This window comes from Hadarchaeum sp. (SeqCode) (assembly GCF_038871235.1).
Taxonomy (GTDB): Archaea; Hadarchaeota; Hadarchaeia; order Hadarchaeales; family Hadarchaeaceae; genus Hadarchaeum.
Map to the genome: position 1 here is coordinate 1 of NZ_JAVZIN010000004.1, position 57,671 is coordinate 57,671.

The window sequence follows — 57,671 nt, forward strand, 5'->3', positions numbered from 1 at the left end:
GGTCGTCGTCGAGGGCCGCAGGCTGAAGACGATGGATCTGGGCGAGATCATCAGAAGGCATGGGGAGCTGGCGGCGGACCTGCTGGAGAGACGAAAGAATTATATTTCAAAGAAGAATTAGAAGAGGTGCCCAAAAATGAAGGTTAAATTTGAAGTTCAAAGGTCTCATCTCATAATGGGTTTATTGAATGTTGCAGCGATCATCGGAGCTGTCATCGTTGTGGTTGCTATTTCATCAGTTGTGTCGGGGGTGGATCTGGGGAGAAGTTTTTCCACCTTTTTAACATATACGGTTGGGTCTCCATCAGGAATTTTGTATGTCCTTAAAAGAACCACACCACTTATTCTGGCATCCTTGGGACTTGCTATCGCTTTCAAGTCAGGATTTTGGAACATCGGAGCTGAAGGACAGATAGCTATTGGGGCAATTGCGACGACCGGCACCTGCCTTTTCTTGGGTCTACCTAATGCGATTGCCGTTGCGGTCGCTTTTGCTTTGAGTTTCATTTTTGCTGGCGTCTATAGCGGAGTCTCCGGTTTCCTGAAGGTAAAATGGGATGTTAACGATATCGTGGTAACTATGATGATGAACTTTATCGCCTTAGCCCTGTTCCATTACCTCATCTCAGGACCATGGTTCTGGCAGCAGGCGGGTTCCGTTGGTCTTTACTCTCGCACTGCACCAATCCCTGAGGGAATGAGATTTCCTTTTATTTCCCCACCATTGAGTTCAGCCTTCATAATGGCAATAATCTTTGTTTTCATTGTTTACTTCTTGCTCAAAAAGAGCGTCTTTGGTTATCAGCTCAGAGTGGTTGGAGATAATCCTATGACGGCGCTGTGTCAGGGCATTCATGTAGGAAGAATTCTCACTTTGGGCGCAATAATAAGCGGTGGACTTTGTGGTCTGGCTGGCATGTCTTTAGTATTGGGTGAATTTTTCCGGATGCAGGCAGGCATTACTGGAAATTATGGATTTTTTGCCATACCAATTGCTATCTTTTGTCGAAATGAGCCCATTCTAATACCATTTGGGTCATTTTTAGTCGCGGTTATCATTGAGGGGACGTTGTCGTTGACAACTCTAGGGATGCCTTCTGCGCTTTCAGAAGTTCTGCTCGGTATACTTTTCTTGGTCGTTTTCTTCCCTGAGCTAGTCGGATGGATTAAAAAGAGGAGGAAGAAAGCATGATAGATGTGATTAGTTCTGTACTTTCCTACTTTCCAGTCATAGGTTTGGCCGCGCTCGGTGGCCTGATTGGGCAGAAGGCGGGCGTCTACAACATTGCTGTAGAAGGAATAATGATGGCAGGAGCGGTGGGTGGTCTTTTTGGGTACTTTGTTTCAGGATCGCTCTGGATTGGACTTTTAGTGGGATTTTTATGGGGGGTATTCTTTGGAGTGTTGTTATCGTTGCTGACAGTTAATTGGAGATTGAATCAGATAGTTATTGGATTTACTCTTTGGTTCCTTGCCGAGGGACTTGGAAAATTCTTATATCCTATCCTTCTGCCGGGCTCCTTCAAGGTACCAGAGAGATTTGGATATCTATTTGGTTTCGACCATGTTTTCTACCTGACGATAGCGCTGTTTATCGCAGTTTTTGTTATCTTTAAGTGGACTAGGCAAGGGCTAGCAATTCATGTGGCAGGGGAGAGCCCCGATGTCGGTGATATCGCAGGAATAAACATATTTCGGGTGAGGTGGATATGTAATATCATTGGCGCCGGTTTAATGGGCATGGCTGGAGCCTATCTGGCAGACCATGTACTCCAAGGCTACAATTATACCATGATAGCCGGTTATGGATGGGTCGCTTTTGCAATCGTTCTTTTTGGAAGATTTTCCCCAACAGGCGTCTTGCTCGGTTCGCTGTTCTTTTCCTCACTTATAGGAATTCAGACTAGGCTTCAGGTTGCAGGAGCTTTATTTTTGCCGAGCGAGTTCATGGTTGTTATACCCCACATTGGCGTGGTTTTGGTGCTGGCGATTATAGGAATTCTTGGTAAAAAATCTGGCATACCTTCGGCGCTAGGAGTCCCATACAAACGAGAGTAATGAGGGCTCTTTATGGTCGGGTCAAGTTGCCCCATGGGCTTTGCAGGTAAAGTTTTGAAGGTTAATTTGAGTTCTAGGGAAATAAAAATAGAAGATCTTCCTCGTGAGGCGATTAGGTTTATCGGTGGCAGCGGACTGGCGACTTGGTTTATATCGAAAATGGTTGATCCTTTAATAGACCCATTAAATGAAAAAAACGTAATTGTTTTTTGTGTAGGTCCAGTAACGGGAACTTCCATACCGATGTCAAGCCGTTATGTGGTTGCTTCCAAGTCGCCGCTAAACGGTACGCTTGGGGATGCAGACGCGGGTGGTTTTTGGGGTCCAGAGCTGAAATCTGCCGGATTTGATGCGATTTTAGTTACTGGAAAGTCGACAAAACCGGTTTTTCTTTGGATTTGCGATGGTGAAGCTGAATTGAAGGATGCCCGTGACCTGTGGGGGCTTGATCATCAAAAAACTGAGGAGGAGGTAAAGAGGATTTGTGGGGATTGCAGATTGCTTTCCATAGGTCCGGCGGGCGAGAATTTGGTGAAATTTTCAGTAATTTCAAACGATGGTGGCAGGATCGCGGGCAGAAGTGGGCTGGGGGCGGTTTTGGGTTCAAAGGGTTTGAAAGCAATTGTGGTTAAAGGCGAGCAGAGATACTCTCCAACCCAAGACATCGTGGATCTGGCTAAGGAGATCATAGGGTACTTGCTCGAAAGGGATGGCATCAAAAGGCTTTCCAAATTTGGTACTGGATCTTTTCTGGAGAATCATCTGGCGAGAGGAAATCTCCCTCTGAAAAATTGGGGACAGGATGAATGGTCGGAGGAGTCGGCAAAGAGAATTTCCTCCAACAGGTTGTCTAATTGGGTAAAGATGAAGATGGGCGCCTGTAAGTACTGTCCGGTCGGATGTGAGAAGAGGATAGAATATGATGGTGTTGAAGAAAAGGGCCCCGAATATGAGACGATAGCCGCCTTGGGGTCGTTGTGCCTAGTCGATGATCCAATGACAATTATAAAGGCAAACAGAGCTTGCAACTTGCTCGGGATTGACACCATCGAGACTGGGACGTTAATGGCATTTCTCATGGAATGCTTTGAAAGAAAAATTTTATCTCAGGAGAAGGTTGGCGTCTCGCTATATTGGGGCAGTGGAGATAGTTTCCCCGAGCTGGTCGAGATGATAGCATTTAGGCATGGGTTTGGAAACATTCTTGCCGAGGGCTTGAAAAGGGCTGCTGAGTTGATTGGCGGTGATGCTCCAAACTTCGCGATGCATGTTAAGGGCGCGCCGATATGCATGCATGACCCTAGAGTTCAACAGGATAAGGGGCTGAACTATGCTACCCTGCCTTCTGGAGCTTATCACGGCAAGGGTGGAAGCAATTTTGTGGGTCTTCCGAGGTCTGAAAGCTTGGCTGGGGAGCTGGTAAAAAGGCAGAACTTTGCGGAGATAATCGACAGTTTGGTTATGTGCTCCTTCGCGTTTGAGTTCTGGGCCGGAGGTTTGCCTGTTGATTTCATACCAAGAATTTTGAAAACAGTTTCTGGTTTGGACCTGAAATTAGATGATTTAGATAGAATAGGTGGCGAAATATTCGGTATGAAAGTAGCCTTCGCCAGAAAGTCGCTGGGCAGGGATAAAATAGGCGATCCTCTTCCTGAGAGATTTAAGAAAGTTCCACGGGTCAGGGGAGGTATAGCTTTTACCTTTCAGGCAGAGAATCTTTTAGAAGAGTATTACAAATGTAGAAGTTCCTAGTGTTTCGACAGATAGCTGCCATCTTAATATATCTAATGTTCAATAAGATGGGTTGTTTAGACGCCGTACTTTTTTGACATCCTTTATTTATGGCTTGGCGACGACCCTACCCACAACTTTCTTTTCCTTCATTTGATTAAGTACTTCAGGAATTTCGTCGAGTTTCACCGTTTTTGAGACGACCGGACTTATTTTTTTCTTGCGAGCAAGTTCCACAACATCGATTAAATTCTGGTGAGTATATGAAACAGATCCAATTATTCTGAACTCGCCGACTACGAGTGACAGCGGGTTTATTTCCAGCAGGTCCTTTGTATAACCGATGATCACATAGCGGCCCATCTTGGCCAGACTGTTGAAGGCATTTTCCATGGTTTTCTTCAACCCTACCAGTTCTAGGGCCACGTTGACGCCCTTGCCGCCAGTCATTCTTTTTATCTCTTCATTGACGTTGGGCTTTGTCCCGTCGATCACTCCGTCAGCTCCCATCTCTTCAGCCATTTTAAGTTTCTCCTTGGAAACATCAACAACGAAAACTTTAGCACCCAGATGTTTCGCCACCTGAAAGGCGCTAGTACCTAGACCGCCAAATCCATTTATCAACAAACTTTCTCCAGCTTCTAGCTTGGCTTGATCGGTTAATCCGTGGTAGACCGATCCTACTGCGCACGGCAGTACAGCCGCCTTTTCAAATGGTACTTCTTTTGGAAGCTTTACCAGAGTCCGCTCGACAGTTTTCACGTATTCAGCATATCCGCCATCAATGGTGAACCCATGCTGGTCTAAGTCGTTGCATAAGTTTTGCATGCCCCTTTTGCAGTATTCACACTTTCCGCAGCTTTTATTGTTGTTTATGACGACCCGGTCACCTTTCTTAAAGTTTTTCACCTTTTTCCCCACTTCTTCTATTTCTCCAGCTATTTCATGTCCCAAGGTTATTGGTAGAGTGCCTTTCCAAGGTACTAAGGTGCCGTCCAAAAAGTGCAGGTCGGTATGGCAAACTCCAGCGGCTTTAACTTTTACTAGGACTTCATCTTCAGTAATTTTTGGTTTTTCCACATCTTCAATTTTTAGGGGCTTATTTGGGCCATAATATCTTACCGCTTTCATAAATCTCGCTAATTGTTTAAGTTATCAGTTAATAAGTCTAGTGGGAAGTTAAGGGTCCAGCAATAAACTTTTTCTAATTAATCGACCCAAATTTTTCAAAAATAATCTATTTCTGAATGAAGTTGCTAAAAGAAAAAAATAATAATTGATTTTTGGGCTTTAATCTACCCATTCTGTTTTTTCCGGAACCACGAGTTTGCCGCTAATGATGTCCTGTTTCAACTGTTCTGCGAACTCTTTGACTTCTTCAGTGACCATATTGCCCCATGTGGGGAAGCCCAGAGATCCATCCTCCAGAGTTAGATAGACTTCAACGTGTTGGGCTCTAAAGTTCTGCCAGTTTCCGCTTACTATCGCGTTCACTACCTTGTCTAATGGTTTTGTCCAGTCCCAGATAGAGCACGCAATAAGCGTGTCTGGGTAATATTGCACCATGTCAATGTACTCTTGGAATGTGTACATTCCCCTAACAGCTGCTTCCAAAGTTGCTGCGAAGTCATCTTGGTTCACAAAAACGATATCGATGCCCGCTTCGTGGAAACTGGCTATCGTATCTCTAGCCTTTGCTGGATCAGAGTAGGAGTTCATGTCCACCCGAGTAACTGTGATGGCTGGGTTCACGTAGTGGGCGCCGTCCCTCCATGGGTTCGCCACGGTCCGGTTAGCTCTTGGGCCAGGTATCGCAATGATGAGTCCAAGTTTGTTGGTTTTCGTCAATTTTGCCGCCACGGCACCTGCAATGAAGTGCGGCTGATGAACGTTTGCCGCGTTGAGGCATATCATGTTGTTTGGAATAGTCAGCCCCGAGTCAGCTATTGGCCCTGCTTCCCACTCTTGTATGAAGTAAACGTCTGGGTGTCTTGCAGCAACATTGAGTGCAGCTTCCATGAACTCATCAGTTTCAATATAGACAATGTCATAAGTAGATGCCGCCTGTTCTATCACGCTCTCAACGTTCTGTATACCGGTTTCTTCAATCCAGGTATACGAGATACCGTATTTTCCCGCCACTGTTTCCACAGCCTTTGCGTGGCTAGGCGACCAGCTGCCCTCATCGTGGTGCCACCACATCACGACTCCCATAGTAAGCTTTGAAGGTGCGGTGGGTGTTGCTGTACCCGTTACTGTTTTTGTCACCGTTACTGTTTGTCCGGGTGCTTGGGGTGCCATTGCATATAGTGCTCCAGCGCCAATTACCAGACCAATGACCAAACCGAGTACAATGGCTATAGATGTCGATATTCCTTTATTTTCCATTTTTTCACCTTTTAATCAAAAACTAGATTTGCGCCTTTTTATCTCTTTAGGTTAGCCGAGATTATAGATTTTTTTTAGTTCAGTTGGGAATTTTTTATTGGCTTTTGTGGTCGTTAACCTTGGGATTGGTTTAAGGCGATGTGTCGTTTTAAGATTTTAATATTTCAGACCACCCGGGAAGTTCTTCGCACTTCTTCCTGAGACTGGGGAATCTATCTATCTTGGCGTGGGGAAAGTACATAGCGGAGATAAATTCATCGTTAAATTCGGGGGCAATCGTCAACTCTAGGTAGCGGGTATTTCTTGCGATAGCTTCAGCGTCCTCCCTTTTTTCTCTTGAGATTAGTGCCTGTTTTGCACCCATGCCCGCCGCGTTGCCAACCGATTTTACTTTGCTCAAGGGTATGTCAGGATAAAGTCCAATTACTTTGGCGCTCAGCTTATCAATGTAAGTTCCAAAAGCCCCGGCTAGATAAACTCTATCTATGTTTTTTTCCTCCACTTGTCTTCTTTTCATCAATATTTTTGCCCCACTGTACAAAGCCGCCTTGGCCAACTGGATTTCCCGGATGTCTCGTTGTGTTATTACTATATCGCCAATTCCTTTCTCAGTCTCATTTTCCCAAACCAGCACGAACTCCAGCATATTTTGATTTCTTCTAATCCTTGGACTTTCAATTGCCGGGTTTATGTTTCCGTTTCTCAGTACCACGCCAGCTAGAAACATCTGGGCCACCGCGTCCACAATTCCCGAGCCACATATACCTTTTGGAGGTAGATTGTCGATGGTGCTGTATTCAACTTCCAAGGTGTCGGGTTTTATACTGACTTTTTCGATTGCTCCCGGTTCCCCACGCATGCCGTGTTTCAGGTGTGCACCTTCAAACGCGGGGCCGGCAGCAGTAGAACAGACCTCGATGTAGTCCTTGTTGCCCAGCATGATTTCTCCATTCGTACCGATGTCGGTCGCCAGCGTCATCTCTGACTCCTTGTAAATGTCGGTTGAAAGGATCACACCAACAGTGTCAGCGCCAACAAAACCAGCGATTACGGGAAGAACGTGGACGTTGGCGTTTGGATTAGTTTTAAGGCCTAGTTCACGGGCCTTTACATCAACTCCCCTTCTTAATACAGGCGTGAACGGCGAGAGGGCTAAAAACTTAGGATTCAGTTTTAGAAAGAGGTGGTGCATTGCCGTATTGCCGACGATGGTGATCTCATAGATTTCTTCTTTTTTCACGTTGGCCTTTGAACAGGCTTCATCAATTATTTTGTTCAGACCATCAATTATTGCTCGGTTTATCCTTTCTAGGCCATCTTCGTTTTGAATGCAATAAGTTATTCTGGTTACCACATCCTCGCCGTATGGAATTTGTGGATTCAGGATCGACCCAACGCTCACCAACTTTCCATCATTGAGATCGATTAGGTATCCCACCACGGTTGTTGTTCCTATGTCCACAGCCAGACCATATTTTCTTTTAGAAGTATCTCCGCTTTCTATTGAAATTATCTCTTTGTCGTTCCAGATCGTGACCGTGCAATTCCAGTTTCCTTTTCTCAACACCTCCGGTAGCTCTCTGAATATTTTGTAGTCCGTTTCAACAAAATCAACGTTGTTCGCCTTCAGTCCCTCTAAAATCCTTTCTAGGTCAGGTTTAGGGTCGCTTAAAGTTGGTTGCGGCAACTCAACAAAGTATTTTTTAATTAATGGATTAAACTTCAGCTCCTTTTCCAGACCCTCCACCAATATTTTCTGGGCTCCAAGTCGACTTTCTATCGGAACGGTAACAACAATCCGTTCGTCTGTGTCCGTTATTTTTTCTATCTTAGTCATGCAGGCAAGACGGTAGCCCCGGTCAAGAAGTTCCTGTGAGAATTTTCCGATTTTTACTAAATTTAGTTCTTCCTTGGTTATCTTGTTTAGATTCCCTGCTCCAGCCTCGACAATAATCCGGCACTTTCCACACGTTCCCTTACCACCACATACTGATTCTAGCGTGATTCCAACTTTTTTCGCAGCCTCCAAGATACTAATACCAGCACCAACTTCAATGCTTTTTCCATCAGGCAGGAAAACTACTTTTACACATTGCATGTGAATCATCTGAATGTTTTAGTTATCATTGTTTTTTCTTAGAATTAATATTATCCTATTGTTCAGAGTAAAAATTTTTTCCAATCGCCCGTTTATTTTTCGAAGCAGAAATCGCTACGTTTTTAACCCTCATGCTGATAGAAGTGATGGGGAAAAGTTGAAAATCGCTTCTGCCCGAGGCCAGAGTGATCCGGGGGTGGCCCCGAAAATTAAACTGGAAAAGGTAAAACCGGGAGAGGTCATTCTTGAGATGCGGGGGATCACCAAGCGTTTTCCCGGCGTCCTCGCCAATGATCATGTAGATTTCGAGATAAGGGCCGGTGAGATTCACGCCCTTTTGGGTGAAAACGGCGCGGGAAAGACGACCCTGATGAATATTCTGTACGGCCTTTATCAGCCCGATGAGGGCCAGATACTGATTCGTGGCAAGCCGGTGACCATCAGATCGCCTAAGGACGCTATCGATTTGGGTATCGGGATGATTCACCAGCACTTTATGCTTGTTGATCCCCTGACGGTCACTGAGAACGTTATTCTTGGCCTCAGGTCGTCTAAGGAGCCGTTGCTTGATCTAGACGTTGCTGAAAAGAGGATCATCGAGCTTTCAAAGAGATATGGCCTTAAAGTTGACCCCAAGGCCCGGATCGAGCAGCTTTCTGTGGGTGAGAGGCAGCGCGTCGAAATAATCAAGGCACTTTACCGGGGGGCCCAGATCCTTATTCTGGACGAGCCCACGGCGGTGTTGACACCTCCGGAAGTGAAGGAGCTGATGAAGATGATGAAGAAGATGGCTAAGGAGGGACTGGCCGTGATACCGTTTATAACCCACAAGCTGCCAGAGGTGATGGAGGTAAGCGATCGCGTCACAGTGCTCAGACGAGGAAGAGTCGTGGGCACCATTCCGACTAAGCGCACCAACAAGAGCGACTTGGCTAAGAAGATGGTAGGGAGGCAGATTTACTTTGGCGCCAAAAGAAAAAAAGTAAAGCCGGGTAAGGTAGTTATTTCGGTTAAGGATCTTGAAGCCTTGAATGATAAGGGCCTTCCGGCATTAAAGAAAGTTTCCTTTGAGATTCATGAGCGGGAAATACTCGGAATTGCTGGGGTTTCGGGCAATGGTCAGAGAGAGCTTGCTGAGGTCATAACAGGTTTGAGAAAAGCTACCGGCGGAAAAGTTGTAATTCTGGGCAAAGACGTCACCAACAAATCACCGAAGGAAATAACCAGCCAAGGCGTCGGCCACATTCCAGAGGATCGCGTTGGCACTGGTCTGGTGATGAACTTCACAGTCGCCGAGAACCTCATTTTGGGGTCGCAATCGGAGCCGCCCTTCGTGAATCGTTGGTTTTTGCCCTTCAACAAAAAATGGTTCTTGGATAAAAATGAGATAAACAAGTATGCGGATCAGTTAATAAAGGAGTACGATATAAAAACTCCGAGCCGGGACACACCCGCTCGAAATCTGTCTGGCGGTAACCTCCAAAAGCTGATTCTCGCCCGGGAGCTTTCTAGGAGGCCCAAGCTCTTGATAGCCAACCAGCCCACGCGCGGGCTCGACGTCGGTGCCACAGAGTTCATCCAGTCAAAGCTAGAGGAGCAAAAGGAGAAAGGGACGGCGATCCTGTTGATTTCCGAGGATCTGGATGAGATCATGTCCTTGAGCGATCGCATTGCCGTAATTTATGAGGGAGAGATAGTCGGCATAGTCCCTGCTGAGAAGGCCAAGATCAAGGATATAGGTCTGATGATGGCCGGAGTAAAAAAAGCTTCCGTTAAGACCAAAGGTTAAGTTGTCAGCCAAAATTGGATGTTAAACTGTAGCAGGATCTAACAGCAGGTAGCTGATTTTAAATCGGTGGAAAAAACTTAAATGTAAAAGAAATATGTCTCATCGGGTGTATATGTGAAGGGTAGAGACATAATCTCTGCGTTTGATTTCACGAGAGAGGACTTTATGCACCTCTTCAATGACGCCAAGATTTGTGAAAGGAAAAAAACTCTCAGAATAGCTGAGGACAAAATGGCAATAACCGTTTTTTTGGAACCATCGACCAGAACTAGACTCAGCTTCACCGCCGCCATGTTGAAAATAGGCGGCAAGGTCATGGATTTCGGCAGTATTGAGGCCTCGGCGCTGATGAAAGGGGAAAGCTTTGAGGACACTATAAGGATGATTGATGGATACGATCCCGATGTAATTATCATAAGACATAAGGTCGAGGGATCGGCCAAGATGGCTGCCGACATCGCCGAACATCCAGTGATAAACGGCGGAGACGGCATGCATGAACATCCGACTCAAGCACTGACGGATCTTTACACCATGTACAAGACTTTTGGCAAAATTGACGGCTTGAGAGTTGGTCTTCTCGGCGATTTAAAACACGGCCGAACCTTGAGCAGTCTTAGCTATGCCCTCTCAATGTTTAACGGAGTCAAGCTGTATTGCATCGCCCCACCAATCCTTCAGATGAGGCCTGAAGTGGTTGAAAAAGTCAAGGGTAAAATGCCCTGCAAGTTTTATAATTCTCTGGAAGAGCTGGATGAAGAGATCGATGTGCTATATGTTACTCGGGTTCAGAAAGAAAGATTTACTGATTTGCAGGAATATGAACGGGTCAAGGGAAGCTATATAGTAACACCAACACTGCTTTCCAAACTCAAGAAAATCCCGATAGTTATGCATCCACTGCCTAGAGTGAATGAGATAACTACTGATGTGGATACCATGCCCCAAGCGAAGTACTTTGAGCAAGCGACAAATGGCATGTATGTGAGGATGGCTCTTTTAGCTGCCGTGATGGGTCTCAAAATCCCATCCGATTAGTTCTGGTGTTGTTTTGCCCGTCGATTTACTGTTGAACAACGGCACCATTGTTACTCCTCGTGGCGAGTTCAGGGCCGCGATAGCGGTTGATGAGGGGAAAATAGTTGCGATAGGTTCTGCATCGGCAATGCCTCGAGCGGAAAAAGTTTTGGATCTTAATGGACTCCATGTGCTGCCGGGTTTTGTAGATGCACATGTCCACATGAGGGAGCCCGGCATGACCTACAAGGAGGATTTCCTGAGCGGGACCAGCGCCGCAGCCGCTGGTGGCGTGACGACGGTATTTGAAATGCCCAACACCCTACCGCTAGTGACTAATGAAAAAGTTTTATTGGAAAAAGCTTCTTTACTTAAGGACAAAGCTTACGTGGATTTTTGCCTTTACGGATTGATCATTGAGAACAACATACAGGAACTGGCGGGAATGGCTAAGGCAGGGGCCATCGGTTTCAAACTTCTCTTGGCCGAGGTTACCGGCGGTGTCCCTAGGCCGAGCAATGGTCTAATTTTTGAGTCCTTTAAAGAGCTGGCCAAGATCGGCCTTCCCGTTTCAGTTCATGCCGAGGACAAGAATATAACTCAATATTACACGGAAAAGCTGAAGGCAACAACTAAGGAACCAATAGCGCACTGCTTGGCAAGACCACCTATAGCTGAGGAAGAAGGAATTCACTTGCTGGCTTTGTTTGCCGCACAAGCCGGGAACAAAGTCCACTTAGTCCACACCAGTTGCGGCACACACTTGATAAAAGCGGCTAAGGCTACTGGCGCGAAAATAACGGCCGAAACTTGTCCGCAGTACTTGGTCTTCAGCGAGGAGGACATGCAAGTTAAAGGTTCGGTTCTGAAGATAAATCCTCCAGTAAGGAACAAGGCCTTGGTTCAAAGACTCATCGAAGCCGTTAATGATGGAACCATTGATACCATCGGATCCGACCATGCCCCGCATTCGGTTGAGGAAAAAACTAAAGAGAGCATATGGGAGGCCTCTTCAGGCTGTATCGGTGTCGAGACAATGGTTCCGGTGATGCTCACCTTAGTTAACAGAGGCTTGATTAAGTTCAGCCGGCTCGTGGAATTGGGTGCGGAAAACCCAGCGAGGATCTTCGGACTTTATCCCAAAAAGGGTGTCATCATGGTGGGCTCCGACGCTGACTTTACAGTAGTCGATATGAAAAGGGAAAAAATAATAAAAGCGGAAGAACTTCACAGCAAGCAAAAGATCACACCTTTTGATGGCTTCCAAGTTCAAGGGGTCCCGGTTTATACCATTCTCCGGGGGGAAATAGTTGCTGAGCGAGGAGAGGTTTTGGACGGGCCTAAGGGCAGATTTGTTAGACCTTAGTTGACTTGAAGCGCATTATTCAAATTTAGTTAAGGATATATGCGGGAAACTTTAATTTCAGTTGAGGTGGATGGATGAAGCCCAAGGAAGCGTATGACCGTACCCTAGAATTGCTGCAAAAGCACCATGAATGGTTCAAGTCGTCGATACCATTGATAGCCAGCGAAAATGTCACGAGTCCGGCCGTCAGAGAGGCATTAATTTGTGATTTTCAACACCGCTACGCGGAAGGCTGGCCTGGGGAGCGAGTTTACGCTGGTTGCGTCTATATTGATCAGGTTGAAATTATTGCTATGGAGCTGGCTCGAGAACTTTTCAAGGCCGAGCATGCCAATGTCCAACCGGTTTCGGGACTTACTGCTAATCTCGCGGCCTTTACAGCTTTGACTGATCCAGGCGATACGATGATGTGCCTTTCTGTTGCGTCAGGAGGGCACATTAGTATGGCAAAGAAAAAGTTCGGCGGCACCGCGGGTGCGGTTCACGGTTTGGAAATCGAATATCTGCCGCTAGATGAAAAGCGGATGAATATTGATGTTGAAGCTGCCACAAAGAAGATAGTTGAGGTGAAACCGAAGCTGGTTACTTTTGGTGGTAGCGTTTTTCTTTTCCCCCACCCAGTTAAAGAGCTGAGCAAGGTCGCCAAAGAGTGTGGCGCGCATGTCATGTACGACGCGGCGCATGTGGCCGGACTGATAGCCGGTGGTCAGTTTCAGGATCCCCTCCGTGAGGGTGCCGAGGTCATGACCTGCAGCACTCACAAGACGCTCCCCGGACCCCAACACGGAATGATCCTGTGCACCAAAGAGCTGGCGGAATCAATAAACAAAGCAGTTTTTCCAGGAATTGTCAGCAACCATCACCTGCACTCAGTTGCGGCTTTGGCTGTCGCCTTGGCCGAGATGCTTGAGTTTGGAAGAGAGTACACAGCACAGATAGTAAGAAACGCAAAGGCGCTGGGGAAGGCGCTGTATGATCAGGGTCTGGCGGTCCTGTGCCCGGAACTGGGGTTCACGCAGTCACACATCTTGGTTGTTGATGTCACAAAGTATGGTGATGGCGGCACTTTAGAGAAAAAACTTGAGAACGCTAACATAATTCTGAACAGGAACCTGCTGCCGTGGGACCCAAGAGAAGGGCGCCACTACAAGAATCCGGGCGGCATCAGACTTGGTACTTCTGAAGTCACAAGGTTGGGGATGAAAGAGGGCGAAATGAAGCAAATAGCTGAGTTTATTAGGAGAATTATCATCGACAATGAAGACCCACAAGAGGTGGCAAGAGAAGTCGCCGAATTTAGAAAGGAGTTTCAGAAAGTGCACTATTGTTTTGAGTCAGCGACCGAAGCTTATGAATACATAAAGATAAGATAATTGCTCTGTTTTTGTTTTTAAATTTTTAACAGTATTTTCCTTCTTTCCCCACACCTTATTTTCGACTCTTTTCTTGTGTTTCCACTCCAGCAGGGGAAAGGAATAAGTAGTTTTGGCGGAAATCGAGATTACAAAGGCTGTTTTTCAAATAGACCTGTAAAATCTCAAAAAATAAAAATTAGATTACTTTCGGCGACCCCTCCCCGCTAATTCCCATAAAAAAGCAGCTGGACCTTTTTATCAGGTGTTATTATGCTCCTGTTCAGCAACGGAGCCGAAAGAAGCCTCAATCCATTTGAAGTTATATTAACCCCAATTGTGAAAAAAGTTGCACTTAAAATTAGTAAATGGTGTATATTTTTTCCACTAATCTTAAAGTCTATGTTCAAAATTTTCACCACATCGGCTAAATACAAATCTAGTTATGTAGATTTTCGCTGTGCTTGAGGTGATCGTGTTGGAACCTAACTTAAAAGAGAAGCTCGAAGATTTCCTGCACAGCAAGGAGATACAAAAAGATTTGCGGAAGATAACCGCCGCTGGCAATAAATCCCTAGTGGTGGAGTTCGAAAAAATTTTGGCATTTGATAAGGCCCTTGCCGAGAACTTACTGGATGCACCGGTTTTATTCTTTGAGGCCGCAGACGAAATACTGGAAAACATAACCAAGATACCTGGGTTCAGGCTCCGGGTGAAAGGCGCTGACAAGATCATTGAAATTCGCAATATTCGTGCCGAACACGTTAGCAAGTTTATACAGGTTGAAGGCGTGGTTACTCGTGCGGGGGAAGTGAAGCCTGAGGCGAAAGAGGCCGTTTTCAAGTGCCGAAGATGCGGTGAAGAAAACCGAGTACCACAGTCGGGTGAGATGTTTAGGGAGCCGCTGTTTTGCGAGAATCCCAACTGTGGAAAGAAAGGTCCCTTTGATTTGTTGATCGAGAATACAGTTTTTCGTGATTGGCAAAGCATACAGCTGCAGGAACCTCCTGAGAGGTTGCGTGGTGGCAGGATACCGCGCAGGCTCGATTGTATCATCAGGGATGACTTTGTCGACAAGGCGGTGCCCGGAAATCGAGTGCTAATAACCGGTGCGCTGCGAGTTTTTCAAGAGAGGCAACAGAAAGAGCGGCGGACAACGTTTCGCAAGATACTGTTTGTTAGCCATGTGGAAATAATGCAAAAAGGTGTTGAGGAGGCTGAACTTACTCCAGAGGATGAAGCCAAGATAAAGGAATTGGCCAAGCAGGATGTCTGGCTGAGGACTAACATAATTCAATCGATTGCTCCCGCGGTTCACGGGCACGAGGCAATCAAAGAGGCCATTGCTTTACAACTGTTCGGGTGCAATCCTGTTATTTTATCAGATGGTACTAGGTTGCGCGGAGACACCCACATTTTACTGACCGGTGATCCGGGTACAGCGAAAAGCCAGCTTCTGAAGTGGGTTGCCAACGTTGCGCCCCGAGGAGTCTACACTTCAGGCATGAAGAGCACCGGTGCCGGAATAACCGCTGCAGCCGTTCGTGATGAGATTAGTGGTGGTTGGACTTTAGAAGCCGGTGCACTCGTGATTGCCGATGGCGGTCTGGCTTGCATCGATGAGTTTGAGAAAATGAGGGATGAGGACAGATCCGCCATTTTGGAATCAATGGAGCAGCAAACGATTAGCGTTGCTAAGGCAGGAATAATCGCCACGTTAAACACCCGTACCGCGGTTTTGGCAGCAGCGAACCCAAAGCTGGGCCGGTTCAGTAAGGAAGAACCAGCATTGAAGCAGCTCCCAATTGATCCAGTTATACTCTCTAGGTTCGATCTTGTTTTCATATTAAGAGATGAGCCCCGTACAGAGTATGATCGGTCCATAGCCCAACATGTTCTGCAGCTCTACACCTCGCCAGGAAAGGTTTTGAAGGCCCCGTTTGACCCAGAATTTCTCCGCAAAATAATAATCTATGCGCGCAAAAACATAGAACCTAAGTTGGATGATAAGGAGGTCCAGAAAGTTATAGAGGACTTTTTTGTTGGTTGGAGAAAATCAGCGGCGGAGTCTGGTGACCCGCTCCCGATAACCGTGAGGCAGCTTGAATCGATAATCCGCCTTGCCAAGGCCAATGCTAGATTGAGGTTGAGTGATCGGGTAACCGTTGAGGACGCCAACCGCGCGATTTCTCTCATAAAAACATCGTTAAGGGAGGCTGGGTTTGACATCGAAAGAGGCAAGGTCGACGTTGATTTAATCATGACAGGAATTCCCCGGTCCCAGCGCGAGAAGCACATGCGCCTGATGAAAATAATCGAAGAACTCGAGGAAAAATACGGTGGAGCGGCACCCTTGGAGCAGATATTCCAGATGGCCGATTCTGAGAAGATCGATAGGCGTTTTGTGGACTGGGTCATCTCTGAGGAGAAGAAGAGGGGTCACCTCTACGAGCCAAAACAAGGAATGATCAGTCGGGCGGTGAAGTAATGAAACAGCACGTTCGAGTCATTAAAGATCTTCCAGAGGTTGAACTGGTTGGGCGAAAACTGGGTCCACTGGCAGTGGGTGACGAAACGGAACTGTGGCTTTGGGATGCTAATGTTCTTAGAAGCAGCGGATTTGTTGATTTTCTGCAGCCAATAACAGCAGCTGAAATTAGAAAGCTTGTTTTTGCCGAGGAACGTGGATCAGAACCGCTATCGCTTCCAGATAACTTTTATGTTTCAACTGCCAGCAGCTTACTTTCTTTGTTGCGAGGGGGCAGGAAAAAAGAGGCCGATGAAATAATTTCGCAAGTTTTTCTGTTGCTTGAGGCTAGGTTGCCCAAGTTAGTTAGACTTGCCTTTTCCCCGGAGGTTCCTTTCGGGTTGACTCCCGAGGAGCGTTTGCTGGTCAATGAAGTTTCCGAGGTTATCGATGATTGGAATAGGAGGCTGAAGAGGTTATTCGAGTTTAGAGAGGAGGTGGGTAAAAATGGTGAGGGAAGGACTGTTCAGTATGTTGTTGGAGACAAGGCCGATATTCAAAAACAGGGAGTATCTGAGGCCGAGTTACACTCCGGAGGAACTACCGCACCGGGATAGCCAGATACACCAGCTGGCTAGAATACTTGCGGCGCCTTTGCGAGGTGAGACTCCTTCCAACATACTTATCTACGGTAAGACAGGTACGGGGAAAACCGCCTGCGTAAAATATGTAACTAGGGAGCTTGAGAAGGTCAGCGATCGTTCACCACTCAAAGCGAGGCTGGTTTATATAAACTGTGAGGAGGTGAACACGAAGTATCGAATTCTAGCAACACTGGCGAACACATTTCTGGAGAGGCTTAAGGGAAATTTGGGTGAACTGCCAGACAGCGTCCCTATGACTGGTTGGCCCACTGATGAGGTTTATAAATGCTTTTTCCGAGCGATGGATAGTGAAAAGCAGCTGGGTGTGATAGTTCTTGACGAGATAGACAAGCTGGTGCTCAGGAGCGGCGATGAGGTTCTTTACCATCTGACGCGAATGAACTCTGACTTGAAAAATTCAAAAGTTTCTATCATCGGCATTTCAAATGATTTGAACTTTTTGAACTATCTCGATCCCAGAGTGAGGAGCAGCCTCAGCGAAGAGGAGCTAGTTTTTCCACCTTATAACGCAGTTCAACTTAAGGACATCTTGGAGAAGCGGGCCAGAATAAGTTTCGTTGAAGGGGCGATTCAGGAAGGTGTCATCTCTCTCTGCGCGGCGCACGCGGCTAGGGAGCACGGTGATGCACGTAGGGCGTTGGATCTTCTCAGGGTTGCCGGAGAATTGGCGGAAAGAGAGGGTTGCGAGAAGGTTTCCGTGGAACACGTCAGACGCGCTCATGAGAGAATAGAGCAGGATAAGATGGTCGAGGTCATAAGGACATTACCTACCCAATCTAAACTGGTTCTTTACAGCATAGTGCTCCTTTCTGAGAGAATGTCTAGCTCCATCATCAGTGGTGAGGTTTATAGCGTTTATCGGGAACTATGCGCCCAAGCCGGTCTGGACGTTCTGACGCAGCGCCGTATCGGTGATTTAATTTCGGAGCTAGATATGTTGGGCATCATAAGCGCCAAGATAGTTAACAAAGGTCGCCAAGGCAGGACTAAGGAGATAAGGTTGAATATTCATCCAACTCAGGCACTGGCAGCTATTCATGACGAACAACTTACGAGCATTGATACTTTGAAATTGTCGCGTCAGCTCACGCTGGTTTAGGTGATTATGCATGGACGAAGGCGCTCTGGTGCGCAAGTTTATAGAGGCAGAGATGCAGCTAACTCCTGAGGCACTGGAAAAGCTGCGGAGCAACAAAGATACAGACTTAGATCAGGTGATCTCTGCTTTGAAGGGGCTTGAGAGCAGACCATTTTTGATAACTGGTGAAGTTATTTCTGAGATTCTTGAAAAACAAACCCGCAAGATGGAAGAGGTCATCCTTCCCCAAGTTTCTCCGCGAACCGAGACTGTGGAGAAAACTAAAATCGCTGAGAAGAGGGCGCCGGAGCTTTCGTACATAAAGTTCAAACCTCTGGCTGCAGAATACGAACCTAAGGTCAGAATTATAAAAGATGTTACTGGGCAGAGCTACAGTGAGGGAGAGCTTTCTGATTTTGTAGCACTCTTTCGCGATAGGTACGAGCGCGTCGGTTCGATTTTGAAGAAGAGATTGGATTTGAACGATGCCGTGCCGATCAGCAGTCTGAGAAATCTCCTGGACAAACAACTGGTGAAAGTGGTGGGTATGGTGAGGGAAAAGCGGGAATCATCGGCAGGTAATATTGTGCTTGAGCTCGAAGACCTTAGCGGATCGGTGTTGGCATTTGTCTTCAACAGCAACAAAGAACTGGTTAAAAAGGCTGTTGAGGTGAACACTGATGAGGTAATTGGAGTTATCGCCTCCTTGAAAACCGACAGCAGGTCGCAGAGACTTTTCGTGAAGGACATTATCTGGCCGGATATACCAATAAGACGCGAGCCCCATCGAGCCGAGGAGCCACTCTGCGCCGCCCTGCTATCGGACTTGCACGTCGGGAGCACGCAGTTTTTTGAGGACTTGTTTTTGAAGTTTGTCAAATGGCTGCGAGGAGAGTCAGACGATCCCAATGCTGAGCTTGCTGGAGCAGTCAAGTACTTGGTGATTGCTGGAGATATTGTGGATGGGATAGGAGTCTACCCGCGCCAAGAAGAAGAGCTTCTGATAAATGATATCTTCAAACAGTATGATTTTGCAGCCAAGCTTTTAGCCCAGATACCGGACTACATTACCATCATAATATCTCCGGGCAACCATGATGCTGTTCGGCCTTCGGAGCCCCAACCGGCAATTCACAAGGATGTCGCCAGCGGTTTGTATAATCTAAACTCCGTCATGGTTGGAAATCCCGTTCGTCTTTCGCTTCACGGGGTGGAGTTTCTTGTCTACCACGGCAGAAGCTTTGATGATGTTATATCAAGCATTCCAGGACTCAATCGCGAGGAAGCCACCCCTCCGATGATAAAGCTCCTGAGAAAAAGACATCTGGCTCCAATATACGGTGGCCGCACGGCTATCTCGCCCGAAAAAAAGGACTATCTCGTAATTGATGAGGTGCCAGATGTTTTTCACTGCGGCCATCTTCATGTCTTCGGTTACGATCGATATCGTGATGTTTCGGTTATCAATTCTGGCACTTTCCAAGGCATGACCAGTTTCATGAGGCAGCTCGGGGTTAGGCCAACTCCAGGAATTGTACCAATAATAAATCTACAGACCCATGAGACGGTGGTGAAAAAGTTTGCCTGAGCTTGAAAGGATTCTTCAAAAGATAACCTTAGTGATTTTAGACATGGACGGTGTCATCTACCGCGGCAACAGGCCGATTGAAGGAGCGGCCAGAGCGGTGGCCTTTCTTCGTGGCTTAGGAAAAAAGGTTGTCTTCTTGACGAACAATTCTGAGAATTCTCGTGCCTATTACGTGCAAAAGCTCAGGCGCATGGAGATACCGGTGGGTGAAAAAGATGTGATTACATCTGGCCAAATTGCGGCTGATTACATTAGAAGACGTGATCCTCAGGCTAAAGTTTTCGTGATTGGTGGAGAGGGGTTGGTTGAGGAAATAAGCAGCGCCGGTCTGAGATTGGTGCCCCCGGAAAAGGCAGCTTACCTCGTCGTCGGTATCGATCAGTCGCTGACTTATGAAAAGCTCAAAGATGGTCTTCGAGCACTTTTATCTGGAGCCAAGTTTATAGCCACTAACCTAGATCGCGTTTACCCTACAGAGCATGGATTTTTACCCGGAGCGGGAGCGATTGTTGCCGCTTTGGAAAGAAGCTCTGGAAGAAGGCCGGACGTGGTAATTGGCAAGCCGTCGCCACATATGATTTTGTACGTTTTAAGGAGTCTCAGGACCAAGCCCGGTGAAACCGTCATTATCGGCGACCAGATTGAAACCGACATCAAAGCAGGTAAGAGGACGGGCCTGTTCACGATATTGGTGCTCTCCGGCGTTGCCACTGAAGAGGACGTCAGAAAAATAAAAGGAACCAAAAACGCTCCGGATTGTGTTTTGGGCAGTTTGGCGGAGGTAGTTCGGTGAGTTCAGTGGGAAGTTCGATGGAGGATTACTTCAAGGAGCTGGAGCGAAAGACGGAGGAGCTATATAAAATAGCCAGCGAGGCTAGAGCCCAGGGAAAAGACCCCGAACTGGAGCCGGAGATACCTCGGGCGGGTGATTTGGCCAGCAGGGTGGAAAAGCTGGTCGGTCCGGAAGGAGTTGCTGAGGTAATCAGACAGTTGGAGAAGCAGATGCCTCGGGAAGAGGTCGCGCTTAAGATCGCCGAGATGATAGTCGATGGAAAGTTTGGCAAGTTTGACGAGCAGACGGTGGCCAAGCAAGCCGTTAGGACAGCGTTGGCAGTTTTAACTGAGGGGGTTGTCGTGGCCCCGATAGAGGGAATAACAGATGTAAAGATAAAGAACAATTTTGATGGAACACAGTATCTGGCGCTTTATTTTGCCAGCCCGATAAGGGCCGCCGGTGGCACCGCAGCAGCCCTTGCTGTTCTTGCTGGTGACTTCGTCCGCCGTCGACTTTACCTCAGCCCCTATAAGGCGACGGATCGCGAGATAGAGAGATTTGTCGAGGAAGTTGAAATTTATCGAACTTCAGTTGGCCGTGAGCAGTACACACCGCCGCCAGAGGACATAAGACTGGCCATGCAGAACATACCTGTTGAAATAACAGGTGATCCATCAGGTAAAGAAGCCGCCGTGATGGCGTTTCGAGATGTCGAAAGGGTTGAACACAACTGGGTTAGGGGCGGAGCCGTGCTGGCCATGGTGGAGGGAGTCCTGCAAAAAGCCCCCAAGATAATGAAATATGTTAATAAATTGAATATTGATGGTTGGTCTTGGCTTCAGGATATTATCGCCAAGGCTCCGAGGAAGGAGGAAACTGGACAGGCTTTTCCAAAAGGGGATAAATATCTTGAAGAGGTAATTGCAGGAAGGCCGGTTTTTTCGCATCCAGGAACTGAGGGACACAAGGGCCGTGAAGGTGGCTTCAGGCTTCGTTATGGCCGGGCAAGGAACACTGGGATTGCCGCCGTTGGTATTCATCCTGCCACCATGGCTATCTGTGATGATTTTCTAGTTACCGGAACGCAGCTAAAGACGGAAAGACCGGGCAAAGGCGGAGCGGTTACTCCAGTGGACAGTATCAAGGGTCCCACAGTCAAACTCAAGGACGGATCAGTGGTCCAGATAAAAACACTGGAGCAGGCGCTGGAGCTGCGGCATCAGATCGAGGAGATACTGTTTTTGGGAGATATACTGATCGGCTATGGAGAATTTCTGGAGAACAATCATCCACTGATGCCTGCTGGTTACTGTGAGGAGTGGTGGGCTCAGGAAGTTGAGCGAGCGTTGCAGAGCAAGAGCTTCGACCAAGCTTTAACCCCATATCTTTCTAGGCCGTACCCCAGCCCACCAGCAGCTCTAGCCATTAAGATCTCGGAAGACTTGGGAGTCCCGCTTCATCCTGCTTATACCTATTCTTACTCGGAACTGAGCGTAGAGGAACTTCAGGAGCTCTGTACTTGGCTGCTTCGCGGTGAGCCAACCTTTGTAGATGGTGAGCTTAAGCGATTGTGCTTACCTATGGATCTGGTTCCAAAGAGGGTTTTGGAAGAGATCGGAGTTCCGCACAAAGTTATCGATAATCAAGTGGTCATAGAAGATCACGCCCTACCGCTCTGTAGGTCTTTGGGAATTTTAGAGGGACAGCGTCTGAGTAAGGATAAATTTGATAGGACGCTTCGGGAGAGCCGGTTCAAAAGCATTATGGAGATAATTTGTGCTTTGGCTGGTTTTACCATCAGGGAGGAGGGTCCGACACGTATTGGAGCTCGGATGGGCAGGCCCGAAAAAGCAGATCCAAGGCGGATGAGTCCACCGGTTCACATGCTTTTCCCCGTAAGTCTTCGCGGCGGCATGACACGGAACTTGATAAAGGCCGCGCAGAAAGAGGGCGAAACCTCCGTTGAGCTAGCAACTTTAAGGTGTACCAACTGCGGCGAGATCGGTTTCACTAGGAAGTGTCAGAAATGCGGCGGCTTTGCCGAATACGTGAAAAGCTGTTCCAAATGCAGACGCGTGGTACAGGGCGATGTTTGTCCGACCTGTAAGACCCGCGCCGAGTACTTCATCAAACAAACAATTGACCTTAAGTCGATGCTGGATTCCGCTGCACAAAAGCTGGGTGAGGAGCTTCCGGAACTAGTCAAAGGAGTGATAGGTATGACGAGTGATTTCAAGATTCCAGAGCCGATAGAAAAGGGCATTCTTCGCGCCAAGCATGGCGTTGAGGTCTTCAAAGATGGTACCATAAGATTTGATGCCACTGATGTGCCGCTCACCCATTTCATGCCGCGCGAGATTGGCACACCGGTGGAACGTCTGCGGGAACTTGGCTACACAGTGGATAAAGATGGAAACCCGCTGGAGCGTGATGATCAACTTGTGGAGTTGAAGGTTCAGGATATCCTCTTGTCGAAGGATGGGGCCGATTATCTGTTTCGGGCTTCAAAATTCATTGACGATCTTTTACAGAAGTTTTACGGTTTGAGACCTTACTATAATGCCAATCAACCATCGGACTTAGTTGGTCATCTAGTGATAGGCCTAGCCCCGCACACATCGGTGGGTGTCGTCGGTCGGATAATCGGTTTTACTGAGGCCACGGTGGGGTATGCGCACCCATACTTTCATGCTGCCAAACGAAGAGACTGTGATGGCGACGAGGACTGCGTGATGTTGTTGCTCGACGCGCTACTCAACTTCAGCAAGCGGTTCTTACCATCCAAGCGGGGTGGGACGATGGACGCACCGCTTATTCTCAGCACTCGCATTGATCCAACCGAAATTGACAAGGAGGCCCATAATATGGACGTGATGGCTAGGTACCCGCTGGAGTTCTATGAGGCCACGTTGCGTTATGCCAGTCCGGTGGAAGTCGCAAAGATGATGGAAACCGTTGAGCGCAGGCTTGGCACAGAATCTCAGTACACTGGATTGAACTTTTCCTTTGATACCAACAATATAGTCGCTGGGGCCCGCTCGAGCAGGTATAAGACTTTGGAGACAATGGAAGAAAAGACCGATTATCAGCTAAACCTTGCCAGAAAGATCAGGGCAGTTGACGTCCAGGATGTGGCAGAGAGGCTTATCGAGCATCACTTTATCCCGGATCTAAAGGGCAACATAAGGACCTTTGCCAGTCAAAAATTCAGGTGTATAAACTGCAATCAGATTCATCGCAGAGTCCCTCTCAGCGGAGTCTGTGTGAAGTGTGGTGGAAAGCTGGTCCTGACTGTGACTCGAGGTGGCGTGGAAAAATATATGCAGATTGCGATGAGGATTGCCGAGGATTATGGGGTTTCTGAGTACACCAAACAGCGTCTGGAGCTGACACGGCGTGATATTAGGTCTACTTTTGAAAGCGATGCGAGGAAGCAGATGAGTTTAGCTGATTTTATGTAAATTAGGCTTCGCGAAAACATTTTACCCGATGAAGTGAAAAGCTCGTTTGTGCCGGGGTAGCCAAGCCAGGTAAGGCGCCAGTCATAAGGGGCGAAACTCGAGATCTGGTTCTCCTTCGGAGAGCGGGGGTTCAAATCCCCTCCCCGGCGCCTATTTTCAGCCACAAGCGCAGATTTTTCGAAATTTCTACTATTATCCAGTTCAGAAACCATGCAGATTAAGGTGACAGTAGTTGACGCTCCGTTACCTCGCCGCCAGGTTTTTTCTCGCAGAAAACCTGAGCCGAGAACCTGCTTACACGAACGCCTCGTTCTAGCCAGCAATCGGGCATCAAACCTGCCTTGATACAGGTATTGGAGAGAAATTCTTCAGCATCCCAGCCGTACTCGACAGCGACTTGGGGCAGCAGCAAACCTGCACACCCCATTCCTTCCACTATCAAGCCATCCCTTCCGATTTTTATTAGTTTAGGATATTCCTTAGGGTGTTCAGCTTTCAAAGTTTCCGGTTTTGTCAGAACACTAACTTCGATCCCTATATGTTGGAGTTCTTTAGGACTTACAGGGGGGAAACGGGGATCACGGGTGGCAGCGCTTATCGCCGAGTCGATTAAAGCATCGATCAAGGGCAGGTTCGGCATCGGGTGTCCGATGCACCCTCTCAATTCACCATTTTTGGTGAGTGTGACAAAAACCCCGCCTGGCTCCAGAAGCTTAGTAGGTACTTTTGGTCTGGGGAGGATCTTACCACTGTAGAGATAGGTCTCTATTGTTCGCCGGGCAATCTTTACCAGCAGGGTACCTTCATCGAGAGTTAACATAGTATCACTTCATCATATTTTCATATTGATTCATCGTTTCAATTATGTTTTTCCAGTGCTTACCTTTCCAATATATTTTGCGGCAATCAGTGCAGCGCCAGAAGCTATCGTTAGCAATTAAGACTTTTTCAGGGACCACGTTGTTTATTGCGTTTTTTTCCACAGAAGTTAGGGGGCCGTTGCAGATCGGACATCTAGAGTTCTCCGGGACAATTTCGATTCTTTTGCCAAGACGTCTTGAAATCTCAACCAATTGTTTGGCAATTTCAGTTTCTCTAATTAAGATGCTTTTCAATCCGGATTTGGTGGCGCGTTTATGCAGTACCACATCAGCTGTGAGTAGAACTCCCTTTTCCTTTGAGGCTATTTCCAGCATCTCTTCGTCCTGCTTTTCAGAGGGCAGATTTAGTTTACCAATGTAGATGACGTCGTGGCCAGCCAAGCGCAGCCACCGCGCCAGTTTTCCCAGCATTCCGTCAGCTACAAACCTCATGTTCGATTTTAACTGATTGATTAATAGCAAAAATAGTTGTCCTGTTTTCTCAAGCTTAAAAAGTAAGGTGAGAACTTAAGATGGGTGTTGGAGTGCGTCAGCGAGTACAAGTGAAATGTCCCATCTGCGGCAAGATGTTTGATTTAGACTTAGATGTCAGTACTTATGTTACGGTCGAGACGGCACCTGTTCAACCAAAGAAGCAGGTGTCGCTGATACTTCGGGGAAATGAAGCCAAGGTTGATTTTGTCCTCCGCGCTATGCGGGCCTTAGCGAGCAAGGAGCCCAGCGGAATGGTCGAAGTTGAGGAAATAGTTGACCTCGCTGAGAAAGTTGGCTTGGAGAGAGAGGAGGTTAACGAAATAATCGCCGCTGAGAAAAGGGCTGGTCACGTCTATGAGCCTAAACAGGGCGTGGTGTGTTTCACGATCCCGCCTGAGCGCTCAAGAGGGTAAAAGACAAATTAACGATTTATCTCCAGCTCCTTATGAATTTCTTTGGTTTCCCTGATTTCGGCTTTCTTGCGGCCCTTGCGTTCTTTCTTTCGGCGCTTAAAACGTCGCAACCGAAACACCAGTTTATTTTTTTCCTGAAATTATAAAAAGTGCCGCTTCAATTGGGGATGGAACCAATCTTTTTCTCTTATAAACAGCCGTAACCAAAATTAATTGTGGTGTTAATGCCAGAGAGATGGGATGTCATCGTTGTCGGGGGTGGAACCGCCGGCTTGTCTGCGGCCAAATCTGCTTCGTCTGAAGGTGGCAAGGTTCTCCTGCTTGAAATGAGCGCCCGGATCGGGACCACTGCTCAGCTCGGTAGCTTGGTTTCATCGGATTTCAAATCTTTAGGTAAAAAACCGGTTGTTCAGCGTTTGAGGAAAATTGAACTATATGCGCCGCATGGAGAGCTGTCGGTAAATTACGATCGGGCGGTAGTAGTCGACCAAAGACGGCTTGATGAACATTTGGCAGCAGACGTTGCTGAACATGGGGGTGAAATTTGGCTGAATGCCCCGGTAAGGGATCTTTTGGTGAAGGATGGGGTCGTGGTGGGTGTTCGCATTGAGGCAGGCGGCTGGTCCGAGAATATTGAAGGTGAGGTGATTATTGACGCAACGGGCGCCCGGGGGGAAATGTCAAGCTTGTTTTTGAGGCATGTGGTCAAGAGGTATTGGAATCAGGATTTTTTGGCTTTTAGTAACGAGTACCTAATGGCCAATGTTAAAGATGGAAAAAATGTGGAGATATTTTTTGATGCCTATTCAGCGCCAGGTGGCCATGCTTGGATATATCCGCTTTCTAGTGGATTTGCCGCAGCGGGCGTAATCGGCCTGAGAATACACCCGGATGCGGCGCTTGACGAGTTTTTGGGTAGAAGAAAGATAAAAAAGCTTGCCCACGCGTTGCCGATAGCGTCCTCAAGAGGGCAGCTGCCGTTGGAAGGTCCACTTTGCCAGACCCACTCCGACGGAATACTCGCTGTAGGAGGTGCGGCGGGGCAAATTTATCCTCTTTCAGGGCAGGGGCTACTCTATTCCTTAAAGTGCGGGGAAATCGCCGGGAGGGTTGCCGTTGACGCCGTTACTGAGGGTGACGTTTCTAAGAATCGGCTTTTAGAGTACGATCGAACTTGGAGGGCCGATTTTGGCAAGGACTTTGAAGTGGGAAGTATTTTTCGTTCTTCACTAAGCGTTTCCCAGGATCGAAAGATGGATGCCATTATTTCATTACTTGACGGTAAACCAAGTCTACAGCGCGCCTTTGTAGATGTACTTTTTGGTTTCAACTTGAGGGCTTCGATGCCCAAGTTACTCGGGGATGAAGATATTTTGAAAATTCTCGGCAGAGAAATAACCGCCAAGCTGATTGGTTGGAGGTAATTTGATGAACTGTCCGCTGTGCAGCAGTTCTGCGGTTCTCTACGACGATGTCAGGGGCGAGCAGATTTGTACCCGCTGCGGTTTTGTGATTCAGGAGCGCCTTTACGTCGCAGGACCCGAGAAAAGAATGGGGCTCGGGGAGAACAAGGAACGCGCGGATCTGTCGTCGGGTTTTGACCTGACTCAGCATGATTATGGGCTTGGCTCCAGGTTTAACGTTTCTCAGGGTTTACCCCCATCTGAACGGGCCCGGCTGCGAAGGATGCAAGTTCTTCACCAAAGAGCGCGCGTCTTGGATTGGGAGGACAGGAGCCTTCGTGAGGTTCTGATTGACCTCGACAAGATCTGCGAGGACCTCTCCCTGTCAAAAGGAATCAAGATTGAGATCAGCACTTATTATCGAAAGGCGAGGGCAAAAAAGCTGACGTCCGGGAGAAGCGCTCAGCAGGTTCTGGCAGCACTCATTCTGGCCGCATGTAGGTTGAGGGGCATACCGAGGACCGACCATGAGATTTCAAACGCAGTGGCCGATCGTTTTGGGTTGAATAGGTCCGCAGTTCTGAAAGGTGTTCATAGGTATGTTAAATTATTCTCAAAGGAACTCGGGCTAAGGCTGCCCCGCGTTTCTGCCGAAAGTTTCATCGATAGATTTGCACCTCAATTGGGACTATCTAGAAAGGCTACCGTAAAGTCTCACGAGATCATAGGAATTTTACCCAAGAGATTTGTCCAAGGCAAGCCGCCGCTTTTTCTCGCCGCAATCGCTATCTACAGCGGAGCCAACACCGTGGGCGAAAAGATTACTCTGAAGAAACTAGCGGCGACATTGGGAGTTGGCGTTTCCAGCCTTTCCAACAGTGCCTCAAGGGTAAAAAATATTATTTCCTCGGTATGATAATGATGCCTTCGTTTGGTGTCCCGATTTTTTCAGTTCTTTTTTCGAGGTAAAGAGATGCAGTCAGGGCGGCCAGAGCGGCATCGATTTCATGGCGGCTGGTTTCCCCTTTGAACTCGTAACCCCGACGCTTCAGCTCTTCCACCCACTTCTTTCTATCATCAGTTCCAAAGATGATCAAACCTGATGTCCTTGGATGAACTTCTATGACGTCAATTTTGGCGTTTTTAATTTTGCTAGCCAGTTTCGTACCTCGTATCGTCAGCGATTTCATTCCGCCGAATTTTGGAGGAAAAACCCGAAAGCCACTTTTGATTAGGGCTAGATCGGCTACTCTGAGGTTCCCTCGTTTGGGAAAGCTGAGGGGGGCATCTATCGCCACGACCAAGGGCTTGGCGGCAGCACAGTGTTCTAAAATTTGCTCATCGGTGTGCAGTGTTTGAGTTATAAATTTTTTATCAACCAAAATGGCAAAGCCGCTTGGGTTGGTCTCGAGCCCTGCCAGATCGATCCCGATGACTTTCACAATTACAATTATTCTTTATCTTAACTTTAGGTTATCAACTTAGGCGCATTTGGCTTCAGGCATAGTTTCATTAATTTGGTGAATGGTGGTTGGGTTTTTGAGTTCGATTTTCAGCCATTCTCCAGCACCGAAGCCACAATTATCGGTAGAATCACCGTGGTATCCCCAATCACAGTCACGGTTTTTGCGTTTTTTGAAATCTTGCCCCAAGATTTGGCTTCTTCAAGGGTGGCACCGCTCAGCCCGCCCGGCTCAGGCCGGTCCATTGTTATCTGAATCGCGTAGTCAAAGGACCGCGGCGTCAGAAGCATGCTCTGAAAAATGAAGTTCTTAGGTACTCCTCCGCCAAGTAGAACTGCTCCTGGTTTTTTTGCCTCGCTGGCCAATTCAAAAATTTCCTTGACATCCTTAAGTACGTCTATGGTCACTTCATGTTCTTGCGAGTAGAGCCAAGCCTGAAGTCCTAGTATGGAGTCAGCAATTGCGGGACAGAAAACCGGAACCCCTTTTTCCGCCGCAGCCTTTAGAAATGAGCTCTCATCGGTCAGCTTGAGTCCGATCCTGCGCAGTAGCTCCGCGGAAGAAATTCTTGAATCGCGTTGAAGGACGCTGGCAAAGATTGGTTGGATTTTCTCCTCGAAGATTTCAAAAGCACGTTGCGGCACGTAGACATCGTAAATGCGGCTTATTTTTTTGCTGCGCAGCGTAACATCATCGGCAAGTTCATTTCCCTGTACATGCCGTCCACCGAAGGCTTCGATCAAGTCGTGGGTGGCATTGGCCCCCGTCACCACCAATACGTTAACAAGGCCTTCCCTAATTGCCTTCACGAGAACATGCCTCAGGCCTCCCGGAATAACTGCTCCCCCAACCCCCATGAAAATAGTGGATTTTTTTCTGAGCATTTCGCGGTAGATTTCCACGGCCTTTGCCACACGGCCCGCACTAAAAACGCCGCATTTTCCCATCTCTTCGACCAACTCTTTAACGCTGATCCCGGGCTCTAGCCGGATGTGCCTGACCCATCTCGTCATCCTAACCGCTCCTAGAAAAGTTCAGTTTGCGTGGATTTAAATGGGCCACTTGCCGTAGTCCAAGCGTTTTCAGAGGTTTTTTAAGTCTTGGTGCAAATTACTGGTCTGTGGGGCCGTGGTGTAGCTTGGCTAGCACTCCAGCACTGTCTGGGCTAAAAGCAGGCTCCAGTGGACCGTCGTGGGTCTGCTGACGTAAGGATGATGACCCATTGGAGCGGTGCGATGAGACCTGCGAACCCGGGTTCAAATCCTGGCGGCCCCACCATAACTAATTTCTATCACCATCACCACAACAACTTTCTTAAGTAGCGGTAGGAATATGTGTTGAGGCATATTATGGGAGCGAGAATATCGAGCTTGAAGGCAAGAAAAATATTAGACAGCCGGGGTAATCCCACCATTGAGGTAGTGGTCGGTATCCGCGATAATGGGGGAGATTTGTTCTTTGGTAGGGCAGCGGCACCGAGCGGGGCGAGCAAGGGCAGGCTTGAAGCGGTGGACTTTCCCGTAGGCGGCGTAGACAAGGCGCTGGAAAAAGTCGTTGAAATTGCACCCAAGTTGTCTGGGATCGATGCCTTTGATCAGGTTAAGGTTGATGAAACTCTTCGCGAGCTTGATGGGACACCAAATTTGTCAGTTCTAGGTGGCAATACTACCGTGGCCATTTCCATGGCAGTGGCCAAGGCGGCTGCTTCGGCCAGAAAAATGCCGCTTTATCAGCATCTTGGCGGAAATGGAGGGTTTGAGCTTCCCTATCCTCTGGGGAATGTCATTGGTGGAGGAAAACATGCGGGAGGATATGCCCCGGACATCCAGGAATACCTAGTAATAGCTACCGGGGCGAGAAAGACTTCAGAGGCCATTTTTATCAATGCTAGAGTTCACAAGAAAGTTGGCGAAATGCTCAGCGAGGCAAATAGCTCATTTACTCGGGGAAAGAGTGACGAAGGCGCTTGGTCACCCAATATTTGTAATGAGGGCGCACTTGAGTTTTTGGCTAGGGCCTGTGAGCTGGTCAGCGACGAGACCGGCGTTGAGGTGAGGCCAGCGTTAGATGTTGCGGCGAGCAGCTTCTATGATAGCGAGAAAGATCTATATGTTTACAAGCGAGAGGCAGTGACACGAGATCGGGGAGAGCAGCTCGATTTTATTCTCGGCTTGATTGAAAAGTTTAAGCTCTTTTTCGTTGAGGATCCCCTTCACGAGGGAGACTTTGAGGGATTCGCCGAGCTGACAAAAAAGGTTGGAAATGAATGTCTCATCTGTGGCGATGACATTTTTGTAACCAACGTCGAAAGGATTGAGATCGGGATCAGGTCCAAGGCCGCTAACGCGATCATCATCAAACCAAACCAGATTGGGACGCTGACCGATACCTTTAAAGCGGTAGAGCTGGCAAGGCGAAATAAATACGTGCCGGTAATCTCTCACCGCTCTGGGGAAACCACGGATGAGACGATTGCCCACCTTGCAGTGGCGTGGCATTGTCCGATGATAAAAACGGGTGTGGTTGGCGGTGAGAGAATCGCTAAGCTTAATGAACTAATCCGCATAGAAGAAGAATTGGAAAATAAAGCAAGGATGAGTAGATTGAGATGAATGAGGCAGAATTTGGCGAGGGAGCGGCAGGTCTGATAGAATTTGATGTCTACCTGTCGAGCGGAGTGCACATAGGTACTAGGCAGAAGACCGGAGCCATGTCACCCTTCATCTTCCGGGCTAGGCCTGATGGACTTTATGTTTTGGATATAAGGAAGACGGATGAGCGCATAGCCGTGGCTGGAAAGTTCTTGGCAAGATTTAACAAGTCCAAGATCGTTGTCGCTGCTGCGAGACAGTATGGACAGCGGCCGGCGCAGCGTTTTTGTGAGGTCACTGGAGCCATACCGATGATTGGGAGATTCATCCCGGGGACCTTCACCAACACCCACTATAAGGGATACATGGAACCCGAGGTATTGGTCATTGCTGACCCGATAGCGGATGAACAGCCGCTTCGGGAAGCGGCTCAGGTGGGTATTCCCGTGGTGGGGCTTTGTGATACCGATAACGAAACAGCGGACGTTGACTTGGTGATTCCTACCAATAACAAGGGACGCAAGGCGCTGGCGTTGGTTTTTTGGTTACTCGCCAGGCAGGTTCTCAGGGAGAGAGGTGAACTTTTACCAGACCAGCCGTTCGGAGTCCAGGTTGAGGAGTTCGAAACAAAGGCTGGCGGTGAATAGTTGAGACCACCTGTGGTTGCAGGCCAGTTTTATGCAGGCACAAGATCGGAGCTGTTGAGGCAGATAGAGCAGTGTTATCTCAGCAGGTATGGGCCAGGTAAGCTGCCAAAGGTGGGTAAGAGGATGATGAGAACGATAGGGCTGGTTTCTCCGCATGCGGGCTACATGTACTCAGGACCGGTTGCTGCTCACGGCTTTTTCCGAGTTGCCGCGGATGGTCTTCCTGCTAGTGTCATCATTTTGGGCCCAAATCACACCGGCGCCGGGTCCGGAGTTTCGATAATGACATCGGGAAAATGGAAAACCCCCTTGGGTGAGGTTCAAGTCGACGAGGATTTGAGTAACAGGATAAGGATCGCCTCGGATATCATCGATGACGACGCTGTGGCCCACGCTTACGAGCACTCAATTGAAGTGCAGCTACCGTTTCTCCAGCATCTCTTTGGAGGCGAGTTCAAGATAGTTCCCATCTGTATGATGCTGCAAGATGAGAGGACAAGCTTGGAGGTTGGAGATGCGATAGCCGGGGCCGCTGCGGAAAAGGACGTTCTCATTATAGCTTCAACCGATTTCACTCACTATGAGCCGCAAAGGACGGCCGTGGAGAAGGACAGAAAGGTAATTGAAAAGATAATAGGGATGGACCCTCGTGGCGTGATTAGGACAGTGGATGAGGAAGGGATCACTATGTGTGGTTACGGTCCTGTGTCTGCGATGTTACAAGCCGCGAAAAAGCTTGGGGCGACAAAGGCGGAACTGCTCAAGTATGCCACCAGCGGCGATACGGCAGGTCCGATGGCCCAAGTGGTCGGATATGCTTCAATCGCTGTCTCAAAGTGATGCGATGAAACTCTTGATTGTGAAATTAGGAGGAAGTGTGATCACAGATAAAAGAAAACCGTTCGCCATCAAGCATACCGTTGTCAAAAGGCTGGCAAAGGAGTTGAAAGGGGTTCCGGGGCCTCTTGTCATAGTGCATGGGGGCGGTTCCTTTGGACACCCTTTAGCTCTGAAGTACAGGATTGCTGATGGATATCGTGAAAAGGACCAGCTCATGGGAGTTTCTCTCACCCATCTGGCCATGGAAAAACTGAACAAATATTTGATCGAAGCCCTGCAGAAAGAAGGCATACCTGCGATTGCCTTTCAGCCCTCAGCCTGCGTTCTATCTTCTGATGGCCGGATTAAATCTATGGAGCTTGGGCCGCTGAGGAGGATATTGGCGCTGGGGCTGGTCCCCGTTCTCTATGGCGATGTGGTCTTTGATGTTAAAAAGGGCTTTAGCATACTTTCTGGGGATCAGCTGGTCTCCTATCTGGCGAGAAAGTTGGGTGCTACGCGGGTGGTGTTTGGAGTTGATGTTGATGGGGTTTACACGTCCTGTCCTAAAAGAAATGACCGGGCCGAGTTGTTGCGGGTGATAACTCCATCTGACGTGAAGCTGGTGGCTTCTATGGAGAAAGATGAAACCGGCGACGTGACGGGGGGTATGCAGGCCAAGGTGCGGGAACTGCTCGAGCTGGCAAAATTTGGCGTAGAGGCGGAAATAGTAAATGCAGCCAGAGCCAATGTTCTTAAGGAAGCGCTTCGGGGTAAAAGAGGTCTGGGGACAATAGTAACTGGGGGTAAATAAATTGGCAGATAAAACCAGCGGCAGGAAAGATGATCATATAAAAATATGTCTCAAAGAAGATGTTGAAAGCATCCTTAAAGACACGGGATTTAATGACGTAGAGTTGGTGCACAAAGCCTTGCCTGAGATGAATTTTGGTGATGTTGATCTCACGACTAGCTTTCTCGGTTTCAAACTCAGCGCCCCCATCATGATTGCTTCGATGACTGGGGGGAGCGCGCAGGGGAAACGATTCAACACTATTCTAGCTTCCGCCGCTCAGGAGTTGGGTATAGGATTTGGGGTCGGCAGTCAGAGGGCAGCGATCGAGAACCCCAAATTGGCCGACACCTTTAAGGTGAGATCTGTGGCACCTGATGTTTTTCTGGTGGGCAACCTCGGGATGGCGCAGCTAGCCCAAGGCTATGGTGTCGCCGAAGCGCGAAGGGCAGTTGAGATGATCGATGCTGACGCGCTTTCCATCCACATGAATCCGTTACAGGAGTTGGTTCAGCCGGAAGGTGAACCCAGATATCGGGGCGCTTTGGAGAAGTTCTCCAAGGTCTGTGATAGTTTAGATGTTCCAGTTATTGCTAAAGAAACTGGCTGTGGAATAAGCGCTGAGGTGGCCAAGGAACTTGTCGAGGCCGGAGCTTCAGCCGTTGACGTCAGCGGCGCTGGAGGCACTTCGTGGGCGGGCGTGGAAGCTTTAAGGGCACCCTATGGTTCTGTTGTTGGGATAACCTTCTGGGATTGGGGCATACCCACCGTCGTTAGCACTGCGGAGGTTTGTATGGCGGTCAGCGTGCCGGTGATATCAAGCGGTGGCATCCGTTCGGGGCTCGATGCGGCAAAGGCTTTGGCGCTAGGCGCCGATCTGGTGGGAATTGCTTTACCAGTTCTTCGAGCCGCACACGATGGTAAAAAAGCGGTCATTAGCTTTCTCAACGACTTCATGGCGGAACTCAGGGCGGCGATGTTTTTGACTGGGTGCAAACGAGTAGCAGACCTGCGCAGAGCCGGTTTAATAGTAACCGGAAGAACATGGGAGTGGCTCACAGCTCGCGGCTTCAGTCCGAAGAGATTGGGGAGGCGAAGACAATGAGCGTTGAAGTGCTTCCCATCGGCGGTTTAGGTGAAGTGGGTAAAAACATGACGGCGCTGGGCTTCGATGGAAACTACATCATCGTTGATATGGGGATAAGACTGGACAGCATCATGGCCTTTGAGGAGGCGGAGATAGGAAAGATGAGCCGGGAGGAGCTAATCAATATTAACGGCATCCCTGATGATAATATCCTCCACGGGCGAAAGGTTAAGGCAATTATCCTTACCCATGGTCATCTTGATCACATTGGTGCTGTGGGGAAGCTGGCCTATGCCTACAACGCCCCCATCTACGGAACCCCCTTCACGATTGAGTTGACCCGAAGACTATTGCGTGAGGAAAGCGGGGTCAAATTAAAGAACGAGCTCATCACAATTAATCCAGGGGACTCGATAAGAACCCATGGAATTGATATTGAGTTCATTAACGCCACTCATAGCATCCTGCACACGGTCTTTGTTTTGGCTAAACGAGACGGTGACTCGGTGCTTTTTGCTAGCGATTTCAAGTTGGATGAACAACCTCTGCTGGGGGAGAAAACCGACTTAGCTAGGTTGAGACGTTTGGCCAGTGAAGGTCTCTTGGCTGCCTTGATTGGTGCGATTAGACTGGATGAGCCGGGACCGACAAAATCAGAGGCGCATGCCCGCCAGATGCTAAAGGAGGTAATGGGTGAAGCTTGTTCCAATAATGGTCTAGTTATCGCCACGACCTTTTCCTCCCACATCGTCAGGTTGAAGTCCATTGTGGACCTTGCGTTTGATATTGGCCGCACCCCCGTTCTCGTTGGCCGTTCGCTACGGAATTACTGCACAGCCGCGATGGATCTGGGCTTGGTGGACTTTCCTCCTGAGCTGAGCATTCACGGGCGTCCGAATGCGGTGTACAATTTGTTGAGGGAGATAAACAAGTCCCGTTCTGATTATGTGCTTGTTTGTACGGGACACCAAGGGGAGCCCACTTCGGTGTTGTCAAAGATAGCGAACGGCCAGCTGCCTCTAGATATCCGTGATGGTGATGAGGTGATCTTTTCTGCCAGCGTTATACCTAATCCAATAAATGAATCCAATCGGGAGCTACTCGAGACTAAACTGATGGCAAAAGGGGCCCACATTTACCGTGGCGTGCACGTTTCTGGACATGCGGGCAGGGTGGATACTGCCGAGTTCATAGAGACGATTAAACCTGACCATTTGATCCCATGTCACAGCACCTTTGACAAGCTTCGATTGTTGTTTGAACTTGGCCGGGAACTTGGATATGATGACAACAGGCTGCACCAGCTCAGGAATGGTACTTCCCTAATTTTGGGTGATTGATGTGGATGTATTGAAGTATCTGGAAGAATGTGCGGCTTTGGTTGAGCCTGAGATCAATCGCTGGATACCAAGGGAGGTTCAGCCTGAGGTGTTGGTCAGGGCCATGCGACATTTGATTGAGGCCGGCGGAAAAAGGCTGCGCCCCTGTTTGACTATGACTGCCTGCGAAGCAGTTGGTGGTAAAAAGGAGGACGCAATCGAGACAGCCGCTGCTTTGGAGCTGTTTCACAACTTCACCCTGATTCACGATGATATCATGGATCACGATGAGTTCCGAAGGAACGTTAAAACCGTACATGTCATCTGGGGTGAGCCAATAGCGATAATCGCTGGGGATGCGTTGTTTGCTAAGGTTTTTGAAGCAGCAGCGGCAAATGCCAGCCGGCTTGGGATGAACTTGGAAAGAACGGTGGAACTGTTCAACACATTGAGCAGGGCGAGCTTTGAGCTATGTCAGGGACAGGTGCTTGACATGTTGTTTGAAAAACGTGATGACGTCACCGAAGAGGAATACATGCGGATGATCAGTGGCAAGACTGGGGCCCTTACTGAAGCGGCCACAAGGGTCGGTGCCCTGTTGGGAAATGCCTCGAGAGAAAAAATTCAAGCGCTTTCCAGTTATGGTCGGCTGATTGGGGTGGCTTTTCAGATGCAGGATGATCTCTTGGGAGTCTTGGGTAAGCAGGAAAAGTTTGGAAAGCCCATAGGCAGCGATATAAGAGAAGGAAAGAGAACATTGATAATTGTAAAGGCCCTCACCTCAGCCCCGGAACGGGAAAAGAGAATTTTATTGAAAGCTTTTGGAAAGAGCAATGCGACTAATGAGGAGATTCGTAAGGCGATAGAAGTTCTGAAAAAAGTTGGGGCCGTTGAGTATGTCGCCGAGAAAGCCCGCAAAATGGTTGCTAAAGCAAAAATGAAACTGAAAGTTCTGCCTGACTCAAAGGCTAAGGAGGCGTTACTTGGGATTGCTGATTTTGTTGTTGAACGGGAATTCTGATAGTTTTGGCCCAGATTTTTCCCAAGAAACCTAAAGGGGGTAAATTGGTGGAAGAAATTAAAAGGACAGTGCTGAGGTGGACATTAGCCAACGCGACCGAGCATGGGGGAAAGGCTAGCTCCAAAGCAGTCATGGGTAAGATACTTGCCGAATTGCCGGGCTGGAAGTCGAGAATCGTAGAACTCTCGATCCTTGTCGATCAAATTGTTGATGAGGTTAACAGAATGAGTCCTGAGGAACAACAGTTTCAGATAAAGAAGGTTGGCCTCCCTGAGAGAAAGTCGGAGGAGAGGCGTGGACTGCCGGATCTGCCTAGTTTACAAGAGTACAAGACAATTGTGACTAGGTTTGCCCCTAACCCCAATGGTCCCTTGCATATCGGGCACATCAGGGCGGCACTTCTCAGTCACGAATATGCCCGGCGTTATCAAGGAAAGTTCATCCTGAGATTTGAGGATACTAACCCTGAAAACGCGATGCTGGAAATGTATGAATTCATAAAGCGTGATTTGAGATGGCTGGGTCTCAACTGGGATGAGGAATACTATCAGTCAGATCGCGTTGAAATCTACTACCACCACGCCGAACAGCTTATTAAAAGTGAAAAAGCCTACGTGTGCGATTGCGATGTCGAGATTTTTAGAAAGCTTCGTGATTCAGGTCAGCCGTGTCCCTGCCGTGGTCTTTCCGCTTCCGAGAATTTAATTAGATGGCAAAAAATGCTTGCCGGCGGTTATACGGAGGGAGGAGCCGTTGTTCGAATAAAAACAGATTTAAAACACCCCAATCCAGCGGTTCGTGATTGGCCAGCGTTGCGAATCGTCAAAGCCCCTCACCCGAGGGTCGGTAAGAAATATCCTGTTTGGCCCCTCTATAATTTTTCCGCAGGGATAGATGATCACCTTATGGAAGTGACTCATGTTATCCGGGGCAAGGAGCATGAGGTAAATGAAGAGCGCCAGCGGATTATGTATGAACATTTTGGATGGAGATATCCGACCGCGGTTCAGTACGGTCGACTGTCGATGCCCGGCGTCGAACTGAGCAAAACTCAGACGATGGAAATGATCAGAAGTGGTCGGTTGTCTGGTTTTGACGATGTTAGGCTTGCGACCATAGCCGCTCTGCGCAGACGCGGGTTTCTGTCGGCCGCCATAAGGCAGATGATTTTTGACATTGGACTTACCCCTGTTGATGCCTCCTTGAGTTGGGAAACTCTTTATGCGTACAACAGGAAAATTCTGGATCCAATCGCCGGTCGTTATTTCTTTGTGGCAAATCCAGTTAAATTGCTTGTTCGTGGTGGACCTAAGTTGAAGGAAGCCAGATTGCGCTTGCACCCGGGCAAGCCGGAGATGGGGGAACGCGTGCTTCCGCTGAGTTTTGAAAATAGCAGCTTAGTTTTTTACATCTCTAGAAGTGACGCTTCTGTTTTAAAAGTTGGAGATACCTTTAGGCTGAAAGACCTGATGAACGTTAAGCTTGAGAGCATGGACTCGGTGTTTGGGGCATCATTTCACAGCTTGGAAGTTATGGACGTGCCAAAGTTCCAATGGGTTTCTGGAGGAGCCGTTGTCCTCGAGGTGATTAAGCCAGATGCATCGGTGGAAACCGGGCTTGCTGAGCCTTCCGTGGCAGCTCTGAAGGTCGGCGATATCGTTCAGCTGGAGAGGTATGGTTTCGTTAGAATTGACTCAACGATACCGAAATTGACTGCCATATATGCGCACAGATGAGTGTTGAGCTGGGTTTTGGTCCGCTAAATTTTAAAAATCGGGATACAACACTCTTTTAACGGCAGCCTGCATAATAAAAATTACCAAAAACCGTTGAATGATGAGGTCTAAACTGAAGGAGGTGTTTGGAGTGGCCAAACCGATATATGTGCGCTTCGAGGTCCCGAAGGAGCTGGCGGATAGAGTATATGGGGCGGTAGAGGTCGCAAGGGATACAGGGAAGCTCAGAAAAGGGACCAATGAAGTTACTAAAGCCATAGAACGCAAGCAGGCAAAGCTAGTTGTGATAGCTGAGGATGTTGAGCCAGCTGAAATAGTGGCCCATCTCGTTCCACTTTCTGAGGAAAAAGGAATTCCATATGTATACGTTCCGAGCAAGCGGGAGCTGGGTGCCGCCGCCGGTCTGGAAGTTGGTTCATCGGCTGTTGCCATAGTCGATGCCGGACAGGCGGCAAATGCGGTGAAGGACATAATCGAGAGCATCAAACAGCTTAAGAAGTGACGATAATGCCAGTCGAAGCAGACATGGGCTTTCCAGCAGAAGTTATCGAGATTCGTGCGCGTACCGGTGTCACCGGCGAAATAATGCAGGTTAGGTGCAGGGTGCTGGAAGGTCGTGATAAAGGCCGAATCATAACGAGGAATGTGAAGGGCCCGGTTAGAGTGGGCGACATTTTGATGCTTAGGGAAACGGAGCGCGAGGCCAAGGAGATAAGGGTGCCTTAGATGCCGGTGGCGAGAAAGTGTTCCTTCTGCGGCGGTCGAGTTGAGCCAGGCTCAGGGCTGATGTTTGTGAAGCGTGATGGTTCCATATTATTTTTTTGTTCTAGCAAATGTAGGCGCAACTTTTCCTTGGGACGAAAGCCAGCTCATCTGAAATGGACTCAGAGATCGAAATCCGGTGGTAAGGGTTGAACGAGCAGACCTTCGTGATGATAAAGCCGGACGGGGTCAGAAAGGGACTGATCGATGAGATAATCTTCCGTATCCAGAGAGCCGGATTAAAGGTAGTTGCGCAGCGTCGTTTGAAAATGGATCGGGGGTTGGCTGAAAGGCTTTATTCTGTTCATAAAGACAAACCATTTTTTGAGAGATTGGTGGATCATGTGCTTTCAGGTGAGGTCGTGGTTATGCTCGTGGAAGGGGAAAATGCAGTTTTAAGGACGAGGGAGCTGATAGGGGCAACAGACCCCGCAAAAGCCGCGAAGGGAACAATACGTGGTGATTTCGCCTCCAGCGTCACTGAAAACATCATTCATGCGGCAGATTCCCCTGAAAACGCCAGACGTGAAGCTTCGCTATTCTTTTAGTTTATCCCATAAATCGAGAATTTGCTGGCAGCTGGTATTTTTTGACTTGTAGTTTTAGCCTCCAGCCAAAGGTACAACTCTAATGACTTTTTTCTTATCGACATTGACAAATCCAAAATTTTTAGCATATAACTTATTTCCTATTACGCAAACACCCTCGCCCGGGATGTACTCGCCTTTTTTCGCCAGTTCCATTCCAGGCGATACCCAAATATAGTCAGTTTCCGACTGGGGCGGCCTGCTCAGCTTTAATGTTTTTTTGGGTCTCATCAATTAAAGCTTCATTATTTTTTATAAGACCTTTTTCATTCTAACAGAATTAAAAATAGGTCTGATGCTTTAAACTAGTCAGCATAAGATATTCTGGTGTTTAAGATGCAGAAGCCCAGAGTCAGACAGCCGTTGATAGCGGTGCTGGGCCATGTCGACCACGGCAAAACATCTTTGCTGGATGCCATCAGAGGAACCAGAGTTGCCGCTAGGGAAGCCGGTGCGATTACTCAGCACGTTGGAGCCAGCGAGATACCTATAGATGCAATTAGGAAGATTTGCGGAAAACTTCTGGAGAGGCTTAAGATAGAGCTTACTCTGCCTGGTCTTCTTTTTATCGACACACCGGGTCACGAAGCTTTCACCAATCTTCGCCGGAGAGGCGGCTCTCTTGCTGATCTCGCCACCCTTGTTATTGATATCAATGAGGGGTTTATGCCCCAGACGTTGGAATCTTTGACAATTTTAAGAACATACAAGACCCCCTTCATGGTAATCGCCAATAAGATAGATCTAATTCCTGGTTGGAAAGCGATTCCTCGTGCCTGTTTTTTGGAATCCTTTGCGAAACAACGCCCCGAGGTTCAACGTACACTGGATGAAAAAGTTTACGAACTCGTTGGGAAGTTGCACGAGCTAGGATTTGAATCTGAGAGGTTCGATCGGGTCAGCGATTTTCGCAGGCAAGTTTCTATAGTTCCCGCTAGCGCCAAGACTGGTGAGGGCATTGCGGAGATTTTAACCATTTTATCCGGACTTGCACAGAGGTATTTGGAGAAGGAGCTGATGGTTGAGGTGACCGGCCCTGGGCGAGGAACTGTTCTTGAAGTGAAGGAAGAGGTTGGGTTGGGTAAAACAATAGATGTGATAATATACGACGGTGTGGTGGCAAAGGGTGATCTTTTTGCGGTGGGCGGTCTGGATAAGGTGATCACTTCCAAGGTCAGATGCCTTCTTCAACCCAAGCCTCTTGATGAAATCCGAGATCCAGAGGATAGGTTCAATCAGGTTGAAATGGTTTACGCCGCCGCCGGGGTCAAGATTGCCGCGCCGAATCTTGAGGGAGTAGTGGCTGGTGCGCCTTTTTTAGTGATTAAAGATATAGCGGCGGCGGAAAAACTGTGGCAGGAAATGCAGCAGGAGCTGGAGCGCGTCAGGATAATTTCCGATGTAAATGGCGTGGTTTTAAAGGCCGATGCTTTGGGCTCTCTTGAAGCTCTAGAGGGCCAGCTAAAGGCAAAGGGAATACCGATTCGCAAAGCCGATGTCGGCGATGTTTCTCGGCGGGATGTTATTGAAGCAGCCACGGTTGGCAAGAGTGATCAGCTTCTGGCTGTGGTGTTGGCCTTTAACGTCAAGGTCTTGCCAGACGCCGTCTCCGAAGCCGAACGCGAGGGTGTTCAGATACTCCGGGATAATGTGATCTACAGGTTGCTGGAACAGTACGAAAGTTGGGTGAAGAAAAAGAGTGAAGAAGTTAGGGCGAATCGCTTGCAGGGATTCGTCAGGCCTGGAAAAATCGTCATCAAACCCGGCTATGTTTTCAGGCGTAGCGATCCAGCCATAGTAGGAATCGATGTTTTAGGCGGCGTCATTAGGACAAAGGCTCCGTTGATGAATAAGGAGGGCAAGTCGATCGGGTCCATCCGTGAGCTGCAAAAGGACAAGAAACCTATTCAAGAAGCAAAGCTTGGCGATGAGCTGGCTGTCTCCATAGATGGGCCAATGATCGGGCGCCAAGTTCAAGAGGGAGATGTTTTATATACAGATGTACCAAGAGACCATGTGCTCGCACTGAGGAGAGATCTGCGTGATCTCCTTTCGGGTGATGAGCTTTCGGTGCTTGATGAGATAATCGCCATCAAGCAGAAAACAGATCCAACCTATGGAGTGATGTGATGCCGTTCAAAATGGTGGTTGCAGACCCGAAGACGGGGAGGAGTTATAAGCTGGAGGCTCGAGAGCCGGAGGCCCGCAAATTGATCGGATTTAGGATTGGAGATAAGTTCGATGGTGGGGTAGTGGGATTACCCGGCTATGAGCTTCAGATAACCGGGGGTACCGATCGAGATGGATTCCCAATGCGTCCAGACATTGCAGGTTCGGGGCGGGCCAGTGTTTTGCTGGCTAGAGGACCGGGTTTCTCACCAAAGAGACCCGGTGAACGCCGTAGAAAGATGGTGCGTGGCTCCAGAGTTTCTGAGGACATCGTACAGCTCAACGTAGTGATAACGAAGTGGGGTGAAAAGCCCGTTGAGGAGATAATTCAGCCTAAGGAGACAAAGCAGGGCTAACCGGTAACGGATTAAAATCACTGTGTTTTTAATGTGGGAGGAAAACTTGAACAAGGTGGAAAATGCCCCAAGCTGAAGTCAATATAGGTCTTGTGGGTCACGTTGATCATGGCAAGACGACGCTGACGGAAGCGCTTTCGGGTATCTGGACAGATGTTCACAGCGAGGAAATACGCCGCGGGATATCGATTCGCTTGGGTTACGCCGACACCTCTTTTTATAAGTGCAAGGAATGCGACCGGTACACGACTAAGGAAAAATGTCCTTACTGTGGTGGTGCCACCCAGTTCCTGCGCCGTGTTTCTTTCGTTGACGCTCCAGGTCACGAGATGCTGATGGCCACCATGATCTCAGGTGCTGCGATAATGGATGGTGCCATATTGGTTGTGGCGGCAAACGAGACTTGCCCGCAGCCGCAGACGAAGGAACACTTGATGGCATTGGATATAATTGGTGTGAAAAATATCGTTGTGGCTCAAAATAAAGTCGAGTTAGTTTCGCGCGAAAAGGCTCTTGAGAACTATAAGCAGATAAAAGAGTTCTTGGCGGGGACCCCAGCAAAGGATGCACCGATAATTCCCGTTTCAGCAATTCACAGGGCCAACATAGATAAGCTGATCGAGGCCATTGAAAAAGTGATTCCGACTCCAAAACGTGATGAGACCAAGCCAGCTCGCATGTATGTGGCTAGGTCTTTCGACGTTAATCGTCCGGGGACGAGGCCGGAGAATCTCCGCGGCGGTGTCGTGGGAGGGTCTTTACAACAGGGAAAGCTCAAGGTTGGAGATGAAATAGAACTCAAACCAGGCATAAAGATAACCCGGGAGGGCCGGACAGCCTGGCAGTCTTTAGTTTCAAGGGTGGTTAGCCTGCATGCGATGGACAGCCCCCTGGAGGAGGCCAAGCCGGGCGGGTTAATCGGCGTTGGCACTCTGCTGGATCCCTCACTAACAAAGGGCGACTCACTCGTGGGCTCGGTTTTGGGCCTGCCTGGGTCACTCCCTGAAGTTCTCACCTCGCTGGAGCTGGATGTCAATCTTATGAAGCGCGTCGTTGGTTTGGAGGAGGAGTTGGAAATAAAGCCTCTAGTTACCGGCGAGGTTCTCATGTTGAATGTAGGCACGACCATGACTGTAGGTACAGTCGTAAGTGCAAGAGGAGATAAAGCTACAGTCAGGCTCAAGTTGCCGGTGTGTGTGGAAATCGGCGCGCGGGCAGCCCTGAGCCGCAGGATTGCCGGCAGGTGGCGTCTTGTTGGGTATGGTATCATCAAGTGACGGAAGAATTCTTCAGGTAATTGCAGATACAAGTTTTCTCATGATTCCGGGTATGTTCGGGATTGACGTTTTTAGAGAACTAGATAGACTGCTTGATCGTTCTTATGAACTTCTGGTACCCAGCCCAGTGGTTTCGGAGCTCGAGAGGATCTCTAGGCAGGGTAAACCTAAAGAGAGATTGGCAGCAAAACTGGGCCTTACCTTAATCAAGCGCGGTTCTGTTATCGATGTCGGAGGAGAGGCGGATGAGTCAATAGTTAAGCTTGCTACGGAGAGGAAATGTATGGTTGGGACCTCCGACTTGGACCTCCGAAAGAAACTTCGTTCCCGCGGGATTGACGTAATCTATTTAAGGGGTAAGTCACACCTTGCTTTAAATAGTCATTTAGGGTGAAATCTTGTCGCTGGAAATTTTGCCGTTGTTGGCAGCGATGGCAGCAATTGCGGTGGCGGCTATATCGGCACGCGTTGTTTTGAAAGAAGATCAAGGTTCCCAGCGGGTCAGGGAGATCGCTGGCGCTATACAAGAGGGTGCCTCGGCCTTTTTGAGAAGGCAGTACACCACCATTTGGATTGTGATTATCATCATTGCCGGACTTCTTTTTGTTGCCCCTGGCTGGGGTTGGCAGGCGTCCCTCGTCTATGTGGGGGGGGCGCTATCATCAACCGCAGCTGGTTTCATAGGGATGTCCATCGCCGTTAGAGCCAACTCCCGGACAGCCACAGCCGCACTCACCGGCATCAGCAAGGCTTTAAAAGTTGCTTTTCGCGGCGGGCTGGTAATGGGTATGTCAGTAGTTGGCATAGGTTTGCTTGGCATCTTTTTGTGTTTTTCTTGGCTGGGCAATCCAACCTTGGTTCTCCCTTACAGCTTCGGAGCCAGCACGGTTGCGCTGTTCGCGCGCGTTGGCGGCGGGATTTTCACCAAGACAGCCGATGTTGGTGCAGATTTAGTAGGTAAGGTTGAGAAGGGCATACCTGAGGACGATCCGAGGAACCCAGCTGTGATCGCTGACAACGTAGGCGACAATGTTGGTGATGTTGCTGGGATGGGGGCCGATCTTTTCGAATCATATGTTGCCAGCACTGTGGCGGCGATGATAGTGGGTCTGGTTACCTATGGTTCTAATGGGATTCTGTTACCCCTGCTGATATCCGCTTTGGGAATAGTTGCCTCGATAATCAGCGTTCCCTTTGTTCGCGTCCGCGAGGGTAAAAACCCGAGCTATGCTCTAAACACCGCGACGATAGTTTCGGTTGTCGTTACGGCCATCTTTGCTATTTTAATCTCCTCAAATATTTTCGGCTGGGCAATTGGGTGGAAGTTATTTATCGCCGTTTTGGTCGGGCTGATCTCCGGTCTCGTCATTGGCCTCACCTCAGATTACTTCACCAACAACCTCCACAGGCCGTCCCAGCTGATAGCTGAGTCGGACCAATCGGGAACCGCTATTGGAATACTGACTGGATTTTCCTACGGGCTGGTTAGCACCTTTCTACCCATCATTTCAATAGCGGTGGCGGTGGTGATTGCCTTCATCGCTGCGGGTTTCTATGGGATTTGTCTGGCAGGGGTTGGAATGCTTGCCGTTACTGGTATTGTGGTTGCATCTGACGCCTATGGCCCAGTAGCCGACAATGCCGGCGGAATTGTAGAGCAGTCGGGTATGTCCGAGGAAGTCAGAAAAGTGACTGACTCTCTCGACTCGGTGGGGAACACCACAAAGGCGATATGCAAAGGTTTTGCAATAGGTTCGGCCGCGCTGACAGCGGTGGCACTGTTTGCGACTTATCAGGAGGTTTCTAAAGTTTTGAGCTTGGATCTGTTGAATCCAAACGTGATGGCGGGGGTCTTCATCGGCGCCGGCGTCGTGGCACTTTTCTCCGCTTTAGTGATTTTGGCTGTAGGCAGGAATGCCTTTAAGATGGTTGAAGAGGTCAGAAGGCAGTTCAAGGAAATACCAGGGTTGATAGAAGGCAAAGCCAAGCCAGACTACGCTAGGTGTGTTGACATTGCTACAAAGGGAGCATTAAAGGAACTGATGGGTCCGGGCGTGCTGGCTTTGGCAATACCGATTGTAGTCGGCTTGGTGCTGGGCAAGGCCGCATTAGGTGGCTTCTTGGCGGGCAGCATCGTTACTGGGCTCATTTTTGGTTTGCTCATGGCCAATGCCGGCGGTGCTTGGGATAATGCCAAGAAATATATTGAGATGGGCCACTTCGGTGGTAAGGGCACTCCCACACACGCCGCCGCTGTAGTCGGCGACACTGTCGGCGATCCTTTCAAGGATACTGCGGGACCTTCGCTGAATATTCTGATAAAGCTGATGTCGATGGTTGCTCTGATCGCGGTGCCGATGTTGTTAATGTAGCTTGACTGTTATTTTTATTGAAGATGAATGAAAACACTTTTTTTCAGGGGTGAGGTTGGTTTAGAGTTTATAAGGAAAAAGAGGGTAAAGAATAGAGGTGCCGGGGTGGCCTTCGGCTTTTACTCTGGCGTCAAAACTAGTAGGTTTAGGTGGAATCGTGTATAAACTCCTGACGATTGAAGACACTGTCCGTGTGCCGCCAAATAGGTTTTCCGAGAAGCTAGAGGATGTTGTTTTGGACATTCTGAGGAAAAACTATGGCGGAATCACAGATAAGGATGTGGGGATGGTCTTGGTGGTCACGAAGGTATTGGATATCTCCATAGGCCGCATTATAATGGGCGACGGCGCCAGCTATCACGACGTTACTTTTGAGGCCTTGGTGTACAAGCCGGAAATAAATGAAATTGCAATGGGTGAAATAGTGGAAATAGTTGAGTTTGGCGCTTTTGTCAGGCTAGGTCCAATTGATGGGCTGGTTCACGTTTCCCAGGTGATGAACGATTTTGTTGGTTATGATAAAAAGAAGGGAGTTCTCTACGGAAAGGAGTCCAAACGTTCGGTGAAGGAGGGGGATAAGGTCAGGGCACGCATAGTTACCGTCAGTCTCAAGCGGGGAACAAAGGCTGGAAAGATCGGCCTTACCATGCGCCAGCCGGGGCTGGGCAAGCTTGAGTGGATTGAAGAGGCTAGGAAGGAGGCTAAAGCTTGAAGTTGCTTGCCTGTCGCAACTGCAATTATATCACTGAGTCCAGCACCTGTCCCAACTGTGGCGGTGCCTCACTCTCTGAAGATTGGGCAGGCTATGTGATAGTACTGGATGTTGAGGGCTCGGAGATAGCTAAGAGGCTCAACATCACCAAACCGGGAAAATATGCCTTGAAAGTTAGGTAAATCCTATTCAGAGCATAATTTTTGAGGCGTGAATTTTCGCCAGCGACAGAATTTTTTTATGAAAATTTGATGAATGATGTTTTGACGTGAGGTGGCTTTGTCAAATACTCCAATTAAGTTGTGTTCGCTGAGACATAACTTTCGTTTTGGTTAGCCCGACAACCTGTGTTGCGTTAGATGGCTTACTTTTCCTAACAAGTATTTTCAGTCTGCTTTTAGTGATTTTCCCCATCTCACAGTTCACTAGTTCTCGTTCGGCTGTTGTGATCTCAAGACCTGCGGCTTCCGCAGTTGTCGGCTTATCCTCCACCTAATAGCGTTTTCCAGATCCGCTAAATATTTACTCCAAATCGATTTCAAAGACAGAGACCGGATGTTCTAATTCGAAGCCGATGATTACCTCAGGATGCAGCTCCCCAACAACACCGATTTTTTTGCCCTCAGTGAGGAATTCTGCAACTCTGCCATCAATGAAGCTGGGGTGCGAAGAGGCTTTTACCTCCCATCTTTTTCCAAGTTCCCTGAGTACCGCTTCCGCGGCGGCTTTTATATAAGTAAACCCAAAGCCCTCGCCTGCAACTGCCGAGGCCGCTCTTCTCACATTTCTGGCCCCAGTTTCGGATTTTTCATCAAGCAACACCACATCACCGATCTCAAAAATTTTTTGTGGCAGCGGGTTTCTGCGGTTTTTCTTCAGTACCAACAACAAGGACGGAATCAAGGAATCCCTAAGTATCGTGTACTCTTCGGAAATAGGGTTGGCTATTTCTACGGCTTCCCCCTTCAACCTCATAAGGTCAAAGTTGACTTTGGGATTGGTCAGCGTGTAGGTCATCACTTCCATAAAATTCAATCCGGTGAGAACCCGCCTCGCTTTTTCGCTGATTTTTTCAATAGGTGCACGTTCTCCGATAGTTAAAACCTTCGGAAGCGTTGGCTCAAGCTTGTCGTATCCGTATCCTATTGCTATGTCCTCAATGATATCTATTTCGTGCATGATGTCGCAGCGGTAGGGCGGAATTAGTAGTCTCAGCTTGGCCCCGTTGATTTTTTCCACCCCGTAACGCATTGCCATCGCTAGTTTAGCGATCTGTTTTGAGTTGAGATCGATACCTATAGTTTTCTTCGCATTGCTGACGTTGAGGTTCAATTTGCTTGGCTTTAAGTTCGGGGTAGTGACCCGCCTCTTAGGATATTTTACCACAACGGTTTCTAGGGTAAATCCTCTTTCCCCCAATCCAGCCATAATTATCGTGAGTGCTTGGTTAACGGCTCGCTCGTCATGTCCGGTAACGTCGATAAAGAGTGAATCCGTTTTTTCAGTCACCCGCGTGTCCTCACTGTTGATTATTGGGGGCAGAGATAGCACCGTTCCTCGTCCGTCGATCAACAGCGGATATCTTGGCAGCCCCTGAAGCAAAGACCCGTATTCAATCCCTTTTGGATGCTCGTGAAGTATTTCCATAGGGGTAAGCTCGCGCCCGAAGTCAAGCGGCAAGAAGCGGATGCCTTCCGGTGTTGTGGTGGTGTATATCACATGAGGGGCGATGGTTTTGAGATCATAGATGCCGATAGATGCTTTTTCTCGTTTTCTGCCCAGCGATGCGTGCAGTTTTTCTTGAACCTGCATAATTGAGGCGACAATGTCGTCTGTCATTTTTACGTTGCTAACGGCACCGGCGGCTATAAACGGTCGAATCGATTCAACGCTGGGGTCGACTTCAACGGTGATGTTTGATGGCTTGGTTCTGTATCTTGGTAGGCCGGTTTCAATACGGAGAAATCCCTTAAGGACCCTAGCGACCCCCTCGCAGCTCAAGAGATCAGGACGATTGTGGGCGATTTCTATTTTAATCTCGTCACCATTTGCTTCAGCTTCCATCCCCAGCATCCCCAGCCGCTCGCAAAGTCTGTCGATCTCAATAGTTTTACCAAGCAGGCCGCAGAGATCACGGTAGCTGATGCTGATGGATGGCACTAGATCATCCTCCTCGCTTGAAGCCAGCTGATGTCGTTGTTGTAAAGGTCCCGGATGTCGTCGATACCAAGCCTTATCATGCTCAGACGCGAGAATCCGATTCCCCAGGCTAGAACGGGATATCGGATGCCAAGTGGGCGAAGAAGTTCTGGCCTGAACATTCCAGCTCCCAGCGCTTCCAGCCACTCTCTCTTCTCAGGGAAGTAAACGTCCGCCTCAACTGAAGGTTCAGTGTAGGGGAAGTAGCCGGGCCTGAATCTTATTTTGGGCAAACCGAGCTTGACCATGATTTGCTTCAGATAGCCGAGCATGTCGCGCAGCGTGAGGTCCTTATCCATAACTATCCCTTCGGCTTGATAGAATTCTGCCAAATGTTTGTAGTCGATCTTTTCATGTCTGTAGACCCTATCGATACAGAAGACCTTTATGGGTGGATCAGGATGTGTTGAAAGATATCTGACGGTGGCAGCGGTTGTTTGCGAGCAAAGCACGGTTCTGTGACTAATCTCGGTGTTGAACTTATATCCCCAGCCGGTAGAACCCGCTACGCCGCGCTCATGTGCTTTAGCCACACGGTTTAGTAGGTCAGGGGGAGGGAGATGGGCCCGTTTTGGTTTTGCTAGAGAAAAGCTGTCGTGAATTTCTCTGGCAGGATGATTTTGGGCTTGGAACAGGGCATCGAAGTTCCAGAACTCCGACTCCACTATCCTGCTTTTTATTTCCACGAATCCCATTTCTAAGAGAATCTCCCGAAGCTCGTCGATTATCTGTTGTAGTGGGTGCGCTTTTCCCGGGTAGATGGGGACTCCAGGTGCGACCACATCATATTTTTTCAACCTGACTTCTCGCCATCTACCGCTCAATAGCATCTCTCGGGTCAGTTCACTTACCTCTTCAACTAGCTCAATACCCATTTCAAGTGTTTGTCTGCCAAGATCAGATAGTTTCAATTCTCGCCTGATCTCTTCTTTTATTTCCACCAATTTTCTTTCTTTGAGTAAGCGCAGCAGTTCTCTATTCTCCTCAGAGAGTTCCTCCAAATCATGTTCCTTGGAGGCGAGCGATTCAAGCAATTTCTCATCAGCGGATATTTGGGTGAGAGCCTTTTCCCCACCTTCAGTAATTTTCAAGAATGTTTTTCCATTTTTTTTGACGAAGTTAATCCAACCCCGTCGCTTGAGCCAAGTGATTGCGATATTTTTCAGTTCTGCTTCCAAGCCAGCGCGGTTGGCTGCTTCTTCCACGGTGGCACAGCCAGATTCGGAAAGCGCCTGCAGCATTCTTCTCTCGGGAAGGCCACGGCGTGCGTAGTCATGACCTTCCGGAGTAAGCGTAATTTTTGATATTTTTTTCTCATCAATTTCCACCAAGCCCATTTCAGAGAGACTGAGAACGGCCCGCATGATGGTGGCTTGGTCAAATCCCGTTAGCTGAGCCATTCGTTCGACCGTGGAAGCACCGCTCACCTGCGCCAGCCCAAGCATCAGCTTTTTTTCATGGAAACTCATTTTTTCAATGATTTTTTCCAAGTTCATTTTCAGTATCCCTCAGAGAAACAAGGAAAGTGGGAGTTATGAGGATTGCGGATGGGGGTATACCGCGTCAAACCATGGTATTCTTTTTCGTGGAGGTTTTGGTTTAAAGGCTAAAAGGAGCCCTTTAATTGATATGGGTGAGGCTGGGAGCCTGAAAAAATTGGGTTTTGTGGTCAATCCCATCGCAGGCATGGGTGGAAGGGTCGGCTTGAAGGGCACAGATGGTCCGGAGATTCTGGCCAGAGCTCGCGAGTTAGGTGCCGAGCCGGTGGCGCCCATTAGAGCAGTAAGATTTTTGCATGCACTTAAAAAGTTCTCATCCGAGTTAATGATATTGAGTTATCCTGCTGAGATGGGCGAGAATGAGGCCAAAGAGGCGGAATTGGAGCCGAGAGTCATCGGGAGGATAACGTCCGGCAGTACCACATCGGAGGACACCAAACGGGCGGCTCGGGAAATGCTTGCGGAAAAGGTTGATCTCTTGGTTTTTGCAGGAGGTGATGGCACCGCTGCGGATATCCTTTCGGCAGTTGATTCCAAGGTGCCGATCTTAGGGGTGCCCACCGGGGTTAAAATGCACTCGGCAGTATTTGCCAATACACCCGAAGCCGCAGCCGAGGTTGCCGCGCGGTTTTTACTCTATGGATTGCCACTTCGCGAGGCGGAAGTGATGGACATTGATGAGGATGAGTTTCGCAAGGGCCGGTTGGTTGCAAGATTGATAGGTTATGGCATGGTGCCCTATGAACCTATGATGGTCCAGTCCACGAAAGAGGGAAGCACGGGTCATGAACTGGCCGATCAGAAGGCAATCGCCCGCTGGGTAGTTGAGATGATGGAAAAGGAGCACGTCTACATACTCGGCCCCGGAACCACCACCCGGGCGGTTGCGGAAGAACTGGGGATTTACGATTCAACCCTGCTGGGAGTTGATTTAATTGAAGATTACCGGCTTTTGGCTAAGGACGTTAATGAAGCCATGATTTTGGATGCCATCAGGAACAAACCAGCGACGATAATCGTTAGCCCCATAGGAAGGCAGGGGTTTATTTTGGGTAGAGGAAATTTACAGCTCTCCCCGAGGCTGTTGAGGAAGGTGGGTAAAAAGAACCTTTGGGTACTTTCAACTCCCCAAAAACTGGCGATCACACCCACGCTGAAGGTCGACACTGGTGATGTTGACCTCGATGAGGAGTTTCGTGGTTATATCAAGGTGATCACGGGCTACAGACAGTCGAAGATGGTGAAAGTGGTCTGAATGAATTTCCCCCCTAAAAAGCAGGTTTATAAGCCGGTGGCCGGTGAAATATTTAACTTGTAATTGGTTTTTGGAAGTGTGAGAATGATTAATAAGAAAACGACCAAGGAACCGACCAGCCCTCGAAAGCTGATGGAGATAAGGGTCAGTGAGGTTATGAACAAAAGACCGCGCGTGGTTTACGAAGATACTTCCATCGATGGTCTTTTGGAGAGAATCCTTGGGCAGATAGAGGACTGTTTTCCTGTCGTCGATAAGGATTTCAGGCTGGTGGGCATAGTCACGGAGAGCGATCTCTTTCAGGTACTTTATCCACAAATCCCTTCAAAGACCGTAGGTAGCGCAAAGATAAGGGAGATTCTTAAGTATTCAGCTAAAACTGTGGGTGATATCATGACGAGACGCCCGATCAAGATCACGCCCGAAATGACCCTTGGCGAGGCCATGGGGATAATGGCGTCTCACAAGTTAAGGCGACTGCCTGTTGTCGAGGGCGATAAGTTAGTTGGTCTTTTGTCACTAAGGCACATAATCGAGCTTTATCGAATCATCAGGTAGGTTGGTTTCATGGAATTTGAGGCCTCATCAGTACTGCTTTACCTAGCGGTTTTTCTGATAGCAGCCAAGGCGGGTGGAGCGCTGTCCTCTAAATTGGGCCAGCCGGAGGTTTTTGGTGAGCTTATCGCTGGAATATTGATCGGTCCTTCAGTAGCGGGCGCAATTACCCAAGGTCTACTGGGTTTTTCGCTGTGCGTTGACCCCGATGCCCCAGCTGGGCAGTTCATGGCCCTGCTGGGAGAACTCGGCATAATAATACTGATGTTCATCGCCGGACTTTCAATTGAAGTTGAAGAGTTCCGAAGGTCCGGTAGGCCATCAACCATAGTCGCGGCCAGTGGTGTGGCGGTGGCATTTTTGTTGGGTTTTGGGGCGGCTTCATTTTTCGGATGGACCCCCTTAGAGGCAGGGTTCGCTGGTGGAATTCTAGTCGCCACCAGCGTGGGCATCACGGTGAGAACACTGATGGAGATACGCGTGCTCCACACCAAAGTAGGATTGACAATTCTAGGGGCAGCCGTCATTGACGACGTTTTGGGCATAATAATCCTGAGTGTTCTATCCGGGATGGCTTTTGGTAGCTTGTCCTTTTTCGGAATAGCTGAGATCCTTTTCTTGATGGTTGTTTTTTTCGTAGTAGTTCTGGTTTTTGGTTTTAGAGTAGTTCCTCGGTTGCTTTCGTATGCTAGCAGATTTGCCGCCGATGAGATCGTCCTCTCCATTGCATTCGCGATAGTTTTTTTAGTTTCCGCGATGGCTGAGAAAGTTAGAATAGCGGCCATAACCGGTGCCTTTTTAGTGGGGCTAATTACAAGCAAATCTCAATTTGCCGATTCCCTAAGAGAAAAAGCTACCACAGTTGGTTACGGACTTCTTATACCACTGTTTTTTGTCAATATGGGTGTTGAAACGAATCTTCAAGCTCTGGCATCGGTCGGTTTTCTTGCTGTTGCCTTCTTGGCAATCGCGATGTTCGATAAGATTGTTGGCTGTGGGCTGGGTGCTCTCCTCAGCGGGTTTAGTGTTAAGGATTCACTGAGAGTTGGGGTGGGAATGATGCCGAGAGCTGAGGTCGCCTTGATAATGGCCTCCATAGGTTTGAAGGCAGCGGTTGTTGGTCAGTCGTTGCTATCGATGACGGTGATGGTTGTGCTGCTGACATCTTTAGTAACTCCCCTACTGGTTAAGCTTGCCTTTAAAGGAGCCGAAAAAGAAGCATAAAAAGCAGTGGAATTTAGTCCTTGTTAACTTTGGCCGCATCAGTTGCATAGGATTAATTATTTGTCGGTTTAAAGATTGATTGGGGCGTCGATGTATAGGGACATCTTTGAAGAGGAGCTGAGCAGGGACACGGTCTTTCGCGACCCCAGCAAGCTGATGCCGGAGTATGTGCCGCAGGTACTTGTTCATCGAGATGAGGAGTTTCGCCAGCTAACCAGATTTTTCAAACCAGTGCTTGAGAATAGATCGAGCCAGCGGGTTTTGGTTACCGGAAGCGTTGGGGTCGGCAAGACGGTCTTGACGCGGAGGTTCGGCGCGGAGCTTGAGAAGGCAGCGAGCAGCAGGGGCATGGCTCTGACCTATTTACACATCAACTGCCGCAAGGACAGAACCATTTACTCGGTGATCGCAAAGATCCTGCAGCACTTTAATCCTCGTTGGCCCTATCATGGTCTCGGTCCGGAGAAGCTTCTTAACGATGTAGTTACCTATCTCAACTCCCGTGATGCCTATCTCACAGTCACTCTTGACGAGCTCGATTTTTTCGTGCAGCAGAACGGCCCAAATCTCATTTATTCCCTGACGAGGACCGCGGAGGAATCAGGTGGTCCCAATCGCATAAGCCTCATTGCCATTGCGCGGGACAAAAGTTTTCTGAGATCTCTGGACGCAGCTACCCAGAGCACCTTCATGCACAATGTAATCTCACTCGACCGGTACAGTGCCTCTCAACTTAGAGACATCCTTACCAGCAGGATGAATGAGGCTTTCAAGCCAGGCGTGGTTGAGGAGGACACGATTGATTTGATAGCCGACATTGCTTCGAGATGGGGCGATGCCCGCTTTGCGCTGGAGTTACTCTGGCGCGCTGGCATGGCTGCGGACGCCGAAGGTGTGAAACAAGTTACTCCGGAGCACGCTCGGAAAGCCAAAGCAGAGGTCTACCCGGAGATCAGGAGGGAGACCCTGCGAGATCTTCAGCTGCATGAGAAACTGACCCTGCTCGCGGTGGCCCGAAAGCTGGTTTTATCTAAACGAGCCTATGCATTCACCGGCGATGTTGAGAGGACCTACCGCGTGGTGTGTGAGGAATACCGAGAGGAAGCTAGGAGACACACTCAGTTCTGGGAGTATCTGCAGAGGCTCAGCGCTTTAGGCTTGGTGGACATGAAGCCCTCTGGGGTGGGGCAGCGTGGGCAAAGCCTCAAGATAAGCATTCAGGAAGTTCCTGCAGAGTGGTTGGAAAAAGAATTGGAAAAATTGATCAAAGGAAAGTCCACTTAATTTCAAGCTTTTTATCATAAAATGTTAAGTTTGGTTTCGGGGTCGTGGGGTAGCTTGGTCTATCCTTCTGGCTTAAGGTCATTGTGCGACCTGCCGAACGGGGCTTAGACCAGAAGCGTAAAAGCCAGAGACCCGAGTTCGAATCTCGGCGACCCCACCTTCATCTTTTCGAACGTTTGCGCTTTAACGGCCTAATGCGGTTCAGCTTCCGCAGCAGGAACCACAGCGTCACAGCGATGAGGATATAAGCCACGCCCTTGACCATGTTCCAAAGAAAGGTTTCGAAAAGGGCGGCCTGTACGCTAGTGGCCAAAACCAAGACCATCGGGCTAAGTTCCGGCAATTAACCCCCAAAATTATTGGTCCATCGTTTTTAAATACCGATTCGAGCTTATTATCTGGGATGGATTAAAATGAACGGCAGATTAATGGTGGCTGAGGATTTAACTGGGGCGATAGGCAACACGCCATTAATTAAAATGAGTAAGATTCCAAAAAATTCCAAGGCACCAAATCTGGAGCTTTTCGGAAAGGCTGAGTTTATGAACCCCTCAGGCAGTCTCAAGGATCGAATATTGTTCAAAATCCTGAGCAAGGCGATTGAAGAAGGCCAACTCAAAAAAGGCATGACTATTCTGGAGAGTACTACAGGTAACACCGGCATTGCCACCTCCATGATGGGTGCATTATTGGGTTTTCCTGTGGTCATCGTAATGCCGGCAGGAATGAGTGAGGAAAGAAAAAAGACCATGAGAATTTATGGGGCCAAGGTTTTGGAGGTCCCTGGTGCTGAATCTGACGTTGATTTGGCTCTCAATAGGGCGAAGGAACTCATCAAGAAAAATCCTAGGAAATACTTTTTCGTGGATCAGTTTAACAATCCTGAAAATGTTCGGGCCCACTATGAAACGACCGGGCCTGAGATTTGGGAGCAACTGGGCGGTAAGCTGGATGCTTTCGTAGCCACCGCCGGAACAGGGGGCACCATTACCGGGGTGGGAAAATATCTGAAGGAAAAGAACCCGAAGATCAAGATATATTTGGTCGAACCATCCGAATCTCCTGTCTTGTCAAAGCAGCGCTGGGGAACGCACCAAATTGAGGGTATCGGTGATGGTTTCATACCATCCATTTTGGACATCTCAGTACTTGATGGTGTCATTCTGGTCGACTCTAAAAATGCTATAGGGATGACGCGAAGACTTGCCCGGGAGGAAGGGCTGTTCGTTGGGATATCAAGCGGGGCCAATGTTAAGGCCTGTTTGAAGTTGCATAAAAGGCATCCGGAACTGAAGCGCATCGTTACCATGCTCAATGATCACGGCTATCGCTACTTCTCAACCGCCGTATTTGGTGAGGTCAAGATTGTTGAGATACCGAAGCGGCCGCATCCCATTGAGATTACTACCGAGCAGCGCAGGATTCTCTCTAAGCTAGAAGTTATCGAGTGAATTTTTTTTGACTTTTTCCGGTGTAGATGATAATGTGTTGTTAGCAAGATACTTATTTAGCGGAGGTGCGCAGAGTTTAAAAAGGTGGTGATTATGAAAGGTGGCAGACTCACTGAGTCTCTCAGGGTGTTTCTTGAGAAAGGTAGTGACTGGGAGAGAAAACCAACAACTCTGCCTGGAGTTTTCATCGTCAAGCTCCCCCCATATGGAAAATCGCCAACCAGGTTGGTGGTGGAGATAAACCCGATAGATTCCTCGGGCAAGCCTTCCAGAAGAAGAGGCTTTATCATTCGCAATTCTCAGGAGTTTATTAAAATCAGAGAGATGTTTACCGATGACAAGCTTGCTGATCTTCTCAGAGGCATAGATGAGGTTAACCCTCAGGGTCCGGAAAGGCCCAAACCTAAGCCCGCTGAAGAGGTCATCGAGATCTGATCTCCCGATGTCGGTAGTTAATCCTTTAGTCAGAGCCGAAGCTTTGGAGGAGCGAGCCTACCAACTCAAAATTGCCGAAGAAGCGGTAAAAAGAAACACCCTCGTTGTTCTTCCCACTGCCTTGGGAAAAACAGTTATAGCTGCGCTGGTGGCGTCTCATTTTCTCTATAATTACAGCCAACTGAAAGTTTTGGTGATGGCTCCCACTAGGCCGCTTGTCTTGCAACACCGCGACACTTTTCTGAGGCTTTTGAAACTCCGCCCGGATGATGTTCAGGTTCTTACGGGCAAATATAAACCGAACTTTAGGCTTCAGGCGTGGCAGGGCAAATCAAGAATTTACTTTGCCACGCCCCAAGTTGTAGATAATGATCATAGCCTTGGCATGAGCCTCAAGGATTTCAGTCTTCTGATTTTTGACGAGTGCCACCGGGCTAGGAAGAACTATGCCTACACGCGGGTAGCCCAAGCCTATGTGGGCGAGGCCCCTTATCCTATTATTCTGGGACTTACCGCCAGCCCCGGGGCCGATCGGGAGAAGATCGAGGAGATCTGCAGGGCTCTTTACATAGAGCATGTCGAGGCTCGAACCGAGGAGGACGAGGATGTTAAACCTTACCTCAATCCCGTCGCCGTTGAATGGAAGCTAGTACATTTGCCGGAATCGCACCGAGCAATTGAAAGAAGCATCAGACATATGCTGGACGATCGCCTTCAGAGATTATCCGCCATGGGAGTGGTTAGAAAAAATCCAAGATATATATTCAGATCAGACCTGCTGAAGGCGGGGGAGGCTATCAGAAGCAGGTTGGAGCAGGTCTCGACCCCGGAAGAGCGGGGCCCGCTTTTCTCTGCTCTGGTCTTGCAGTCCTCCGCGCTGACTCTTTTCCACGCCTTGGAGCTCTTGGACAGCCAAGGGCCGCAGACTCTGAGACTTTTCTTGAACAGAGTAAAAAACAGCGGCAAGACGGGGCACAAGACAATAGTTTCCGAACTCGTTTCTAATGGAATTTATCAGGTTCTTGAGTCCGGTAACCTTGAGGATCATCCCAAG

Annotated in this window: 53 protein-coding genes and 3 tRNA genes (1 of these 56 running past the window's edge); 45 read left to right on the forward strand and 11 right to left on the reverse strand. The window is 48.6% G+C overall.

The annotated features are described in order from the left end of the window. The first annotated feature begins 136 nt into the window (after positions 1-136). The 3 genes from QXT02_RS02330 to QXT02_RS02340 are packed head-to-tail and all read left to right on the forward strand — an operon-like array spanning position 137 to position 3,810. Positions 137-1,192, forward strand: coding sequence for an ABC transporter permease (locus QXT02_RS02330; protein WP_342811718.1), 1,056 nt, complete (start codon positions 137-139; stop codon positions 1,190-1,192). Continuing rightward, positions 1,189-2,058, forward strand: a complete 870-nt coding sequence (locus QXT02_RS02335) for an ABC transporter permease (protein ID WP_342811719.1) — start codon at positions 1,189-1,191, stop codon at positions 2,056-2,058. The genes QXT02_RS02330 and QXT02_RS02335 overlap by 4 nt, the downstream gene beginning before the upstream one ends. Positions 2,059-2,070: 12 nt before the next feature. Next, positions 2,071-3,810, forward strand: a complete 1,740-nt coding sequence (locus tag QXT02_RS02340) for an aldehyde ferredoxin oxidoreductase family protein (protein ID WP_342811720.1) — start codon at positions 2,071-2,073, stop codon at positions 3,808-3,810. Between the two features lie 87 nt (positions 3,811-3,897). Here the strand turns inward: QXT02_RS02340 and QXT02_RS02345 are convergent, their stop codons facing one another. From QXT02_RS02345 to QXT02_RS02355, 3 genes are all read right to left on the reverse strand, one after another. After that, the gene (locus QXT02_RS02345) at positions 3,898-4,920 is read right to left on the reverse strand and encodes an alcohol dehydrogenase catalytic domain-containing protein (protein WP_342811721.1); all 1,023 of its coding nucleotides are present in this window, start codon (positions 4,918-4,920) and stop codon (positions 3,898-3,900) included. Between the two features lie 159 nt (positions 4,921-5,079). Beyond that, complete coding sequence (locus QXT02_RS02350) at positions 5,080-6,177, reverse strand: BMP family lipoprotein (protein ID WP_342811722.1); 1,098 nt, start codon at positions 6,175-6,177, stop codon at positions 5,080-5,082. A gap of 148 nt (positions 6,178-6,325) precedes the next feature. Then, complete coding sequence (locus QXT02_RS02355; protein ID WP_342811723.1) at positions 6,326-8,275, reverse strand: ASKHA domain-containing protein; 1,950 nt, start codon at positions 8,273-8,275, stop codon at positions 6,326-6,328. 250 nt (positions 8,276-8,525) lie between these two features. On the opposite strand from QXT02_RS02355, the gene QXT02_RS02360 reads away from it, so the two are divergent. From QXT02_RS02360 to QXT02_RS02410, 11 genes are all read left to right on the forward strand, one after another. Next, positions 8,526-10,064 carry an ABC transporter ATP-binding protein gene (locus QXT02_RS02360; RefSeq protein ID WP_404980421.1) on the forward strand — a complete coding sequence of 513 codons (1,539 nt, stop codon included), beginning with the start codon at positions 8,526-8,528 and terminating at the stop codon, positions 10,062-10,064. A gap of 114 nt (positions 10,065-10,178) precedes the next feature. Continuing rightward, complete coding sequence (gene pyrB, locus QXT02_RS02365) at positions 10,179-11,102, forward strand: aspartate carbamoyltransferase (RefSeq protein WP_342811725.1); 924 nt, start codon at positions 10,179-10,181, stop codon at positions 11,100-11,102. A 13-nt stretch (positions 11,103-11,115) separates the two neighbouring features. Further along, a complete protein-coding gene (allB, locus tag QXT02_RS02370) occupies positions 11,116-12,447 on the forward strand; it encodes an allantoinase AllB (protein ID WP_342811726.1) in 1,332 nt (443 codons plus the stop codon). Positions 12,448-12,521: 74 nt separating this feature from the next. Then, positions 12,522-13,820: a serine hydroxymethyltransferase gene (gene glyA / locus QXT02_RS02375; protein ID WP_342811727.1), complete on the forward strand. Its 1,299-nt coding sequence runs from the start codon at positions 12,522-12,524 to the stop codon at positions 13,818-13,820. Between the two features lie 457 nt (positions 13,821-14,277). Further along, entirely contained in the window at positions 14,278-16,287 is a 2,010-nt protein-coding gene (locus QXT02_RS02380; protein WP_342811728.1) for a minichromosome maintenance protein MCM, read from the forward strand. After that, positions 16,287-16,883: a hypothetical protein gene (locus tag QXT02_RS02385; RefSeq protein ID WP_342811729.1), complete on the forward strand. Its 597-nt coding sequence runs from the start codon at positions 16,287-16,289 to the stop codon at positions 16,881-16,883. The genes QXT02_RS02380 and QXT02_RS02385 overlap by 1 nt, the downstream gene beginning before the upstream one ends. Beyond that, the gene (locus tag QXT02_RS02390; RefSeq protein WP_342811730.1) at positions 16,774-18,030 is read left to right on the forward strand and encodes an ORC1-type DNA replication protein; all 1,257 of its coding nucleotides are present in this window, start codon (positions 16,774-16,776) and stop codon (positions 18,028-18,030) included. Before QXT02_RS02385 ends, QXT02_RS02390 begins: the two co-directional genes overlap by 110 nt. Before the next feature lie 10 nt (positions 18,031-18,040). Further along, complete coding sequence (locus tag QXT02_RS02395) at positions 18,041-19,597, forward strand: DNA-directed DNA polymerase II small subunit (protein WP_342811731.1); 1,557 nt, start codon at positions 18,041-18,043, stop codon at positions 19,595-19,597. Continuing rightward, on the forward strand, positions 19,590-20,390 hold the full coding sequence (locus QXT02_RS02400; RefSeq protein WP_342811732.1) for an HAD-IIA family hydrolase: 801 nt from the start codon (positions 19,590-19,592) through the stop codon (positions 20,388-20,390). The genes QXT02_RS02395 and QXT02_RS02400 overlap by 8 nt, the downstream gene beginning before the upstream one ends. Then, on the forward strand, positions 20,387-23,833 hold the full coding sequence (locus QXT02_RS02405) for a DNA polymerase II large subunit (protein WP_342811733.1): 3,447 nt from the start codon (positions 20,387-20,389) through the stop codon (positions 23,831-23,833). The genes QXT02_RS02400 and QXT02_RS02405 overlap by 4 nt, the downstream gene beginning before the upstream one ends. Positions 23,834-23,883: 50 nt before the next feature. Continuing rightward, positions 23,884-23,982: transfer RNA gene (locus tag QXT02_RS02410), tRNA-Ser, on the forward strand. Between the two features lie 68 nt (positions 23,983-24,050). Here QXT02_RS02410 and QXT02_RS02415 read toward each other — a convergent pair. Together QXT02_RS02415 and QXT02_RS02420 are read right to left on the reverse strand one after the other, a co-directional pair. Then, on the reverse strand, positions 24,051-24,653 hold the full coding sequence (locus QXT02_RS02415) for a TIGR00296 family protein (protein WP_342811734.1): 603 nt from the start codon (positions 24,651-24,653) through the stop codon (positions 24,051-24,053). Between the two features lie 4 nt (positions 24,654-24,657). Continuing rightward, positions 24,658-25,146, reverse strand: coding sequence for a Mut7-C RNAse domain-containing protein (locus tag QXT02_RS02420; RefSeq protein WP_342811735.1), 489 nt, complete (start codon positions 25,144-25,146; stop codon positions 24,658-24,660). Between the two features lie 80 nt (positions 25,147-25,226). On the opposite strand from QXT02_RS02420, the gene QXT02_RS02425 reads away from it, so the two are divergent. The 3 genes from QXT02_RS02425 (at position 25,227) to QXT02_RS02435 (ending at position 27,920) form a co-directional block, all read left to right on the forward strand. Beyond that, entirely contained in the window at positions 25,227-25,601 is a 375-nt protein-coding gene (locus tag QXT02_RS02425) for a hypothetical protein (RefSeq protein ID WP_342811736.1), read from the forward strand. A 224-nt stretch (positions 25,602-25,825) separates the two neighbouring features. Continuing rightward, entirely contained in the window at positions 25,826-27,025 is a 1,200-nt protein-coding gene (locus tag QXT02_RS02430) for an NAD(P)/FAD-dependent oxidoreductase (RefSeq protein WP_342811737.1), read from the forward strand. 4 nt (positions 27,026-27,029) lie between these two features. Continuing rightward, entirely contained in the window at positions 27,030-27,920 is an 891-nt protein-coding gene (locus QXT02_RS02435; protein WP_342811738.1) for a transcription initiation factor IIB, read from the forward strand. On the opposite strand, the gene QXT02_RS02440 is transcribed toward QXT02_RS02435, so the two are convergent. Together QXT02_RS02440 and QXT02_RS02445 are read right to left on the reverse strand one after the other, a co-directional pair. Beyond that, on the reverse strand, positions 27,904-28,446 hold the full coding sequence (locus tag QXT02_RS02440) for a hypothetical protein (RefSeq protein WP_342811739.1): 543 nt from the start codon (positions 28,444-28,446) through the stop codon (positions 27,904-27,906). The two genes, QXT02_RS02435 and QXT02_RS02440, sit on opposite strands and share 17 nt — an antisense overlap. A 110-nt stretch (positions 28,447-28,556) precedes the next feature. Beyond that, positions 28,557-29,480: a deoxyhypusine synthase gene (locus QXT02_RS02445; protein WP_342811740.1), complete on the reverse strand. Its 924-nt coding sequence runs from the start codon at positions 29,478-29,480 to the stop codon at positions 28,557-28,559. A 109-nt stretch (positions 29,481-29,589) separates the two neighbouring features. On the opposite strand from QXT02_RS02445, the gene QXT02_RS02450 reads away from it, so the two are divergent. The 13 genes from QXT02_RS02450 (at position 29,590) to ndk (ending at position 39,790) form a co-directional block, all read left to right on the forward strand. Beyond that, positions 29,590-29,745 (forward strand) — tRNA-Trp (locus QXT02_RS02450). A 71-nt stretch (positions 29,746-29,816) separates the two neighbouring features. After that, complete coding sequence (eno, locus tag QXT02_RS02455) at positions 29,817-31,079, forward strand: phosphopyruvate hydratase (RefSeq protein ID WP_342811836.1); 1,263 nt, start codon at positions 29,817-29,819, stop codon at positions 31,077-31,079. After that, positions 31,076-31,705: a 30S ribosomal protein S2 gene (gene rpsB / locus QXT02_RS02460; protein ID WP_342811741.1), complete on the forward strand. Its 630-nt coding sequence runs from the start codon at positions 31,076-31,078 to the stop codon at positions 31,703-31,705. The genes eno and rpsB overlap by 4 nt, the downstream gene beginning before the upstream one ends. Further along, positions 31,706-32,545, forward strand: a complete 840-nt coding sequence (gene amrB, locus QXT02_RS02465) for an AmmeMemoRadiSam system protein B (RefSeq protein WP_342811742.1) — start codon at positions 31,706-31,708, stop codon at positions 32,543-32,545. Between the two features lie 4 nt (positions 32,546-32,549). Continuing rightward, complete coding sequence (locus QXT02_RS02470) at positions 32,550-33,338, forward strand: isopentenyl phosphate kinase (RefSeq protein ID WP_342811743.1); 789 nt, start codon at positions 32,550-32,552, stop codon at positions 33,336-33,338. 1 nt (position 33,339) lies between these two features. Beyond that, positions 33,340-34,422, forward strand: coding sequence for a type 2 isopentenyl-diphosphate Delta-isomerase (gene fni, locus QXT02_RS02475; RefSeq protein ID WP_342811744.1), 1,083 nt, complete (start codon positions 33,340-33,342; stop codon positions 34,420-34,422). Further along, complete coding sequence (locus tag QXT02_RS02480) at positions 34,419-35,744, forward strand: MBL fold metallo-hydrolase (protein ID WP_342811745.1); 1,326 nt, start codon at positions 34,419-34,421, stop codon at positions 35,742-35,744. The genes fni and QXT02_RS02480 overlap by 4 nt, the downstream gene beginning before the upstream one ends. Before the next feature lies 1 nt (position 35,745). Then, the gene (locus tag QXT02_RS02485; protein WP_342811746.1) at positions 35,746-36,744 is read left to right on the forward strand and encodes a polyprenyl synthetase family protein; all 999 of its coding nucleotides are present in this window, start codon (positions 35,746-35,748) and stop codon (positions 36,742-36,744) included. A gap of 47 nt (positions 36,745-36,791) precedes the next feature. Further along, positions 36,792-38,480, forward strand: coding sequence for a glutamate--tRNA ligase (locus tag QXT02_RS02490; protein WP_342811837.1), 1,689 nt, complete (start codon positions 36,792-36,794; stop codon positions 38,478-38,480). Between the two features lie 130 nt (positions 38,481-38,610). Continuing rightward, positions 38,611-38,982: a 50S ribosomal protein L7Ae gene (gene rpl7ae, locus QXT02_RS02495; protein ID WP_342811838.1), complete on the forward strand. Its 372-nt coding sequence runs from the start codon at positions 38,611-38,613 to the stop codon at positions 38,980-38,982. 5 nt (positions 38,983-38,987) lie between these two features. Further along, positions 38,988-39,206 (forward strand): 30S ribosomal protein S28e, encoded by a 219-nt coding sequence (locus tag QXT02_RS02500; protein ID WP_342811748.1) that lies wholly within the window; start codon positions 38,988-38,990, stop codon positions 39,204-39,206. Continuing rightward, positions 39,207-39,395 (forward strand): 50S ribosomal protein L24e, encoded by a 189-nt coding sequence (locus QXT02_RS02505; RefSeq protein ID WP_342811749.1) that lies wholly within the window; start codon positions 39,207-39,209, stop codon positions 39,393-39,395. Continuing rightward, positions 39,392-39,790 (forward strand): nucleoside-diphosphate kinase, encoded by a 399-nt coding sequence (ndk, locus tag QXT02_RS02510; RefSeq protein ID WP_342811750.1) that lies wholly within the window; start codon positions 39,392-39,394, stop codon positions 39,788-39,790. The genes QXT02_RS02505 and ndk overlap by 4 nt, the downstream gene beginning before the upstream one ends. Before the next feature lie 54 nt (positions 39,791-39,844). Here the strand turns inward: ndk and QXT02_RS02515 are convergent, their stop codons facing one another. Beyond that, complete coding sequence (locus tag QXT02_RS02515; protein WP_342811751.1) at positions 39,845-40,060, reverse strand: hypothetical protein; 216 nt, start codon at positions 40,058-40,060, stop codon at positions 39,845-39,847. Positions 40,061-40,165: 105 nt separating this feature from the next. Here QXT02_RS02515 and infB point away from each other — a divergent pair, with 105 nt between their 5' ends. The 7 genes from infB to spt4 all read left to right on the forward strand — a co-directional run bounded on the left by infB (position 40,166) and on the right by spt4 (position 46,897). Then, complete coding sequence (gene infB / locus QXT02_RS02520; RefSeq protein WP_342811752.1) at positions 40,166-41,959, forward strand: translation initiation factor IF-2; 1,794 nt, start codon at positions 40,166-40,168, stop codon at positions 41,957-41,959. Beyond that, a complete protein-coding gene (locus QXT02_RS02525; RefSeq protein WP_342811753.1) occupies positions 41,959-42,354 on the forward strand; it encodes a 30S ribosomal protein S6e in 396 nt (131 codons plus the stop codon). Before infB ends, QXT02_RS02525 begins: the two co-directional genes overlap by 1 nt. A gap of 62 nt (positions 42,355-42,416) precedes the next feature. After that, a complete protein-coding gene (locus QXT02_RS02530; protein WP_342811754.1) occupies positions 42,417-43,631 on the forward strand; it encodes a translation initiation factor IF-2 subunit gamma in 1,215 nt (404 codons plus the stop codon). Continuing rightward, positions 43,615-44,025, forward strand: a complete 411-nt coding sequence (locus QXT02_RS02535; protein WP_342811839.1) for a PIN domain-containing protein — start codon at positions 43,615-43,617, stop codon at positions 44,023-44,025. Before QXT02_RS02530 ends, QXT02_RS02535 begins: the two co-directional genes overlap by 17 nt. A gap of 4 nt (positions 44,026-44,029) precedes the next feature. Then, complete coding sequence (locus QXT02_RS02540; RefSeq protein WP_342811755.1) at positions 44,030-46,003, forward strand: sodium-translocating pyrophosphatase; 1,974 nt, start codon at positions 44,030-44,032, stop codon at positions 46,001-46,003. Between the two features lie 157 nt (positions 46,004-46,160). Further along, positions 46,161-46,715, forward strand: a complete 555-nt coding sequence (locus tag QXT02_RS02545) for a DNA-directed RNA polymerase (protein WP_342811756.1) — start codon at positions 46,161-46,163, stop codon at positions 46,713-46,715. Beyond that, positions 46,712-46,897, forward strand: a complete 186-nt coding sequence (gene spt4, locus QXT02_RS02550) for a transcription elongation factor subunit Spt4 (protein WP_342811757.1) — start codon at positions 46,712-46,714, stop codon at positions 46,895-46,897. Before QXT02_RS02545 ends, spt4 begins: the two co-directional genes overlap by 4 nt. A gap of 340 nt (positions 46,898-47,237) precedes the next feature. On the opposite strand, the gene pheT is transcribed toward spt4, so the two are convergent. Further along, positions 47,238-48,875 (reverse strand): phenylalanine--tRNA ligase subunit beta, encoded by a 1,638-nt coding sequence (gene pheT, locus QXT02_RS02555; RefSeq protein WP_342811758.1) that lies wholly within the window; start codon positions 48,873-48,875, stop codon positions 47,238-47,240. Next, the gene (locus QXT02_RS02560) at positions 48,875-50,410 is read right to left on the reverse strand and encodes a phenylalanine--tRNA ligase subunit alpha (RefSeq protein WP_342811759.1); all 1,536 of its coding nucleotides are present in this window, start codon (positions 50,408-50,410) and stop codon (positions 48,875-48,877) included. Before QXT02_RS02560 ends, pheT begins: the two co-directional genes overlap by 1 nt. Positions 50,411-50,543: 133 nt before the next feature. Here QXT02_RS02560 and QXT02_RS02565 point away from each other — a divergent pair, with 133 nt between their 5' ends. The 5 genes from QXT02_RS02565 to QXT02_RS02585 all read left to right on the forward strand — a co-directional run bounded on the left by QXT02_RS02565 (position 50,544) and on the right by QXT02_RS02585 (position 54,888). After that, complete coding sequence (locus QXT02_RS02565; RefSeq protein WP_342811760.1) at positions 50,544-51,668, forward strand: ATP-NAD kinase family protein; 1,125 nt, start codon at positions 50,544-50,546, stop codon at positions 51,666-51,668. An 84-nt stretch (positions 51,669-51,752) separates the two neighbouring features. Continuing rightward, on the forward strand, positions 51,753-52,226 hold the full coding sequence (locus QXT02_RS02570; RefSeq protein WP_342811761.1) for a cyclic nucleotide-binding/CBS domain-containing protein: 474 nt from the start codon (positions 51,753-51,755) through the stop codon (positions 52,224-52,226). Between the two features lie 9 nt (positions 52,227-52,235). Next, entirely contained in the window at positions 52,236-53,447 is a 1,212-nt protein-coding gene (locus QXT02_RS02575; protein ID WP_342811762.1) for a cation:proton antiporter, read from the forward strand. A gap of 90 nt (positions 53,448-53,537) precedes the next feature. After that, positions 53,538-54,731 carry an ORC1-type DNA replication protein gene (locus QXT02_RS02580; RefSeq protein WP_342811763.1) on the forward strand — a complete coding sequence of 398 codons (1,194 nt, stop codon included), beginning with the start codon at positions 53,538-53,540 and terminating at the stop codon, positions 54,729-54,731. A 38-nt stretch (positions 54,732-54,769) separates the two neighbouring features. Then, positions 54,770-54,888: transfer RNA gene (locus tag QXT02_RS02585), tRNA-Pro, on the forward strand. A gap of 3 nt (positions 54,889-54,891) precedes the next feature. On the opposite strand, the gene QXT02_RS02590 is transcribed toward QXT02_RS02585, so the two are convergent. Next, positions 54,892-55,074 (reverse strand): hypothetical protein, encoded by a 183-nt coding sequence (locus tag QXT02_RS02590; RefSeq protein ID WP_342811764.1) that lies wholly within the window; start codon positions 55,072-55,074, stop codon positions 54,892-54,894. Between the two features lie 70 nt (positions 55,075-55,144). Between QXT02_RS02590 and cysK the strand changes: the two genes are divergently transcribed. The 3 genes from cysK to QXT02_RS02605 all read left to right on the forward strand — a co-directional run. Further along, positions 55,145-56,182, forward strand: a complete 1,038-nt coding sequence (cysK, locus tag QXT02_RS02595; protein ID WP_342811765.1) for a cysteine synthase A — start codon at positions 55,145-55,147, stop codon at positions 56,180-56,182. Between the two features lie 93 nt (positions 56,183-56,275). Beyond that, a complete protein-coding gene (locus QXT02_RS02600) occupies positions 56,276-56,617 on the forward strand; it encodes a hypothetical protein (RefSeq protein ID WP_342811766.1) in 342 nt (113 codons plus the stop codon). Beyond that, positions 56,550-57,671, forward strand: the 5' portion of a protein-coding gene (locus tag QXT02_RS02605; protein WP_342811767.1) for a helicase-related protein. The gene runs 1,065 nt beyond the window's last position; 1,122 of the gene's 2,187 nt are visible here — the first part of the coding sequence; the start codon lies at positions 56,550-56,552; the stop codon falls past the right edge of the window. The genes QXT02_RS02600 and QXT02_RS02605 overlap by 68 nt, the downstream gene beginning before the upstream one ends.

Bases quoted from the DNA above. Each gene is read 5' to 3' on its own strand.
- QXT02_RS02385 (WP_342811729.1), top strand. From the start codon at position 16,287: ATGAAACAGCACGTTCGAGTCATTAAAGATCTTCCAGAGGTTGAACTG.
- QXT02_RS02330 (WP_342811718.1), top strand. From the start codon at position 137: ATGAAGGTTAAATTTGAAGTTCAAAGGTCTCATCTCATAATGGGTTTA.
- QXT02_RS02600 (WP_342811766.1), top strand. From the start codon at position 56,276: ATGAAAGGTGGCAGACTCACTGAGTCTCTCAGGGTGTTTCTTGAGAAA.
- QXT02_RS02570 (WP_342811761.1), top strand. From the start codon at position 51,753: ATGATTAATAAGAAAACGACCAAGGAACCGACCAGCCCTCGAAAGCTG.
- QXT02_RS02470 (WP_342811743.1), top strand. From the start codon at position 32,550: ATGAAACTCTTGATTGTGAAATTAGGAGGAAGTGTGATCACAGATAAA.
- QXT02_RS02500 (WP_342811748.1), top strand. From the start codon at position 38,988: ATGCCAGTCGAAGCAGACATGGGCTTTCCAGCAGAAGTTATCGAGATT.
- QXT02_RS02575 (WP_342811762.1), top strand. From the start codon at position 52,236: ATGGAATTTGAGGCCTCATCAGTACTGCTTTACCTAGCGGTTTTTCTG.
- QXT02_RS02395 (WP_342811731.1), top strand. From the start codon at position 18,041: ATGGACGAAGGCGCTCTGGTGCGCAAGTTTATAGAGGCAGAGATGCAG.
- QXT02_RS02565 (WP_342811760.1), top strand. From the start codon at position 50,544: ATGGGTGAGGCTGGGAGCCTGAAAAAATTGGGTTTTGTGGTCAATCCC.
- QXT02_RS02535 (WP_342811839.1), top strand. From the start codon at position 43,615: ATGGTATCATCAAGTGACGGAAGAATTCTTCAGGTAATTGCAGATACA.
- QXT02_RS02525 (WP_342811753.1), top strand. From the start codon at position 41,959: ATGCCGTTCAAAATGGTGGTTGCAGACCCGAAGACGGGGAGGAGTTAT.
- QXT02_RS02355 (WP_342811723.1), bottom strand. From the start codon at position 8,275: ATGCAATGTGTAAAAGTAGTTTTCCTGCCTGATGGAAAAAGCATTGAA.
- QXT02_RS02345 (WP_342811721.1), bottom strand. From the start codon at position 4,920: ATGAAAGCGGTAAGATATTATGGCCCAAATAAGCCCCTAAAAATTGAA.
- QXT02_RS02340 (WP_342811720.1), top strand. From the start codon at position 2,071: ATGGTCGGGTCAAGTTGCCCCATGGGCTTTGCAGGTAAAGTTTTGAAG.
- eno (WP_342811836.1), top strand. From the start codon at position 29,817: ATGGGAGCGAGAATATCGAGCTTGAAGGCAAGAAAAATATTAGACAGC.
- QXT02_RS02350 (WP_342811722.1), bottom strand. From the start codon at position 6,177: ATGGAAAATAAAGGAATATCGACATCTATAGCCATTGTACTCGGTTTG.
- cysK (WP_342811765.1), top strand. From the start codon at position 55,145: ATGAACGGCAGATTAATGGTGGCTGAGGATTTAACTGGGGCGATAGGC.
- infB (WP_342811752.1), top strand. From the start codon at position 40,166: ATGCAGAAGCCCAGAGTCAGACAGCCGTTGATAGCGGTGCTGGGCCAT.
- QXT02_RS02420 (WP_342811735.1), bottom strand. From the start codon at position 25,146: ATGAGGTTTGTAGCTGACGGAATGCTGGGAAAACTGGCGCGGTGGCTG.
- QXT02_RS02530 (WP_342811754.1), top strand. From the start codon at position 42,417: ATGCCCCAAGCTGAAGTCAATATAGGTCTTGTGGGTCACGTTGATCAT.
- rpsB (WP_342811741.1), top strand. From the start codon at position 31,076: ATGAATGAGGCAGAATTTGGCGAGGGAGCGGCAGGTCTGATAGAATTT.
- QXT02_RS02335 (WP_342811719.1), top strand. From the start codon at position 1,189: ATGATAGATGTGATTAGTTCTGTACTTTCCTACTTTCCAGTCATAGGT.
- QXT02_RS02390 (WP_342811730.1), top strand. From the start codon at position 16,774: ATGGTGAGGGAAGGACTGTTCAGTATGTTGTTGGAGACAAGGCCGATA.
- QXT02_RS02435 (WP_342811738.1), top strand. From the start codon at position 27,030: ATGAACTGTCCGCTGTGCAGCAGTTCTGCGGTTCTCTACGACGATGTC.
- glyA (WP_342811727.1), top strand. From the start codon at position 12,522: ATGAAGCCCAAGGAAGCGTATGACCGTACCCTAGAATTGCTGCAAAAG.
- QXT02_RS02515 (WP_342811751.1), bottom strand. From the start codon at position 40,060: ATGAGACCCAAAAAAACATTAAAGCTGAGCAGGCCGCCCCAGTCGGAA.
- QXT02_RS02415 (WP_342811734.1), bottom strand. From the start codon at position 24,653: ATGTTAACTCTCGATGAAGGTACCCTGCTGGTAAAGATTGCCCGGCGA.
- QXT02_RS02560 (WP_342811759.1), bottom strand. From the start codon at position 50,410: ATGAACTTGGAAAAAATCATTGAAAAAATGAGTTTCCATGAAAAAAAG.
- QXT02_RS02445 (WP_342811740.1), bottom strand. From the start codon at position 29,480: ATGACGAGATGGGTCAGGCACATCCGGCTAGAGCCCGGGATCAGCGTT.
- QXT02_RS02480 (WP_342811745.1), top strand. From the start codon at position 34,419: ATGAGCGTTGAAGTGCTTCCCATCGGCGGTTTAGGTGAAGTGGGTAAA.
- QXT02_RS02360 (WP_404980421.1), top strand. From the start codon at position 8,526: ATGCGGGGGATCACCAAGCGTTTTCCCGGCGTCCTCGCCAATGATCAT.
- QXT02_RS02425 (WP_342811736.1), top strand. From the start codon at position 25,227: ATGGGTGTTGGAGTGCGTCAGCGAGTACAAGTGAAATGTCCCATCTGC.
- QXT02_RS02505 (WP_342811749.1), top strand. From the start codon at position 39,207: ATGCCGGTGGCGAGAAAGTGTTCCTTCTGCGGCGGTCGAGTTGAGCCA.
- QXT02_RS02580 (WP_342811763.1), top strand. From the start codon at position 53,538: ATGTATAGGGACATCTTTGAAGAGGAGCTGAGCAGGGACACGGTCTTT.
- QXT02_RS02430 (WP_342811737.1), top strand. From the start codon at position 25,826: ATGCCAGAGAGATGGGATGTCATCGTTGTCGGGGGTGGAACCGCCGGC.